The sequence below is a fragment of the Clostridium sp. genome, from assembly GCF_050717635.1.
GTDB lineage: Bacteria > Bacillota > Clostridia > Clostridiales > Clostridiaceae > Clostridium_AD.
Map to the genome: position 1 here is coordinate 230,686 of NZ_JBOITO010000013.1, position 57,671 is coordinate 288,356.

Annotated in this window: 54 protein-coding genes and 1 riboswitch (2 of these 55 only partly in view); of the genes, 35 read left to right on the plus strand and 19 right to left on the minus strand. The window is 31.2% G+C overall.

What is annotated here, in order from left to right; all coding sequences use genetic code 11:
• The 5 genes from gcvH to surE all read left to right on the plus strand — a co-directional run.
• Positions 1–102, plus strand: partial view of a glycine cleavage system protein GcvH gene (gene gcvH, locus ACREWB_RS07035; protein WP_431546753.1) — the end only. It extends 282 nt beyond the left edge of the window; the window shows 102 of its 384 coding nt (coding positions 283–384); the start codon falls outside the window, past its left edge; it ends in the stop codon at positions 100–102.
• Between the two features lies 1 nt (position 103).
• The gene (gene gcvPA, locus ACREWB_RS07040) at positions 104–1,447 is read left to right on the plus strand and encodes an aminomethyl-transferring glycine dehydrogenase subunit GcvPA (RefSeq protein ID WP_431546754.1); all 1,344 of its coding nucleotides are present in this window, start codon (positions 104–106) and stop codon (positions 1,445–1,447) included.
• The gene (gcvPB, locus tag ACREWB_RS07045; RefSeq protein WP_431546755.1) at positions 1,444–2,904 is read left to right on the plus strand and encodes an aminomethyl-transferring glycine dehydrogenase subunit GcvPB; all 1,461 of its coding nucleotides are present in this window, start codon (positions 1,444–1,446) and stop codon (positions 2,902–2,904) included. The genes gcvPA and gcvPB overlap by 4 nt, the downstream gene beginning before the upstream one ends.
• Before the next feature lie 11 nt (positions 2,905–2,915).
• Positions 2,916–4,316, plus strand: coding sequence for a dihydrolipoyl dehydrogenase (lpdA, locus tag ACREWB_RS07050; RefSeq protein WP_431546756.1), 1,401 nt, complete (start codon positions 2,916–2,918; stop codon positions 4,314–4,316).
• A gap of 185 nt (positions 4,317–4,501) precedes the next feature.
• Positions 4,502–5,254, plus strand: a complete 753-nt coding sequence (gene surE, locus ACREWB_RS07055; protein ID WP_431546757.1) for a 5'/3'-nucleotidase SurE — start codon at positions 4,502–4,504, stop codon at positions 5,252–5,254.
• Between the two features lie 422 nt (positions 5,255–5,676).
• Here the strand turns inward: surE and ACREWB_RS07060 are convergent, their stop codons facing one another.
• The gene (locus tag ACREWB_RS07060; protein WP_431546758.1) at positions 5,677–6,570 is read right to left on the minus strand and encodes a transposase; all 894 of its coding nucleotides are present in this window, start codon (positions 6,568–6,570) and stop codon (positions 5,677–5,679) included.
• A gap of 222 nt (positions 6,571–6,792) precedes the next feature.
• On the opposite strand from ACREWB_RS07060, the gene ACREWB_RS07065 reads away from it, so the two are divergent.
• Entirely contained in the window at positions 6,793–7,155 is a 363-nt protein-coding gene (locus ACREWB_RS07065; protein WP_431546759.1) for an ArsR/SmtB family transcription factor, read from the plus strand.
• A gap of 70 nt (positions 7,156–7,225) precedes the next feature.
• Positions 7,226–9,367: a heavy metal translocating P-type ATPase gene (locus tag ACREWB_RS07070; RefSeq protein WP_431546760.1), complete on the plus strand. Its 2,142-nt coding sequence runs from the start codon at positions 7,226–7,228 to the stop codon at positions 9,365–9,367.
• 74 nt (positions 9,368–9,441) lie between these two features.
• Here the strand turns inward: ACREWB_RS07070 and ACREWB_RS07075 are convergent, their stop codons facing one another.
• Positions 9,442–9,876 carry a CBS domain-containing protein gene (locus tag ACREWB_RS07075; RefSeq protein WP_431546761.1) on the minus strand — a complete coding sequence of 145 codons (435 nt, stop codon included), beginning with the start codon at positions 9,874–9,876 and terminating at the stop codon, positions 9,442–9,444.
• 147 nt (positions 9,877–10,023) lie between these two features.
• Here ACREWB_RS07075 and ACREWB_RS07080 point away from each other — a divergent pair, with 147 nt between their 5' ends.
• Positions 10,024–11,937: a BMP family ABC transporter substrate-binding protein gene (locus tag ACREWB_RS07080; RefSeq protein WP_431546762.1), complete on the plus strand. Its 1,914-nt coding sequence runs from the start codon at positions 10,024–10,026 to the stop codon at positions 11,935–11,937.
• Between the two features lie 19 nt (positions 11,938–11,956).
• Complete coding sequence (locus ACREWB_RS07085; RefSeq protein ID WP_431546763.1) at positions 11,957–12,553, plus strand: metallophosphoesterase; 597 nt, start codon at positions 11,957–11,959, stop codon at positions 12,551–12,553.
• A gap of 20 nt (positions 12,554–12,573) precedes the next feature.
• Here ACREWB_RS07085 and ACREWB_RS07090 read toward each other — a convergent pair whose 3' ends face one another.
• The 3 genes from ACREWB_RS07090 to ACREWB_RS07100 all read right to left on the minus strand — a co-directional run bounded on the left by ACREWB_RS07090 (position 12,574) and on the right by ACREWB_RS07100 (position 15,368).
• On the minus strand, positions 12,574–13,467 hold the full coding sequence (locus tag ACREWB_RS07090; protein WP_431546764.1) for a DMT family transporter: 894 nt from the start codon (positions 13,465–13,467) through the stop codon (positions 12,574–12,576).
• A gap of 32 nt (positions 13,468–13,499) precedes the next feature.
• Complete coding sequence (locus ACREWB_RS07095) at positions 13,500–14,564, minus strand: HD-GYP domain-containing protein (protein ID WP_431546765.1); 1,065 nt, start codon at positions 14,562–14,564, stop codon at positions 13,500–13,502.
• A gap of 345 nt (positions 14,565–14,909) precedes the next feature.
• Entirely contained in the window at positions 14,910–15,368 is a 459-nt protein-coding gene (locus tag ACREWB_RS07100) for a phosphatase PAP2 family protein (RefSeq protein ID WP_431546766.1), read from the minus strand.
• A gap of 443 nt (positions 15,369–15,811) precedes the next feature.
• Here ACREWB_RS07100 and ACREWB_RS07105 point away from each other — a divergent pair, with 443 nt between their 5' ends.
• The 11 genes from ACREWB_RS07105 to ACREWB_RS07155 all read left to right on the plus strand — a co-directional run bounded on the left by ACREWB_RS07105 (position 15,812) and on the right by ACREWB_RS07155 (position 26,475).
• Positions 15,812–16,306 (plus strand): DUF2975 domain-containing protein, encoded by a 495-nt coding sequence (locus tag ACREWB_RS07105; protein ID WP_431546767.1) that lies wholly within the window; start codon positions 15,812–15,814, stop codon positions 16,304–16,306.
• A 23-nt stretch (positions 16,307–16,329) separates the two neighbouring features.
• Positions 16,330–16,530, plus strand: coding sequence for a helix-turn-helix domain-containing protein (locus tag ACREWB_RS07110; protein WP_431546768.1), 201 nt, complete (start codon positions 16,330–16,332; stop codon positions 16,528–16,530).
• A gap of 29 nt (positions 16,531–16,559) precedes the next feature.
• On the plus strand, positions 16,560–18,551 hold the full coding sequence (locus ACREWB_RS07115; protein ID WP_431546769.1) for a DUF4153 domain-containing protein: 1,992 nt from the start codon (positions 16,560–16,562) through the stop codon (positions 18,549–18,551).
• Positions 18,548–18,922, plus strand: a complete 375-nt coding sequence (locus tag ACREWB_RS07120; protein WP_431546770.1) for a hypothetical protein — start codon at positions 18,548–18,550, stop codon at positions 18,920–18,922. The genes ACREWB_RS07115 and ACREWB_RS07120 overlap by 4 nt, the downstream gene beginning before the upstream one ends.
• Before the next feature lie 73 nt (positions 18,923–18,995).
• Positions 18,996–20,567, plus strand: coding sequence for a sigma 54-interacting transcriptional regulator (locus ACREWB_RS07125; RefSeq protein ID WP_431546771.1), 1,572 nt, complete (start codon positions 18,996–18,998; stop codon positions 20,565–20,567).
• A 267-nt stretch (positions 20,568–20,834) separates the two neighbouring features.
• A complete protein-coding gene (megL, locus tag ACREWB_RS07130) occupies positions 20,835–22,037 on the plus strand; it encodes a methionine gamma-lyase (protein WP_431546772.1) in 1,203 nt (400 codons plus the stop codon).
• A gap of 61 nt (positions 22,038–22,098) precedes the next feature.
• Positions 22,099–22,211, plus strand: a riboswitch (FMN riboswitch).
• A gap of 247 nt (positions 22,212–22,458) precedes the next feature.
• On the plus strand, positions 22,459–23,556 hold the full coding sequence (gene ribD, locus ACREWB_RS07135) for a bifunctional diaminohydroxyphosphoribosylaminopyrimidine deaminase/5-amino-6-(5-phosphoribosylamino)uracil reductase RibD (RefSeq protein ID WP_431546773.1): 1,098 nt from the start codon (positions 22,459–22,461) through the stop codon (positions 23,554–23,556).
• A 56-nt stretch (positions 23,557–23,612) separates the two neighbouring features.
• Positions 23,613–24,263, plus strand: a complete 651-nt coding sequence (ribE, locus tag ACREWB_RS07140) for a riboflavin synthase (RefSeq protein WP_431546774.1) — start codon at positions 23,613–23,615, stop codon at positions 24,261–24,263.
• 51 nt (positions 24,264–24,314) lie between these two features.
• A complete protein-coding gene (locus ACREWB_RS07145) occupies positions 24,315–25,517 on the plus strand; it encodes a bifunctional 3,4-dihydroxy-2-butanone-4-phosphate synthase/GTP cyclohydrolase II (protein ID WP_431546775.1) in 1,203 nt (400 codons plus the stop codon).
• Between the two features lie 61 nt (positions 25,518–25,578).
• Positions 25,579–26,040, plus strand: coding sequence for a 6,7-dimethyl-8-ribityllumazine synthase (gene ribH, locus ACREWB_RS07150; protein WP_431546776.1), 462 nt, complete (start codon positions 25,579–25,581; stop codon positions 26,038–26,040).
• A gap of 129 nt (positions 26,041–26,169) precedes the next feature.
• Positions 26,170–26,475, plus strand: coding sequence for a hypothetical protein (locus tag ACREWB_RS07155; protein ID WP_431546777.1), 306 nt, complete (start codon positions 26,170–26,172; stop codon positions 26,473–26,475).
• A gap of 60 nt (positions 26,476–26,535) precedes the next feature.
• Here the strand turns inward: ACREWB_RS07155 and ACREWB_RS07160 are convergent, their stop codons facing one another.
• The 3 genes from ACREWB_RS07160 to ACREWB_RS07170 form a co-directional block, all read right to left on the minus strand.
• Positions 26,536–27,612, minus strand: a complete 1,077-nt coding sequence (locus ACREWB_RS07160; protein ID WP_431546778.1) for a GGDEF domain-containing protein — start codon at positions 27,610–27,612, stop codon at positions 26,536–26,538.
• A gap of 129 nt (positions 27,613–27,741) precedes the next feature.
• Complete coding sequence (locus ACREWB_RS07165; RefSeq protein ID WP_431546779.1) at positions 27,742–28,470, minus strand: HAD-IB family hydrolase; 729 nt, start codon at positions 28,468–28,470, stop codon at positions 27,742–27,744.
• A 42-nt stretch (positions 28,471–28,512) separates the two neighbouring features.
• Positions 28,513–29,094, minus strand: coding sequence for a 5-formyltetrahydrofolate cyclo-ligase (locus ACREWB_RS07170; RefSeq protein ID WP_431546780.1), 582 nt, complete (start codon positions 29,092–29,094; stop codon positions 28,513–28,515).
• A gap of 647 nt (positions 29,095–29,741) precedes the next feature.
• Between ACREWB_RS07170 and ACREWB_RS07175 the strand changes: the two genes are divergently transcribed.
• The 5 genes from ACREWB_RS07175 (at position 29,742) to ACREWB_RS07195 (ending at position 34,006) form a co-directional block, all read left to right on the plus strand.
• The gene (locus ACREWB_RS07175) at positions 29,742–31,322 is read left to right on the plus strand and encodes a sodium:neurotransmitter symporter family protein (RefSeq protein WP_431546781.1); all 1,581 of its coding nucleotides are present in this window, start codon (positions 29,742–29,744) and stop codon (positions 31,320–31,322) included.
• Between the two features lie 153 nt (positions 31,323–31,475).
• Positions 31,476–31,889, plus strand: coding sequence for a hypothetical protein (locus ACREWB_RS07180; protein ID WP_431546782.1), 414 nt, complete (start codon positions 31,476–31,478; stop codon positions 31,887–31,889).
• A 219-nt stretch (positions 31,890–32,108) separates the two neighbouring features.
• A complete protein-coding gene (locus ACREWB_RS07185) occupies positions 32,109–33,107 on the plus strand; it encodes an FAD:protein FMN transferase (protein WP_431546783.1) in 999 nt (332 codons plus the stop codon).
• Positions 33,091–33,477 carry a NusG domain II-containing protein gene (locus ACREWB_RS07190; RefSeq protein ID WP_431546784.1) on the plus strand — a complete coding sequence of 129 codons (387 nt, stop codon included), beginning with the start codon at positions 33,091–33,093 and terminating at the stop codon, positions 33,475–33,477. Before ACREWB_RS07185 ends, ACREWB_RS07190 begins: the two co-directional genes overlap by 17 nt.
• Positions 33,478–33,502: 25 nt before the next feature.
• Complete coding sequence (locus ACREWB_RS07195; RefSeq protein WP_431547160.1) at positions 33,503–34,006, plus strand: Gx transporter family protein; 504 nt, start codon at positions 33,503–33,505, stop codon at positions 34,004–34,006.
• A gap of 339 nt (positions 34,007–34,345) precedes the next feature.
• Here ACREWB_RS07195 and ACREWB_RS07200 read toward each other — a convergent pair whose 3' ends face one another.
• Genes ACREWB_RS07200 through rsxC form a run of 6 tightly spaced genes read right to left on the minus strand, consistent with a single transcriptional unit; the run spans position 34,346 to position 39,329 of the window.
• Positions 34,346–35,185, minus strand: a complete 840-nt coding sequence (locus ACREWB_RS07200; RefSeq protein ID WP_431546785.1) for an RnfABCDGE type electron transport complex subunit B — start codon at positions 35,183–35,185, stop codon at positions 34,346–34,348.
• Positions 35,186–35,770, minus strand: a complete 585-nt coding sequence (locus ACREWB_RS07205; protein ID WP_431546786.1) for an electron transport complex protein RnfA — start codon at positions 35,768–35,770, stop codon at positions 35,186–35,188. It lies immediately after the preceding gene.
• A gap of 35 nt (positions 35,771–35,805) precedes the next feature.
• Positions 35,806–36,498, minus strand: a complete 693-nt coding sequence (gene rsxE / locus ACREWB_RS07210) for an electron transport complex subunit RsxE (protein ID WP_431546787.1) — start codon at positions 36,496–36,498, stop codon at positions 35,806–35,808.
• Positions 36,498–37,070, minus strand: a complete 573-nt coding sequence (locus ACREWB_RS07215; protein ID WP_431546788.1) for an RnfABCDGE type electron transport complex subunit G — start codon at positions 37,068–37,070, stop codon at positions 36,498–36,500. The genes rsxE and ACREWB_RS07215 overlap by 1 nt, the downstream gene beginning before the upstream one ends.
• A complete protein-coding gene (locus ACREWB_RS07220; protein WP_431546789.1) occupies positions 37,071–37,991 on the minus strand; it encodes an RnfABCDGE type electron transport complex subunit D in 921 nt (306 codons plus the stop codon). It abuts the gene before it with no gap.
• Positions 37,992–38,006: 15 nt separating this feature from the next.
• Positions 38,007–39,329: an electron transport complex subunit RsxC gene (rsxC, locus tag ACREWB_RS07225; RefSeq protein ID WP_431546790.1), complete on the minus strand. Its 1,323-nt coding sequence runs from the start codon at positions 39,327–39,329 to the stop codon at positions 38,007–38,009.
• A gap of 327 nt (positions 39,330–39,656) precedes the next feature.
• Here rsxC and ACREWB_RS07230 point away from each other — a divergent pair, with 327 nt between their 5' ends.
• From ACREWB_RS07230 to ACREWB_RS07240, 3 genes are all read left to right on the plus strand, one after another.
• Positions 39,657–41,297 carry a YceG family protein gene (locus ACREWB_RS07230; RefSeq protein ID WP_431546791.1) on the plus strand — a complete coding sequence of 547 codons (1,641 nt, stop codon included), beginning with the start codon at positions 39,657–39,659 and terminating at the stop codon, positions 41,295–41,297.
• 85 nt (positions 41,298–41,382) lie between these two features.
• The gene (locus ACREWB_RS07235) at positions 41,383–42,468 is read left to right on the plus strand and encodes a toxic anion resistance protein (RefSeq protein WP_431546792.1); all 1,086 of its coding nucleotides are present in this window, start codon (positions 41,383–41,385) and stop codon (positions 42,466–42,468) included.
• 57 nt (positions 42,469–42,525) lie between these two features.
• Complete coding sequence (locus ACREWB_RS07240; protein WP_431546793.1) at positions 42,526–43,851, plus strand: replication-associated recombination protein A; 1,326 nt, start codon at positions 42,526–42,528, stop codon at positions 43,849–43,851.
• Between the two features lie 82 nt (positions 43,852–43,933).
• Here ACREWB_RS07240 and ACREWB_RS07245 read toward each other — a convergent pair whose 3' ends face one another.
• From ACREWB_RS07245 to ACREWB_RS07255, 3 genes are all read right to left on the minus strand, one after another.
• Positions 43,934–45,706 carry a M3 family oligoendopeptidase gene (locus tag ACREWB_RS07245; RefSeq protein WP_431546794.1) on the minus strand — a complete coding sequence of 591 codons (1,773 nt, stop codon included), beginning with the start codon at positions 45,704–45,706 and terminating at the stop codon, positions 43,934–43,936.
• A 127-nt stretch (positions 45,707–45,833) separates the two neighbouring features.
• Positions 45,834–46,181, minus strand: a complete 348-nt coding sequence (locus ACREWB_RS07250; RefSeq protein ID WP_431546795.1) for a hypothetical protein — start codon at positions 46,179–46,181, stop codon at positions 45,834–45,836.
• Positions 46,182–46,212: 31 nt separating this feature from the next.
• Positions 46,213–46,722, minus strand: coding sequence for a YtxH domain-containing protein (locus ACREWB_RS07255; RefSeq protein WP_431546796.1), 510 nt, complete (start codon positions 46,720–46,722; stop codon positions 46,213–46,215).
• A 221-nt stretch (positions 46,723–46,943) separates the two neighbouring features.
• Between ACREWB_RS07255 and ACREWB_RS07260 the strand changes: the two genes are divergently transcribed.
• The gene (locus ACREWB_RS07260; RefSeq protein WP_431546797.1) at positions 46,944–47,678 is read left to right on the plus strand and encodes a lysophospholipid acyltransferase family protein; all 735 of its coding nucleotides are present in this window, start codon (positions 46,944–46,946) and stop codon (positions 47,676–47,678) included.
• 35 nt (positions 47,679–47,713) lie between these two features.
• Here ACREWB_RS07260 and ACREWB_RS07265 read toward each other — a convergent pair whose 3' ends face one another.
• Complete coding sequence (locus tag ACREWB_RS07265; RefSeq protein WP_431546798.1) at positions 47,714–49,321, minus strand: Na/Pi cotransporter family protein; 1,608 nt, start codon at positions 49,319–49,321, stop codon at positions 47,714–47,716.
• Positions 49,322–49,479: 158 nt separating this feature from the next.
• Positions 49,480–51,609, minus strand: coding sequence for a transporter substrate-binding domain-containing diguanylate cyclase (locus ACREWB_RS07270; RefSeq protein ID WP_431546799.1), 2,130 nt, complete (start codon positions 51,607–51,609; stop codon positions 49,480–49,482).
• Between the two features lie 303 nt (positions 51,610–51,912).
• Between ACREWB_RS07270 and hcp the strand changes: the two genes are divergently transcribed.
• The 6 genes from hcp to ACREWB_RS07300 form a co-directional block, all read left to right on the plus strand.
• Positions 51,913–53,556 carry a hydroxylamine reductase gene (gene hcp / locus ACREWB_RS07275; protein ID WP_431546800.1) on the plus strand — a complete coding sequence of 548 codons (1,644 nt, stop codon included), beginning with the start codon at positions 51,913–51,915 and terminating at the stop codon, positions 53,554–53,556.
• A gap of 76 nt (positions 53,557–53,632) precedes the next feature.
• Complete coding sequence (locus ACREWB_RS07280; RefSeq protein ID WP_431546801.1) at positions 53,633–53,776, plus strand: polynucleotide phosphorylase; 144 nt, start codon at positions 53,633–53,635, stop codon at positions 53,774–53,776.
• 431 nt (positions 53,777–54,207) lie between these two features.
• Positions 54,208–54,699, plus strand: coding sequence for a PTS sugar transporter subunit IIA (locus ACREWB_RS07285; RefSeq protein ID WP_431546802.1), 492 nt, complete (start codon positions 54,208–54,210; stop codon positions 54,697–54,699).
• A gap of 13 nt (positions 54,700–54,712) precedes the next feature.
• The gene (locus ACREWB_RS07290) at positions 54,713–54,970 is read left to right on the plus strand and encodes an HPr family phosphocarrier protein (RefSeq protein WP_431546803.1); all 258 of its coding nucleotides are present in this window, start codon (positions 54,713–54,715) and stop codon (positions 54,968–54,970) included.
• A gap of 52 nt (positions 54,971–55,022) precedes the next feature.
• Positions 55,023–56,732 carry a phosphoenolpyruvate--protein phosphotransferase gene (gene ptsP / locus ACREWB_RS07295; protein ID WP_431546804.1) on the plus strand — a complete coding sequence of 570 codons (1,710 nt, stop codon included), beginning with the start codon at positions 55,023–55,025 and terminating at the stop codon, positions 56,730–56,732.
• Positions 56,733–56,863: 131 nt separating this feature from the next.
• Positions 56,864–57,671: the 5' portion of a Y-family DNA polymerase gene (locus ACREWB_RS07300; RefSeq protein WP_431546805.1), read on the plus strand. It continues 401 nt past the right edge of the window; only the first 808 of its 1,209 coding nucleotides appear in the window; its start codon is at positions 56,864–56,866; its stop codon lies beyond the right edge, outside the window.

A 57,671-nucleotide genomic window follows, 5' to 3' on the forward strand; every position in this document is an offset into this window, starting at 1 on the left:
TATAAAAATTGGATGCTCCATATAGAAATTATAAATAAAGAAGAGTTGGCTGAACTTATGAACGAAGAGCAATATAGTGAATATTGCAGCAAGGAGGAATAAGATGTTTCCTTATATACCTAATACATTAGAAGATGAAAAGGTAATGCTAAAAAGTATCGGCGTGGGGTCTATACAGGATTTGTTTTCTGACATACCTTGCGGTCTCAAATTAAACAGGGATCTAAATATAAATTCATCCATGTCAGAACTAGAAGTACAAAAACACGTAAAATCTATTTGTAGTAAAAATATAAACACAGAGGAGTTAGTTTGCTTTTTAGGAGCTGGAGCTTATGATCATTATATACCTTCCATAATAAAGCATATTGTTTCAAGATCTGAATTTTATACCTCCTATACACCTTATCAACCAGAGATAAGCCAAGGTACCCTTCAGGCTATTTTTGAATATCAAACACTAATGTGTGATTTAACAGGGCTCGATGTTTCCAATGCATCTATGTATGATGGTGCATCAGCTTGTGCAGAAGCGGCTTTTATGGCTTGTGAGAGTACAAAAAGAGAATCTATAATTGTATCTAAAACTGTGCATCCAGAAATAAGAAAAGTTCTTGCTACCTACACAAAATTTAAGGGAATAGAATTAATAGAGGTAGATGCCCGAGATGGAGTTACAGATTTTATTAAATTAAAACAGCTTGTAGATAGTAAAACTGCAGGAGTTATAGTTCAAAACCCTAATTTCTTTGGAATAATTGAAGATATGAGTTCGGTAGAAAAGATTGTTCATGATAATAAAGCACTATTAATAATGAGTGTAGATCCTATATCTCTTGCTATATTAAAAACTCCAGGGGAAATTGGGGCAGACATTGTGGTAGGAGAAGGTCAATCGCTTGGAAATGCAATGAATTTTGGAGGACCCTATTTGGGATTTATGGCAACGACTAAAAAGCTTATGCGTAAAATTCCAGGAAGAATTGTAGGTCAGACCGTTGACGTAGATGGGAAAAGAGCATTTGTGTTAACGATGCAGGCCAGGGAACAGCATATAAGACGGGAGAAAGCATCTTCAAATATATGTTCAAACCAAGGACTAAATGCATTAATTGCTGCAATTTATCTCACAACTATGGGAAAACAGGGATTAAAAGAGGTAGCAAATCAAAGTATGCAAAAATCACATTATGCTTTTAATGAAATTATTAAATTGGATAATTATAAGCCGGTATTTGATAAACCTTTCTTTAAGGAATTTTTGATTAAGGGACCACAAAGTGCTAATGTAATTAACGATAAATTATTAGAAAATAATATACTTGGAGGATATGACATAGAGAAAAATTATCCTGAGCATAAAAATACACTATTAATCTGCGTAACAGAAAAGAGAACAAAACCAGAAATTGATGGACTAATAACTGTAATGGAGGGGATAAAATGAGTGAATATAATAAACTAATATTTGAAATTTCAAAAGAAGGAAGACGGGGATATAAATTACCTGTTTGTGATGTAGAGAGTATGGATATTAGTGATATGATACCTGAAAATCTTTTAAGTAAAAATGAATTATCCCTTCCAGAAGTAAGTGAAGTAGATGTTATAAGGCACTTTACTCTATTGTCTAATAAAAATTATGGAGTAGATACAGGATTTTATCCTTTAGGTTCTTGTACCATGAAGTACAATCCTAAAATAAACGAAGATATGGCGAGTATTCCGGCATTTACTGGAACACATCCTTATCAAAATGAGAAAACCATACAAGGAAACTTACAGTTAATGTATGAACTTGGTGAAAAATTAGCTGAAATAAGCGGCATGGATCAGGTTTCACTTCAACCTGCAGCAGGTGCCCATGGCGAACTTACTGGCCTTATGATTATAAAAGCTTTTCATGAAAATAGGGGAGATTTTAAGCGAAAAAAAATTATAGTTCCAGATTCAGCTCATGGAACTAATCCAGCTAGTGCAAGTGTAGCAGGATTTGATATTGTAGAAATTAAATCTAATGAAAAAGGTAGCGTTGACTTAGATAGCTTAAAATCTGTATTGAATGATGAAATAGCAGGACTAATGCTAACAAATCCAAACACATTAGGGCTCTTTGATGAAAACATTAAAGAAATATCGGATTTAGTACATGAAGCTGGTGGACTTGTGTATTACGATGGTGCAAATCTAAATGCAATTATGGGCATAGCAAGGCCAGGAGATATGGGTTTTGATGTTGTCCACATGAACCTTCATAAAACATTTTCTACTCCACATGGTGGTGGTGGACCAGGAAGTGGACCTGTAGGAGTGAAAAAATTGCTTATACCATATTTACCTGTTCCAATAATAGAAAAAAATAAAGAGCTGTTTACTTTGAGTTATGATAAACCATTATCTATTGGGAAGATAAAGAGCTTTTATGGAAACTTCGGAGTGCTAGTTCGCGCATATACTTATATACTTTCTATGGGTTCAGAGGGATTAAAGAAAGCAAGTGAAATGGCAGTGCTCAATGCAAATTATATGAAAAGCAGATTAAAGGACTATTATTATTTGCCAATTACAAAAGTTTGCAAGCATGAATTTGTTTTAGGTGGGTTAGAGGAGGGGATGAGTGAAGTAACTACATTGGATGTTGCCAAGAGACTTTTAGATTATGGATATCATCCACCTACCATATATTTTCCTACAATTATAGATAATGCAATTATGATAGAACCTACAGAAACTGAAAGCCTTGAGACTATGGATGCTTTTATTGAAGCAATGATAAGCATTTCAAAGGAAGCGAAGGAAAATCCACAGTTACTTAAGGAGGCTCCATATAACACTGTTGTTAGAAGACTTGATGAAGTTCGTGCGGCTAGAAATCCGATTTTAAAATATACTAAAATGAGTTAAGGGGAGCAGTTATGGAGAAGGATATAGTTATTATTGGTGGAGGACCTGGTGGATATGTTGCTGCAATTCGCGCAGCCCAGCTAGGTGCGAAGGTTTGCATAATCGAAAAAGCTGAGATGGGTGGTACATGTTTAAATAGAGGATGCATTCCTACAAAGGCGCTATATAGAAATGCTGAAATTCTAAATACATTAAAGAATATTAGTGAATTTGGAATAGTGGTGGATAGTTACAGTATTAATGTATCGGAAATTCAAAATAGAAAGGAAACCATAGTTAACAAACTAGTTAGCGGGGTAGACCAATTATTAAAAGCTAATAATGTTGAAGTGATTTTAGGAACAGCATATTTTAAAGATAAGAATACAGTTTCTATTGCACTTAAAAGTGGAGAACTAAGAGAAATAACAGCTAAAAGTATAGTTATAGCGACTGGATCTATTCCATCAATACCTAATATACCGGGTATAGATTTGCAGGGCGTATTTACTAGCGAAAATATATTAGAGTTTAAAGAAGTGCCTAGTAAATTGGCCATTATAGGTGGTGGAGTTATAGGTATGGAGTTTGCAGGTATATTTAATGCATTGGGATCAAAGGTAACTGTATTAGAGTTTTTACCAAGTATTCTTGCCCAAGTGGACACTGATTTAACTAAAAGACTTAATGTTTCACTTAAAAGAAAAGGCATAGATATTAACGTAAGTACGAAGGTAACTAGTATTGAAAAATCTAAGGAAGGCTTAATTGTAACTGCTGAAGGAAAAAAAGGCGAAGTTGTGGTTACAGCAGACAATGTATTGGTATCAGTTGGGCGAACACCTATGACTGAAGGCCTTAACATTGAGGATTTGGCGATGAATGTAAATAGAAAAGCTATTATGGTAGATGAGAATTATGAAACTAATATTCCTGGTATTTATGCAATTGGTGATGTGAATGGAATAAGTATGCTCGCTCATGCAGCTACGCATCAAGGCAAAAAAGTAGTGGAGAGAATTATGGGGTACACCTCTGCTCACTCTCGCGAATTAATACCAAGTTGCATTTTTGTATTTCCAGAGATAGCTTGTGTTGGGTTAACAGAAAATGAAGTAAAAGAAAAAGGAATAGAATATAAAACCAGTAAATTTTTGTTTGGTGCCAATGGTAAGGCGTTAGCATTAGGTGAAGGAGAGGGATTGGTAAAGGTTATAGCTTCCTTAGACGATTATATTCTGGGGGTGCATATAATGGGACCTCATGCATCGGATTTAATTCATGAAGGTACTATGGCTATAAATAATAACATGAAAGCACAGGAAATTACTAGTATGATCCATGCTCATCCAACATTATCTGAAGCTTTTGAAGAAGCGGTACTTGGGCTAACGGGTGAATCTATTCATATGGTTCCTAGTAAAAAGAAATAAAAAATACAAGGATAATTCAAGGGGATAATTTTAATTAAACCCTTGAATTTTTTATATTAATAGCCTATTTATTTAAATATTTAAATATTTATTTAAATATTTAAATAAGTGGGGACGGTTAACAATTAATGATATAATAATAGACAGTTATTATCTATTAATGAATGATGCGAGGAGGAATAAAAATGAGATTGTTACTTACCAACGATGATGGAATAAATGCAAAAGGCATCTACGCACTAGCTAAAGAACTTCAAAAAAATCATGAAGTAATTATTGTAGCACCAGATAATGAAAGAAGTGCTTGCGGACATTCTATAACTCTTTCAAGGCCACTTATTGTGAGAGAAGTTTTGCTGGAGGGGTTAAAATTAAAAGCTTTTAGTGTAGATGGGACACCAGCTGATTGTGTTAAAATAGCAATAAATGAACTTATTGATGGCAAAATAGATATGGTAGTATCAGGAATTAATAAAGGGTTAAACTTAGGCACAGACGTCTTATATTCTGGTACAGTTTCTGCAGCTATTGAAGCAGCTATTTACAAAATACCCTCCATGGCTGTCTCTATGGCTGTTAAGGAAAATATTGAAAATTATGAAATGGCAGCAAAATATGCTGGAGAGATATTGTTCAAATCTAACGAGAATAATATTAAGAACGATATAGTATTAAATGTAAATGTTCCATTACTAAAGGAAAATGAAATAAAAGGAATTAAAGTATGTAAGATTGGCAGTAGATTGTATAACAACTGTTATATAAAAACTATGGGAGAAAATAATGAAACTCAGTATCAAATTAAGGGTGAATTAAAAGATGTTCATGATGAATACTCAGATACATTATATTTTAAAGAAGGATATGTTACAGTTACGCCACTTCATTATGATCTAACAAATTTTAAAATAATAAAGGATGTAAGTGAATGGTTTTAATTTAACAAGTGAATCGTGGACTGCTGATAAGTTATCGGCGGTCTTTTTAAAGCAAAGTAAAGCAAAGTATCGGCGGTCTTTTTAAAGCAAAGTAAAGCAAAGTAAAGCAAAGTATCGGCGGTCTTTTTAAAGCAAAGTAAAGCAAAGTATCGGCGGTCTTTTTAAAGCAAAGTAAAGCAAAGTAAAGCAAAGTAAAGCAAAGTAGTTGGGGACGGTTAACAATTAATTAGTTTCTAAAGAAAATGTAAGATTGTTTATAACAACTTGTACATATTTTTTAATGAGGACATTTAATATTCATTAATTTGATGGTTTTATTTTGAAAATTACAAGAATGTTATATCTATGAGTGCTTGTCTACTTTTTTTAAACTCGAATTAGTTATTAATCTTAATTTTAAAATTTATTTAAATAAAATATTATTAGGCATAAAGACTAACAAAATCTAGACAAATATTCTCAAACTTTTCTTCTGATTCGATTAGTTCTATGCCGATACTACATAATTTTGATACTCTAGCTTGTGTGATATTGCCAAGTATACTGCATATATCCCTAGAATTTAAATTGCATAGACTTCTCATTAGAACTACGGTTAATGCTTTTGCTTTTAGAAGCTTTCTACTGTATTTTATATGAGGATAAATTTTTGATATTTTCATTTTTGACGATATGAATTTTATTATATCATCAGACTTAAAGTTTCTTATAAGTATTTTTCTTTCGCTTTTATATTCCGTTTTATCATTAGTGAACTCAATTTCGTTCCTGGTGTCTTCTTCATTGCAGCCTAAAATAAGGTCTGAGTAATTTTTTATTGAATTTTCAAGACTATTTCCAAAACAACCCAATACAAATCCATAATCAACTATGTTAAAATAATCCTTTCTTTTTCCTATATATATGCCTAAACTGGAAAATGCATATTTCTCAGGACAATCTTTGTATTCTCGTATATCAGTAGGATTATTATGTATATATAGTGATAAAGTTTTTAAATATCTTTCATTATTAACTATTAAGCTCTTAAATCTATCTTTAAATAGATGGCCATCTCTTTCATGTTTTTTATTAAAATACATTGCATAAGAAAAATTTATTCCATGCATTACCTTTGATATATCTGCTCCATTAGCATCAATTATTAAATGTGAATGGTTATCCATTAGGCAGTACCCGTAAAGCTTAAAATTATAAAGATTTTTATACTTTTTTATAAGGAATAAATATTTTTCCTTATCCTCAGAATCCTTGAATAAATCTACTTCACTGATACTTTTACACATAATATGATATATAGCTTCTCCACTTTTCAATCTAAATGTTCTTGAGATAAAAACACGCCCTTTCTAATAAATTCTTATATAAATTATTGCCTATCTAATGAAATGATATTCAAATCCTCAAGGTAATAGCTTAAATAGTTGTTAACCGTCCCCAATGTTTTCGACATTGTTGTCATTGACAATTATTAATGTGTGGCATATAATGAACATATGAATAATAGTTCATATGTTCATATGAATGGAGGTAATTAAATGGGAAAAGATATAGAGATTTGTACTTGTTCTACTATACATGAAGACGTGGTGGAAAAAGTGAAAAAACTAATTCCACAAGAAGAAACATTATACGATTTAGCGGAGCTTTTTAAAGTTTTTGGAGATAGTACACGAATTAAAATTATTTGTGTATTATTTGAAAGTGAAATGTGTGTTTGTGATATAGCAGCTCTTCTTAGTATGACTCAATCAGCTATTTCACATCAACTGCGTGTACTTAAGAATGCTAGACTTGTGAAATATAGAAAAGAAGGTAAGGTTGTTTACTACTCCTTGGACGACAAGCATGTTAAACAAATTTTTGATCAAGGACTTATACACATAAAAGAATTTAGATAATATTCTATTATATAAACTAAAACTTAAGTTTATAAACACATAATAATTATAAAAGCGAGGTGAATAAGTAATGATTATAATAAAAAGAGAATTCATTTTGAAGGGTTTAGGTTGTGCAAATTGTGCCAATAAAATTGAAGTTCAATGTAAAAAAATAAATGGAGTATTAGATGCAAATGTTAATTTTATTAATAAAAGTTTAGTGATTCAATTAGAAGATAAAGAAGATATATTAAGTATTATAGATGAAATAAAAGGAATAGTTAAGAGGTTAGAACCCAATGTTGTGGTTATAGAAAACAACTCAAATAAGTCTAAACATGATGAAAATGATCATGCTCATAATAATAGCCATGAAAAAGAAGGGAATAATAAAAGTAAAATCATTCGTTTTTTTATAGGAGTAGTATTCTTTACCATAGCGATTATATTTAAATTGAATTATTTAGTGGAATTTGCTTTATTCTTCGTAAGTTACTTGTTAATTGGTGGACCTGTTCTTTTAGTAGCAGGAAGAAACATACTAAGAGGGCAAGTGTTTGATGAAAATTTCTTAATGGCACTAGCCACAGTAGGTGCATTTTCTATTGGTCAATTTGCAGAAGGTGTTGGGGTTATGCTTTTTTATCAAGTAGGAGAATTTTTCCAAGATGCAGCTGTAAATAAGTCAAGAAAATCTATAACTGCACTTATGGATATAAGACCAGATTATGCAAATAAGAAAATAAATGGTGAAATTCTAAAACTAGATCCAGAAGAATTACAAATTGGAGATATTATAATAGTAAAGCCAGGAGAAAAAGTACCTTTAGATGGAACCGTTATAGAAGGCAAGTCACTATTAGATACTGCGGCCTTAACGGGTGAATCTGTTCCGAGAGGAGTTAAGGCTGGAGACGAAATTTTAGCAGGTTGTATAAATAAAAATGGATTATTAACTATTGAGGTTAGCAAGGAATTTGGACAATCAACTTTGGCAAAAATCCTGGATTTAGTACAAAATGCAAGTAATAAAAAAGCTCCAACTGAAAACTTTATAACTAAATTTGCAAGATATTACACGCCGATTGTAGTTATAAGTGCAACTGCTGTTGCACTAATTCCACCTATTTTAATACCAGAAGCCACATTTTCACAGTGGATATACAGAGCGTTGGTATTTTTAGTAGTATCTTGTCCTTGTGCACTAGTAATATCTATTCCACTTGGATTTTTTGGAGGAATAGGTGGTGCTTCTAAAAGTGGGATTTTAGTTAAAGGTGGAAACTATTTGGAAGCTTTAAATAGTGTTGAAGTGGTAGTTTTTGATAAGACAGGAACACTAACTAAAGGGGTATTCAAGGTTACAGAAATGCATACGGAGAATGAAATAAGCAGTGAAGAGCTACTAGAATATGCTGCTTTTACAGAAAGCTATTCAAATCATCCTATTGCAACATCTATATTAAAAGCATATGGTAAGGATATAAGAAAAGAAGATGTTAGCGATTTTTACGAAATAGCTGGGAAAGGTATTAAAGCTAAAGTGAAAGGTAAATATGTATTAGCAGGTAATTCAAAACTGATGGATAGTGAGAATATTATCTATAGTAAAGCAGTTAGTGAAGGAACTGTAATTTATGTAGCTATAGACAAGAAATATGCTGGTAGTATTATAATTTCTGATGAGATAAAAGAAGATTCTAAAAAAGCTATAAGTAATTTAAAGGCAATGGGAGTTAAAAAAATAGTTATGCTAACTGGTGATAATAAAGATATAGCTAAAAGTATTGGAAGGATTTTAGGGGTAGATGAAGTTTATTCAGAACTCCTTCCACATGAGAAGGTTGAAAGGTTAGAGGCTTTAGATAAACAAAAATCATCAAAAGGAAAGATAGTATTTGTAGGGGATGGCATTAATGACGCACCTGTTCTTGCAAGAGCAGATATAGGAATAGCAATGGGTGGAGTTGGTTCTGATGCTGCAATAGAAGCTGCAGATATAGTAATAATGACTGATGAACCTTCAAAAATAGCAGAAGCCATTAAAATTGCTAAAAAAACTAAAAAAATTGTTATGCAAAATATTGTATTTGCTTTAAGTGTAAAATTAGCGATTTTAATATTAGCGGTTTTAGGAATCTCAACTATGTGGGAAGCTGTTTTTGGTGATGTTGGAGTTGCGCTGATTGCAGTGCTAAATTCTATGAGGGCTATGAAGATTGAAACTTAAAAAAACCACCTATACTAGCTATTACAGCTAGTATAGGTGGTTTCTTATAAATTATTTGTTTTAATAACACTTGATTATATTAAATTCAATTTTTTCAATTTTTGATTAGAGTATAACAGATTATAACAATAAGTTATTATGTCACTTCTTTTAATTATTCCAATAAAAACATCATTATCATCTGTAACAGGAACAAAGTTTTGATTTTTCGCTAGAAATATCAAATCTTCTATGTCTGCATTAATTAATACTGATTTATTACTTCTGTGTCTTTCAATATCTTTGATTAAAATATTACTTGTATTATTAAAACTTAAATTTGGAGTGTTCTTTAGTTTCCATAATAAATCACCTTCAGTTAAAGTACCTACATAATTACCATTTTCATTTATAAGGGGGATAGCCGTATATTTGTGGTATTCCATACGTTCTAATGCTTGCCTCATTGTAGAACTTGGTGTTTCATAAATAATTTCATTTTTAGGCGTAAGAAAAAAAGCTATGTTCATAGTTAACCACCCTTTAGAAATTTATATTTTTTTACAAAATATATAACAATATAAGTATAACATATTTTTTACATTTATTTATTAATATTCTATTAAATCAAAATTTTTATGTTACAATGAATTAATTAATAATCAAGGAGTGAGCGCATGAATAATTTTTCATCAATTGATGAATATAAAAAAGCCAATAAATCAGCTAAATTAAGATATTACACAGATATAGCAAAAGGAAATTCTGGCTATATTTTATCCTTAGATAGTATTTTGAAAAAAGTAGATATAGTAGCAGAAATTCCACTGGGGCTAAAAAGTATTCCATTAAAAAAGATACTTGGAACTTATTTTTATACAAGGAGCAGAGATTTTGCAATGAATTTTCTTCCTCTAGCTAGTGAAGACAGTGAGTTTTCTACGAAATGGCAAGCACTCTATGCTCATCATATTAATGAAGGAATAAGAGATCCTATAAAAATTTATGAGTACATGAATGACTTCTATGTTATGGAGGGAAATAAACGGGTAAGTGTACTAAATTATGTGGATGCTTATTCAATAGAGGGCGAAGTTATAAGGTTAGTTCCTAAAAGAGATGAGAATGATTTAAATAATATAATATACTATGAATTTTTGGAGTTTAATAATAAAACAGGGATAAATGACATTTGGTTTACTAAGGAGGGTAGTTTTATAGAGCTTGGCAAGTATTTAGATGAATATGATCCAAAACTGGAATTGTTTCCTGATAAATACCAGCATTTTTCGAAAAACGTTTATTCACCATTTAGGAATACATTTTATGAATTAGGTGGAGAAAAACTAGGTATTACAACTGGAGATGCGTTATTAGAGTATATAAAAATATATGGTATATCGGATGAATTTAAAGAAACAAAAAGAAAATCGAGAGTCCGTAAGTTTTTAGAAGAACTTAGTTTACTTTCAAAAAATAATGCTGTAGATATTCAAACAGAACCTTTTGATGTGCACAAAAAAAATGTTATTAACACATTTACAAATTTAGTTGCACCACACAAAAAATTAAGAGTGGCTTTTGTTTTTGAAAAAACTATTAAGACCTCAGGTTGGAGCTATGTTCATAATATAGGCAGAGTATACGCAGAGAAGCAATTAGAAGGTCAAGTAGAGACCACTATCATAAATAATTTTGAAACTGATGGTGATGGTTACGAGGTATTGAGGGAGTTATGTGAAGAAGACTATGATATTATATTTACTACATGTCCATCTTATCTTAATACAACTTTAAGAGCTGCTTTAAAGTATGATAATATTAAGTTCTTTAACTGTTCTCCAGTAAAGGCATATAGAAATGTAAGCACATATTTTGGGCGTTCTCATGAACCAAGATTTTTACTTGGGCTTATTGCAGGGGCTATTTCTAAAACAAACATTATAGGATATATAGATATTCATAGTGAAACTGAAATTATAACAGGAATTAATGCTTTTGCACTAGGCGTTAAAACTGTAAATCCTAATGCGAAAGTTATAATTTCATGGCTTAATGAGCCGGGTGATATGGAGCATTCTAAAGAATTAATTCAAGGCCTTAAAAAGAGTGGTGCAGATCTTATAATGCAAAATGATCTAATAGCTTTAGGTAAGGGGTCAAGAGACTTTGGACTATATTCACTAAAATATAATGAACAAGAAGAAAAATGGATACCTGATGTAAACTATGGTTTAGTCACATGGGACTGGGGAGAATTTTACGAGAAAATACTTAGAAATATAGTAAATGGTAGTTTTAAAGGAATATTTAGTACGCAGTCTAAACGGGTAAGCTTTTGGTGGGGTATGGACTCGGGTCTTGTGGATATTATATATTCTAAACATAATGTGCCAATCCAAACTCAGAAACTAGTAGATATTATGAGAGAACTAATTATTGAAAATAAATATCATACCTTCGTAGGTCCGATTTATGACACTGAAGGCGAGCTTAAGATAAATGACGGTGACATAGGAAACTATGAGGATATGCTATATATGGATTGGTTTGTAGATAACGTAATAGGAGAAATTCCTAAAACAGACTAAACATTCAAAAGATGAGAAGGTGATTAACGTTAAGGTTTTATTAGTTTCAGATGTTGAAGATATTTATATTTGGGATCATTTTGATCACGAAAGATTTAAAGATATTGAACTTGTAATATCTTGTGGAGATTTAAAAGCTGATTATTTAGAATATATAGCCAACATGATTAAGGCGCCGGTATTTTATGTTAATGGTAATCATGATACTAAGTATTTAGAAAAACCTCCAGGGGGATGTATTCCCATTGATGATAAAATTATAATTTACAAAAAAATTAGAATACTAGGACTTGGTGGATCTATTGACTATAATAAGGGCGTTTTTCAATATTCTCAAAAGGAAATGCATAGAAGAGTTTTTAAATTAAAATTTTCTCTATGGAAGAATAAAGGATTTGATATATTAGTAACCCATTCACCAGCCAAAGGCATAGGGGATGGTAAAGATAAATGTCATCAGGGATTTGAGGTATTTGTAGAGCTTTTAAACAAATATTCACCAAAATATTTCTTTTATGGTCACCAACATTTAGAATATAGTAACGGAGCAAGAAAAATGATTTATAACACCACCACTACCATAAATGCATTTAGATATCATATTATTGAAATATAAAAGCAGCCCATGGGCTGCTTTTATATTGATATTTTCTTGTGTTTAAGGAAACTCAACTTAGTTTCTGTTGTTATGATGGCTATAAATATAGTTAAACATCCTAAAATCATTTTTGATGTAAATATTTCATTAAGCATTATTACAGATAAAATAGAACCAAAAACAGATTCTAAACATAGAATGATTGCAGCATGAGTAGATGTTGTATATTTTTGTGCTACATTTTGTATAATAAATGCAAGCATTGTACTAAAAATTGCCAAATAGCCAATTGCAAAAACTGTATCTGAATTTAATGCTTGTGGTATTGGCTCAAATATCGAAGCAGCTATAATTGAAAACACTGCGGCGGCACCTAACTGTATTATTACAAGTGATATAGCATCGACTTTTTCAATGAAAAAACCAACTGAAACTATGTGAGCTGCGAAAAATACTGCGCATAGTAAGGTTAAACTGTCGCCAAGGCTAATATTTATACCTCCATCTAAGGTTAACATCCCTATTCCAATAAAACATAGAAATGCAGCTACTAATGAATATGAGTCTGGTCTCTTTTTGCTAATTACCCAATAAAGAAAGGGGACAATAACTACATTAGTTCCAGTTAAAAATGCATTCTTACCAGCGGTTGTATATTTCATACCCACAGTTTGGGCGGCAAAGCCTAAAAATAGTAGAAGGCCAACCAAAGTTCCAATCTTTAACTCATTTAGAGTAATGTGTTTAATTTTCTTTCTAAAAACTAATAGCATAATTATCACAGAAATACCAAATCGCATTGCCGTAATATAAAAAGGTGTAATACTGTCTAAAGCACCTTTTACAGCTATAAACCCTCCGCCCCACATAAGTGCAACTAGGAGTAAAGACAAATCAGCCAGAACACTCTTTTTTTTGTCATTATTTTTCACGGTTAGCACTCCTTTAAAATGTTAGTCCATTATTAGGGTATAAGTTCTATTATAAACAAATCTTTTTCTACGCTTAAATCTACAAAGTTTGAATCAATAGTTATGAGGGGTCTTGAAATATTATTTGGATCTAATTTTATTATTTTACCAATAGAATCATTATTAAGTTTTACCATTTCACCGGTGTAATAATTTAACATCTGTGTTATAAAGGTAGTGAGGTAATTATAATCAAATAAGCCCATACAATCATGTTTCATAAATTCTAACACCACAAGTGGGTTTTGTTTTTTTCTATACACTTTGTTAGAGGTCATGGCATCAAACATGTCAGTAATTCCTATTATTTTCGCGAAATCACTAATTTTATCTTCTTTTAAACCAAACGGATAACCTGAACCATCTAAACGTTCATGGTGCATAAGTATACCAAGTCCTACAGACTCATCTAAATAAGGAATGTTTTTTACAAGATCATAAGAGTAAATTGAATGTTTTTTGATTTCTTTAAACTCTGTTTGTGTAAGGCTAGAAGGTTTATTTAATATATTTTGATTAACTTTTGTTTTACCTATATCATGGAGAAAAGCTGAATATGTTAAAAGTATTAGATCCTTTTTAGCAAAATTAAGCCACTTACCTAACATAGAACTTAAAAGTGCAACGTTTACGCAGTGGTGTACAAGATATTCATCCATATTTCCGGAATTTGTTATAGTCTTTAATATAGCACCATAATCATTAAGATTGTCTAAGATTTCTTTTGACATAAATCTTATTTCAGTTAAGTCTAGTTGGGTGCTTGTTTCTATACTATTTAAAAAATTATTAATGTTACTGGAAAAACGATTTAGCACAATTTCGGTTTGAATTAAATTTTGTTCTCTTGAAATTTGTGAGTCAGGTATATTCATTTCACCGTTATCATAAACGTTTATAGTGTTTAATGGATAGAATTCTAGAATTTTTTTAATCATAGAATTATTCAATGAAACTTCCTTTGTAACTAAGGTTAAACCATTTAATATTAAATCTTCTGATAAAATCATGTTTGGTTTCAATTCGTAAATGTTTATATTATTAACTTTTGTTTTCATAGAGGTATCCCCTTTCGAAAATAATTCGTAGTTTTTTAAATTAGTGACATGGTATGTAAATCTAAAAGTTTAGTAATTTTATTTTACCATAAAAACTATTATTATCCTATCAATAAATAGATAATAAGTTATCATATTTTCAAAATGTAGTGGTTTTCTTATCTAATTTACATTTGTTATTAACATATTTATAATTAATTCAGAGCAAAACACTAAGAATTGATTTATATAGGACTTCTTATAAGAAGTGAGATAAAAAAATGGAAATATACGATTAAATGAATTTGAAATATAATACCCTAATTATTCATCATTGAATAATTAGGGTATTATTGATTAGTGAAACTAATTAGATTTTGATTTATTTTTAAAAATATTTAGCTTAATAGTAAAATACTTGTCTAAAAATTTATTTACACCTTTGTTCATACAAAACTTATAAATAATAATAGTAATAGAAGACCATACTACGGCTAGAAACCATCCACCCAAAATATCTGTTGTATAGTGAACGCCAAGGTAAACTCTACTAATGCCTACAAGAATTAAATATGTAACTATAAAACCACTAATTAAATAGGAAGCTTTTTTATTTTTCATTCGTTTAAGTATAAAGTAGATAAATACTATAGCTATAGCGGTAGAAATTGAAGAATGACCGCTAGGGAAACCATAGCCATGAGACTCAACTAATTTTAGTCCCACGGGTCTAGATCTTTTTACTACATTCTTTAGTAATAAGTTGGTGGCACCAGTAAAGCCAATATTGAATACACAACAAATAGCTTCCAATTTGTTATTCAATAGGTATAATATACTAAAAACCAATAGGCTTATTAAAATCTGAAAGCCAGGGTCTGAAGATTTTGAAATAGCAATAAAAAATTTATCCCATCCGACATTTATGGAACTCGTTAAATAATAGTGCATTTTAATTTAACCATCCTCTCTAAATTACATTGAATAATAGCCTGTGCACTAAATAATATTTCAATAAACAACATACTAAATTCAAATTAAGTCACAGGATACAATTAATATTATATCAAAAGCAACATTTAATAGATACATATATATTTACTCGGAACAAAAATTTGATATATAGCATGGGATTTACAATGAATTTTATGGTTGAAATAGATTTATCAATATATATTTATTGAAAAACAATAAATATATATTGATAAATGGTTTATACTGTAGTATTATTGGAATTGTAGGAAATAGTACTGAGGGAGGAACATGAAATGAAATATTATGGCAAAATGTCTTTAGCATCACTATTAAAAATATCTTTAGATATTATGATTATTACGGGTATAGTTATCTGTTTTCTAATGTCAAAACAAACATTAATGGAAAAAGGCGTAGATATGACAGAGGGTAGATTTATTATTACAAATATTTTATTTATCCTAGGGTCAACCTCTATTATACTAATTTTGTTTAATCTTAGAAAAATAGTTAATTCACTAATAAAGGTGACACCTTTTATTAAAGATAATGTACTTTGTTTGAAAAACATATCATTATTGTGTTTTATAATCGCAATATGTTATACTTTGAATTTTTTTATTAATGGTCAATATAAAAACTTTAATATTGCCTATATAGACTCCAGCGGAATACATACTGATATTGAATTTTTAATATTTTTTTTTGTTGGATGTTTTATTTTAATTTTATCTCAGGTTTTCAAACAGGCGGTAGAAGTAAAAGAAGAAAATGAATTTACAATATAATGGGAAACAACATGGAGGTTAATATGGCAATTGTCGTAAATTTAGATGTTATGATGGCGAAAAGAAAGATATCCCTGTCGGAACTAGCAATCAGAGTAGGAATAACAAATGCAAATTTATCTATATTAAAGACTTGCAAAGCAAAGGCTATTAGGTTTAGTACATTAGAAGCCATTTGTAGAGAACTGAATTGCCAACCAGGAGATATTCTTGAATACAGATAAGAAAATTCAAATTAAAGGAGGGGCTTTAAGTGGGGAAGAGTTATGTTCAAGCTATTATTATAAAAGACAATAGGATTCTTATGGCATTTTGTCATAAAGAAAATGTAGATCCAATTAATTTATTTATTAGAGGAGTGGTAAATGAAGAGGAGAATTCTAATAATGCAATAATTCGTGTGGTTGCAGAGCAAATAAAGACGTCTTTTAAAGTTATTTTTAAACTTGATAAAGAGCTGATTTCAGATACAGAAACTTATTTAATTAATATAGAAAGTGGTAATGATATTTTTGATTTTTCACCAAAAGAAATTAAAAAATCAGTAGGGGATTTATATATAGAGAGTCTTCAATGGATATCACTATCTGAAACAGAACAATTTCATATAACTAATATAAATTATTTAAGGCGGTTATTAGTAGAATGTGTAGAGCGAGGGTATAGTGACAGTTGGTTAAAAGCAGTTGAAAATTTAGTGCTTTCACATCCGAATAAGTATTATAATATACAACTATTAAAGAAAAGACGTATAAGAGAAGTAAAAAACATAGATTCTCAAATTAGTATGAAGGAAAAAATATATACTATAGGAATTGCACTTATTTTAGGAATAATTTATGATATATTTTTCACTGGTAAAGTGGCTGGTGTTTCTATTCCTGTTTTTTATATTATGTTCATGGGGTTTTTCTTGTGGAGTGTTCGGGAAAAAGTTAGGTTCAAAAAAAGTGTAGGATTTATTACCATTATCCCAGCATTTTTAATAGCGGTAAATTACTGCATTCATTCTAATAGTATTCTAAACTTTTTTAATGGAATTATGTTGCTTTTACTCACTATAGTAAGCACAGTGTTAATTAGATATGAGGATATAAAGTGGAATAATTTAAATTTTATAAAAAAAGTATTAAACAGAGTTAGTAAATCTATTTTTGAGAATGCCTACAAGCCATTCATGTTCATTAAGGGGAATATAGCGGTAAGAAATAAAAAAGAAATAAGTTCTACAAACAAAAACATCTTAAGAGGAATACTTATTTCTATACCATTATTAATTATTATTTTAGCCTTATTAACATCCTCAGATATGGTATTCAAGAGCTATATAACTAATTTTTCAAGTATATTTGAAAATATAAGTATAGGAGAAAGTATAAGCCGTTCGTTAGTTATTATCATAGTTTTTACTATAATTTTTTCATATATATGGAGTTTCAAATATAGCTGTGATGAGTATGAAAATAAAAAGATGGGTATGAAGTGGGAACCAGTTACTTTATTAACAATTATTTTTATAATTAATGTAGTATATCTTTTATTTTCAATAGTACAGTTTTCCTACCTTTATGGAGGTGGAAATAACTTTATTTCAAACGACTTCACATACTCTGAATATGCAAGAAAAGGGTTTTTCGAGCTTGTGGCTGTAACAATAATTAATTTTACAATACTTATTAGTAGTATTAAATTTATAAAAAATGATAATAAGACAATAAATAAGATATGCAATATATTTTTAACCATCCTTGTAGCATTTACGTTAAACATGCTATTTTCAGCTCATTATAAGATGTCACTATATGAGAAAACCTATGGATTTACTTATTTAAGAATTTTCGTTCATATATTTATGCTTATGCTATTTATGTTATTTATAGTGGCTCTAGTTGGTATTTGGAATAGAAAAATGCCACTTAATAAAGTTTTAATAGTAATTATTTTAAGTATGTTTATATTATTAAACTATATTAATGTAGATAAAATAATTGCTGAAAAGAATATAGATATATATTATAAAACCCAAAAGATTGATGTTCAATATTTAAGAAATTTATCTTATGATGCTATTCCAGAGATATTAAAGTTAAAAGATGATTCAAACGCTTCGATTGCTGGAGAAATTAATAATTATTTAAATGATTTGAAGAAAGAGTTATCAGAAGATTATTCTTGGTATGAATTTAACTATTCTAGATACAGGGCTAGAAAAATTATAGATTCAATAGGAGGTAATGTGAAATGAAAAGAATAACAAAATTAACTCTAGTGGTATGCATAATTACGGGGATTTGCTTATCTGCTTGCGGTGTAAAGGACGTAAAGAGTAATTTAATTATAACAAATGAAAGTCCTGAAATTATTAGCAATATAGCAATCCAGAGGGATGACCAAACTGATGTAATGGGTGGTAAATTGGAACCTAAAGAAAAATGTTCTTTTGAGATGGGTATAAAAGAAAATTGTATTTACAAAGTGGAATTTGAAGATAAGAGCAAACAAATTATTCATAGCAACGAATTCATATCAAATTTTAGTAGCAATAAAGGTGAAATAGTAAAAATAAATATATTGAAAGATAATAATGGAAAGTGGTCTTTGGTTTTAGCAGACTAAAAGTTGAGAGCATACATGTATCTTTACGTGTATGCTATAATTTTATGTGAATAGTAAGTTAGGAGGAGACAACATGGAGAAAAATATTAGATTCGAAATAATAACGGAAGATAGATTGGGTATAACTGTATTAATACTAGAGAAAATCTATCAGGCGAAAATAAACCTCCTTTCGGTAGAAGTGTTTCCTAAAAAAGTTTACGTTAAGATGCAAAATATGGATGATATCAACAAGGAAACCTTGAAAAGCCAGCTTTGTGCAATAGAAGATGTTGTTGAGGTTAATGAAATTAACTTACTTAATTATGAAGAAAATGAAAGAAAGCTTTTAGCTATTTTAGACTCAGTGGATGAAGGAATAATGGTTATAAATAAGAAATTTGGAATAGATATCTTCAATAGCTATTGCGAAAAAGTATTTCATTGTAAGAAGGAAGAGGTTATAGCTACAGATATTAGACAATTAATAGGTGGGGATGCCCCAGCTGTAAAACTTATAAATAGCGGAGTAAAGTATGATAACGCAGAAGTTAATATAAAAACAGAAAGAGGAGAGGTACATTACCTAACATCTGGTAGACCAATTATAGATGATAACAATATTACCATAGGGGCAGTTGCATCTATTAAGGATATGCATAAGGCTATAGAACTTGCAAATGTTGTTGCTGGAACTCCTGAAGGTGCATTTAAGGAAGTGGTAGGAAATAGCAGTAAAATTGAAAGTGTAAAAAAAATAGTCCAAACTGTAGCTAAGAGTGACTCAACTATACTTTTTAGAGGTGAAAGTGGTACAGGCAAAGAGTTATTTGCAAAGGCAATTCAGAGCTTAAGTAAAAGGAAAAGTAGACCATTTGTAACTATAAATTGTGCTGCTCTACCAGATAACTTAATAGAGAGTGAGCTTTTTGGTTATGAAAAGGGAAGTTTTACAGGGGCAATGAATAGCGGAAAAGATGGGATTTTTAAAGAAGCCGACGGTGGAACCTTATTCTTAGATGAAATAGCAGAACTGTCTATGGTGTTACAAGCGAAGCTTTTAAGAGTTCTTCAAGAAGGGGTAATTAGAAAGATTGGTAGTACGAAAGAAGAAAACGTAGATGTAAGAATAATTGCGGCTACTAATAGAAATTTAGAAGAGATGATTCATGAGGGAAAATTTAGAGAGGATTTATATTATAGATTAAATGTTATTCCAATAATTATCCCTCCACTTCGAGATAGACTAGAGGACATTTCATCCTTAGTAAATTTATTCATACTTAAATTTAATAAAAGACTAAATAAGGAAATAAAGGGCGCAGAACTTTCTTTTATTAATAAATTGCTTAAGTATAATTGGCCAGGAAATATAAGAGAACTACAAAATGTTATAGAGAGGGCTATGAATTTATGTGATGGACAATTCATATCTGCTCGGGATTTTATTACTGATATTGGAATAGTGAGTAACGACGAAAATAAGATTGATCTAAATGATGTTAAATGTTTAAAGCTTAAAGAAGTTGTTGAAATTTGTGAAAAGCAGGCTATAGTAACTGCCCTTTTAAAAAATCAAAGTTTGAGAAAAACAGCAAAGGACTTAGGGGTTTCGCACACTACTATTATAAATAAAATTAAAAAATATAAAGTGCAAGTAAGATAATTATAAAAAAAGTGTAAAAAATAGTTGCCATATGGAAAGAAATATTTACAAAATCATGCCCGAAGTGGTTATAAAAAGTTCCAGTGGTTTAAGTAAACTTAAATCTAGTATTTTTTAAGATGGTTTAATATTAAAAAATATGCATAAAACTGGAGTTAAACACCTTAAATGATTTTTAATATAAGTTTAAAAAAAATTAACGAAAAGTGGCAAGATAATTGCTTATATATTTATTATGAAGAAATAATAAATCTAGGGGGAGTTATAATGAATAGAGAACACTTACGTAATAGTGGATTTGCAACTAAAGCAATACATGGTGGAAATAAAAAGGATCAATATGGTTCGTTAGCTACACCAATACATCAAACAGCTACTTTTGTTTTTGATACGGCTGAGCAAGGTGGAAAGAGATTTGCAGGAGAAGAAGAGGGTTATATTTACACGAGACTCGGGAATCCTACTAATACCGTTTTAGAAGAAAAATTAGCAATGCTTGAAGGTGGAGAAGCATGTATGTCTATGGCATCAGGCATAGGAGCCATATCTTCAACTATGTGGACTGCTTTAAAGGCAGGAGACCACGTAATCTCAGCACAAACTATATATGGTTGTACTCATGCGTTTTTAGCTCACGGTATCTCTAGATTTGGTGTTGAAGTTACTTTTGTTGATGCTTCTAACCTAGAAAATGTTAGAAATGCTATGAAAGAAAATACAAAAATTATTTTTTTAGAAACACCTGCGAATCCAACACTCCTTATAACAGATATTGAGGAAATATCAAAGATTGCCCACGCACAAGAAAATTGTATAGTGATAGTGGACAACACATTTAGTACCCCATACATACAAAGACCATTAGAGCTAGGTGCAGATGTTGTAGTACATTCAGGAACTAAATTCTTAAATGGACATGGGGACGTAATTGCTGGATTTACTGTTGGATCTAAAGAATTTATTGATAAGGTTAGATTATTTGGTGTTAAGGATATGACAGGAGCTAATTTAAGTCCTTTTGATGCATTCCTTATTATAAGAGGAATGAAAACACTAGAAATAAGAGTAGAAAGACACTGCAAAAATGCAATGGCTGTGGCAGAATTTTTAGAAACTCATCCGGCAGTAGAAAAAGTTTATTACCCAGGACTTAAAAGTTTTGCGCAGTATGAATTAGGAAAAAAACAAATGAGTCTTCCAGGAGCTGTTATTGCTTTTGAAATAAAGGGTGGAGTTGAGGAAGGTAAAAAGGTTTTAAATGCCACTGAGCTTTGCAGTATAGCTGTTAGTTTAGGAGATGCCGAAACATTAATTCAACATCCTGCTTCAATGACTCATTCACCATATTCTAAGGAAGAAAGATTAGAAGCTGGTATAACGGATGGTTTAATAAGAGTGGCAGTGGGTCTTGAAAATGTTGAAGATATTATTTCTGATTTAGATCAAGCGCTTAATTTAATCATTAAATAAATATGGATTTTATACTTGACACAAAAATAACAAAGTGGTATTCTTAAATTGAAAAATTTAATAAATCCTTCAGGGTAGGTTTAATTCCTAACCGGCGGTATAGCCCGCGAACCGAAAGGTAGATCTGGTTTAATTCCAGAGCCGACAGTAAAGTCTGGATGAGAGAAGGAGAAAAGTGATGATAGATATAGAAGTATTTTATTTAGTAATTATGTATATAGTTATGAGAATGCTTGTGTATTTAAATAGTCAATATATTTAGTAAGCATCACCGTAGGTGATTATTTAGCTAGATATGTAATTAGCTTATTAAGCCCTGAAAACATTGTTTTCAGGGCTTTTATCAATTTTTATGATTTTATTTTATAAAATTATACATACTAACAAATGAAATATTAATTATAGTATTAGGGGTGATAATTTGGACAATTACTATATGAAAAGGGCACTTGAATTATCTGAAAAAGCTGTGGGATTTGTAAATCCTAATCCTTTGGTTGGTGCTATTATCGTAAAAGATAATAGAATAATTGGAGAAGGCTATCATGAATATTATGGTGGGGCACATGCAGAAGTGAATGCTTTTAAAAATGCCGCCTACGATGTAGAAGGTGCAACAATGTATGTAACATTGGAACCTTGCTCTCACTATGGGAAAACGCCACCTTGCGCAGATGCTATAGTGCGAAATAAAATAGCCAAGGTTGTAGTTGGTATGGTAGACCCTAACCCAAAGGTTTCAGGGCGTGGAATAGAAATTCTTAGAAGTAATGGGATAGATGTAATTGTAGGCATAATGGACAAGGAAATAAGACAAACAAATGAAATATTTATAAAATACATAACCCATAAGAAACCTTTTTGCATAATGAAAACTGCTATGACGCTTGACGGTAAAATATCAACATCTATTGGTGATTCAAAGTGGATAAGTAATGAAAAATCCAGAGCATATGTGCATGAATTAAGGCAAAAGGTAACTGGAATCATGGTGGGAATCGGAACTGTGATTTCCGATGACCCTGAACTTACTACAAGAAGACAAGATAAAATAAGTAAAAACCCTATAAGAATAGTTATAGATAGCAAAGCAAGAATACCCTTAGAATCAAAAATATTAAAGTGTGATGATAAAACAAGAACTATTATTGCAACAACGCAGTTTGCACGGGATAATAAAATTGAAGCTATTAAACAAAAGGGCGCTGAAGTTATTGTCACAAAAGGTAAAAATGGCTGGGTGAACTTAAATGAACTTATGATAGTACTTGGTGATATGGGAATAGACAGTATTCTTTTAGAGGGAGGTAGCACTTTAAATTATTCTGCGCTACAAGCAGGTATAGTGGATAAGGTTATTACGTTTATTTCTCCTAAAATATTTGGTGGATCTGTTGGTAAAACTCCAGTAGGAGGAAAGGGAATAAAAAACGTGAGTGATTCTATTATTCTTCGGGATGCGCAGGTAACTAGATTTGACGAAGACATTATGATAGAGGCTTATGTTACTAACGTTTAGAGCTAAAAAAGTATTATATTATTAAGATACATACTAGATAGGAAGGTTGTGAATAGGTGTTTACAGGCTTAATCGAGGAAATTGGAGAGATTAAATTCATACAAAAGGGTGCAAAGTCAGCTAGAATTACAATAAAAGCAGAAATCATTCTTAAAGATACAAAAGTAGGGGATAGCATCTGCACAAACGGCGTATGTCTTACGGTAACAGAATTCAATAAAAATAGCTTTATTGTAGATGTGATGGCAGAGACAATAAGAAATAGTAATCTAGGTAAATTAAAACCAGGTTCCAGGGTGAATCTAGAAAGAGCTCTAAGGCTTTCAGATAGACTAGGTGGTCATATGGTAAGTGGACATATTGATGGAATAGGAACCGTTATGGACACTCATAAAGAAGAAAATGCCACATGGGTGTCCATAGGAACTTCAGTAGATATATTAAAATATATTGTGCATAAAGGCTCAATAACAATTGACGGCATTAGTTTAACGGTAGCATACGTGGATGATGAAAAGTTTAAAGTATCCATTATACCTCATACAAAGGACGAAACAACCTTAGTAATAAAAAGCATAGGTGATGAAGTTAATTTGGAAAGTGATATGATGGCAAAGTATGTTGAGAAATTGTTAAAGCGCGGTAAAGCAACAAATGATAAGAAACCTATTAGTGTGGATTTTCTGCGAGATAATGGATTTGCATAAATTTTCGTTACAGCATGGAGATTTAACTATAAAAAATTAAGGGGTGTAAATATGTTTAAATTTAATACTATTGAGGAAGCACTAGAAGATGTTAAAAATGGAAAAATGATTGTGGTGGTAGATGACGAGGATAGAGAAAATGAAGGTGATATAATTATAGCGGCAGAAAAAGCTACTGCAGAGAATATAAATTTTATGGCAAAGCATGCCCGTGGACTTATATGTATGCCTATAGTTAAAGAAAGATTAGAAAAGCTAAATATAAAGCAAATGGTTACAAATAATACAGACGTACATGGAACAGCCTTTACTGTTTCTATTGATGCCATAACGACTACTACAGGAATATCTGCCGCAGAAAGAGCAACTACTATATTAAAGGTGATAGATAAAGAGGCATCTGCAAAAGATTTTAATAGACCTGGACACGTATTTCCTCTAGCAGCAAGAGATGGTGGGGTATTAAAAAGAGCAGGCCATACAGAAGCAGCAGTGGATGTAGCAAGGCTTGCTGGCTTATATCCTGCAGGTGTTATTTGTGAAATCATGAATGAAGATGGATCAATGGCTAGGGTTCCTGAGCTTATGGATTATGTTAAAGTACATAATTTAAAGATAATTACTATAGTTGATTTAATTGCTTATAGAAGACAAACTGAATGTCTTGTAGAAATGGTTACAGAAGCTAAAATGCCAACTAAATATGGTGAATTTAAAATTTATGGATTTGTAAATAAAATAAATGGAGAACATCATGTAGCATTAGTAAAAGGAGAAATAAACAGCAATGAACCTGTACTTGTAAGGGTTCACTCTGAGTGTCTTACTGGAGATGCGTTAGGTTCTAGTAGATGTGATTGTGGAGAACAATATGATGCAGCGATGAAAGCAATAGCTAAGGAGGGAAGCGGAATTCTGGTTTACATGAGACAGGAAGGACGCGGAATAGGATTAATTAATAAGCTAAAAGCTTATAATCTTCAAGATAGTGGAATGGATACAGCGCAGGCAAATATAGCTTTAGGTTTTCCAGTAGATATGCGAGATTATGGTATAGGGGCTCAAATATTGGAACTTCTAGGTGCTAAAAAGATAAGAATGATGACTAATAATCCCAAAAAAATAACAGGCGTTTCTGGCTATGGAATTGAAATAGTTGAAAGAGTAGCTATAGAGATGAATCATAATGAGAGAAATAAGTTTTATTTAGAAACTAAAAAGAACAAAATGGGACATTTACTTCACTTAAAGTAAGGTAAGTATTATTTTTTCAAGGGAGTATATAAAAAATAATAAATAAATAGGAGGAAATGAAATGAGAATATATGAGGGTAAATTAATATCAGAAGGTTTAAAATTTGGAATTATAGTAGCTAGGTTTAATGAGTTTATAGGTGGTAAATTATTATCAGGAGCATTAGATGGATTAAAACGTCACGGAGTGGAGGAAGAAGACATTGAAATTGCGTGGGTACCTGGTGCCTTTGAGATGCCGCTAATTGCAAAAAAAATGGCTAAGTCTGGTAAATATGATGGTGTAATATGTTTAGGCGCAGTTATAAGAGGTGCTACACCTCATTTTGAGTATGTATCTGGTGAAGTTACTAAAGGAATTGCATCTGTATCACTAGAAACAGAAGTTCCAGTTATTTTTGGAGTACTTACTACTGAGAGTATTGAACAAGCGATTGAAAGAGCAGGAACTAAGTCTGGTAATAAAGGCTATGATGCTGCAGTAACTGCAATAGAAATGGCGAACCTTTTAAAAGAAATATAGGTCGAGAAAGTATGGGAGTTTTCCTATGGCCTTGCATAAGAACTCAAAACTGGTGCTATATGCTTTCAACTTCATGTATATTTATGATATAATACATATGCATGAAGACAGTGTGAGGGGGTATTTAAAATGGGACTAGGAGACAGTGTGTTTACTATTATATTTATTATGATGGGTGCTGCAGCTATTGTTACTGGCTTGAATTTTGAAAAGAAACATGGAGCTAAGTTTAAGGGTGTCAATAAAGAGGAATATATAAAACTAAATAAGATTGTTTTAATTTTAATGGGAGGGATAATGTTATTTGGAACTTTCCTGGGTCAAGGAATACCAGCATTTAAGGATATTATAACAAATTTAACTATGGCTAGCTTGTTAATTATGTGGGTTAGTTATTCTATAATATCTAAAAAAAGATTTTCTAACAAAAAATAAATCAGAATAGAAGTTTAAATACTTCTATTCTGATTCTTTTTAATTTAAAGAAGAAAAAATTTAGGGCTGACATACCTTATTTCTTCCAGTACGTTTAGCAGAATATAATGCGTTATCCGCTTCGTTAATAAGATTATCTAAATCAGCCACATTATCTGGGTAAGTAGCAGCACCTATAGAAATAGTAATATTAATTTTAACTTCATCTGATAAAATAAACTTATAGGTTTCTACAGCTACTCTTAAGCGCTCTGCAACTTCTACGGCCTGGTGGCTTGGACAATCAGGTAGTATAACAGAAAATTCTTCTCCACCAATTCTAGATACAGTATCAAAACTTCTACTAGAGATAGATAACAGGGTTCCTAGTTGTTGTAATACAGCATCTCCAGATAAATGACCATAAGTGTCATTTACTTTTTTGAAAAAGTCTATATCAATTATTAAAATAGACAAACGTTCATTTTTATCTATAACATTTAAAAAGGATTGATTAAGTGTGTTATCGAATTGCCTAACATTATTTAAACCAGTAAGGAAATCAACAGTTGATTCTTGTTTAAGTCTATTAAGTAATTCAATTGAAGTATGCATGTAATTAGAAATATAATAGGCTGAAATTCCAATAGAAAGAGAAGCTAGCCAAAAGCGTAAAAGGGTATTAATAAGTGTAGTTGAATCTTTAATAAGTAATAAAAGGGTGACACTTATAATTATGGAGCTTATAAAGTTCATATAGATAAATTTTTTGAATTTATTTAGATTTACTTTTGATACTATAGCACATATAGCAGCAACAAGGAACATGCTAATAGCAGCTATTATAGAAGAAGTTCTAACACCAAAGTAAACTATTCTAAATATTGCAATTGTGATTCCAGCAATTATTGAAGCAAAGGCACCACCATAAACAGCGGCTAAAACTATGGCTATATGACGAAAATCAAGAATGACTCCAGTGGTAATATCGATTGTAAATAACATTAAGATAATACCTAGTATACCTTGTGTAAGTCCAAAGAAAAACTTATCCTTATAAGATACCGATATGTTAAGAAAATTTCTTTTGAATACTTGGCTACTTATAAAAATAAAGGAAATTAGTATTGTACCATTAACAAATAAATCACTAAGCATTATTTTGCTCCTTTTAAAATAAGATATTTCATACGATTCTCAATAAAAAACTACTATATAAGACTATTATATAGTAGTTTTTTATCAAATTAAAGAGTTTTATAAATAACTAACAAGAAAAAGCAGAAATTATATTTCAATGTGTTCCGGACGTAGCTTATAAACTACATCTTTTCTCTCTACAATGATATTAATTTTTTCTTTTAACTGCGAATCCTGTAAAATTTTTATTAGTAGTTCTTTGGTAGGATTTATAGCTGTAGGATTTTTAACTAGTTTTAACATAGTAAAATCTCCAGAAGTATCTCCATAAGCATAGCTTTGATCCAAATCAATATTATATTCAGAGGCGAAATTTTCTATGGCAGTCTGTTTGCTAATACTATCCCACATGGGAATGATGTCACCGGTGTAAATATCATTTTCACTCAATACATATTTTGTTCCTATATAATCATCAAAACCGTATTTTAGAGACACATCGCGTACAAGTTCGATAGGGCTACCGGATATTGTTATAGCTATGTGACCTTGATCCTTATGCCATTTGATTTTATCACGGGTGTAGGTGTAAACTCTATCTCCTTTTTGTGTTATAATTTGCTTTGAAATAAATTCAATTTGGGATCTATGAAGTCCAATTATGGCTTCAGTATAAATATCGGCCATTTTAAGCAGATAATTGTCGTAATTACCTATTCGCTTATCCCACTTTACATAGTAGGGTTTTACTTCTTTGTACCATCTATCATTTTCTATAATTTCACTTTTGATTAATTTTTTAAATAACTCTGTTATTAAGCCTTCCCTATAAAGAGTACCATCAATATCAAAGAAAGCAGCTATTCTTTTTTTCAAATGGGTCCACCTCCAAGATTAGAATAATATTTTCGTAATGAATTATTTAGGGAATATTACTCTTTTTTCAGTGATTATGAAATCCATGGGAACATCGTATTTATCAGTGGGAACACTATCAATAATTTGATAGTCATATGCTATACCTATTGTAGTAGTAGTTTTTGCTTTTTTAGATAAAAATCTATCGTAATATCCTGCACCAAAGCCTATTCTATTGCAGTGTATATCAAATATTACTCCAGGAACTATTATTAAATCTATATCTCGCATGTTAGTTTCCTTTAGTATATTATGTTTTGGTTCCATAACACCAAAAGTAGATTTAGTAAGATCATTTGTAAGATTATTAATCTCAAAAGGTATTATTTTTCGCTGGTTTTGCAGGCAATAGGGCGCAATTACTGTTTTACCATTATCCAAACACCATTTGGCAAGAGGATGAGTATCCACTTCATTATTGAAACTTATGTACAACATGATATTTTTGTAATTTACAAATTGCGGTAGTTCCATAATTGTTGATATAATTTTATTGCTAAAAGAATTCACATTTTGGGTTTTCATGTTTCTTCTTTGGTAGAGCATATTCTTTCTTAAGGTATCCTTAAGATTATCTTTCATAAGTAGCCCCCTAGCGATTAACAAAAATTATTTGTATAAATAAAATTTAGATTATTATAACATATGTTTTTCATATATGCAATTTGTAGAATTATATATAATTTTGTATTATTTGAATTATATAAAATATTATATATGCTATTTTAATAATACTTATATATTTAAAAGCATTATGTTGAAAAAACCTTAATATTCATAAAGCGTTGTAAAATATTATATGAAAAATAATAAATAAATGACACTATATATTTTAAAGTCACTTGAGTAAGTAAAATTAATGGAATAGACAACACATAATAAAATAATTATTATCATACATATGAAAGTAATATGATTATAAATTTAATGCTATGTTAAAATTATGACAGCAAAAATGTTATATTATTCATATTCATAATCTAATTTACAAAATCATATCGACTAATTATTAAAGAAAATGTCCGTAAGAAGAACGTAAGTAGCGAAATATACACGTTGTAGATGCATTATTTCTCGAAAAATATTTATTTACAAAAGAATATAGAAAACACATAAAATAAAATTAATTGAATAATAAATAACAATGCTTGCAATTTTCTGATAAACTTGATATTATATTAATAATTTATATATTTATTTTAAAAAATAAAGAATTAGGGGGTCAAATAATGGCTGAAAAACGAGAAAACTGGGGTTCGAAAATTGGACTTATTTTAGCAATGGCGGGAAATTCAATTGGTCTTGGAAACTTTTGGAGATTTCCATATCAAGCTGCAAAAAATGGCGGCGGAGCATTCATGATTCCTTATGTACTAGCCCTTCTTTTAATCGGAGTTCCACTAATGCTAGTAGAATGGATGATGGGAAGACTCGGTGGAAGATATGGACATGGTACTGTAGGATTTATGATTTATATTCAATCAAGGGACAAGATTAAACCTAAAAAAGCAATCATACTAGGTTCTATATGTGGAATGTTAGTTATTGGAGTCACATTACTCGTAAATTCATATTATAATCACATAATAGGGTGGACCCTGGGCTATGCTGTTCTATCTGCCACTGGTGGATACTCAGATATGGCTGTAAGCACAGGAGAGTTTTTTGTGAACTATATACAAAATCCTGTTTATGTATTTACTTTCTGGATCATTAGTTTATCCTGTTTAGCACTAGCAGTTACAAGAGGAATTCAAAAGGGCATAGAATCTTGGGCAAAATTAATGATGCCTGCTCTTTATATATTTGGATTTGTGTTAATTTATAAAGCGTTGACTATAGGATCACCAGTTAATCCAGATTGGTCAGCTATTAAGGGACTTAATTATCTTTGGACTCCAAGATGGGCAGATTTAAGCTTTAAAGGAGCACTTGCTGCAGCAGGTCAAATTTTCTTTACTTTGTCACTTGGTATGGGGATTATTCAAAACTATGCTTCTTATTTAAAAAAAGATGATGATATTGTAACATCAGCTATGACAACAGTTTCCTTAAATGAATTTGCAGAAGTAATTCTTGGAGGAAGTATTGCAATACCAATTACTTATGCATTCATGGGTGTAGACGGTCTAAGTCAATCAATAGGTCTATCATTTATAGCACTACCAAATATATTTAGAACTATGGATGGTGGTCGACTTCTTGGAACACTTTGGTTTATGTTATTATTCTTTGCAGGGTTTACATCAGCTATTGCAATGTATAATTACTTAGTTACAATACTCGAGGAAGGCATGGGTATGGCAAAGAAGAAGGCATCTTTAATAGTTTTCTTTGGATATATATTAGTTGGTCTACCTGTTGCACTCGAGCCAATACTTACGAAAACAGCTGAACTTGCTTATTTTACGGAACTTGATAATTGGGTTGGTACTTATTTATTAGTTGTTATGGGTCTAATTGAAATAATTGTAGCTGGTTGGCTTATGAAAGATAATCCACTAGATGAGATTAACCATGGCTCATACTGGCAGGCACCAAAATGGATATATACTGTTATGATTAAATTTGTAACGCCTGCGGTAATAATAGTTATTTTAATTGGATCAACTTGGACCTATATTCAAGAAGGATATTTTAAATTTATACCAACTTTTGTAGCAAAAACACCAGAGCTAATTCCATGGGTTAACGGTGCAAGAGTAGTTTTAATGTTAGTATTTATCCTAGGATTTGTTGGAACTTATAAGAGTTTAAAAGCCGTTTATGGAGAAGAGATTACACAGAATAAGGTTCTTATAAGAAAGTAATAATTGTTACTTAATCTAGAGAAAGACAAGGAGGAGAAATATGAGTGGTCAAGCGTTGGCTTTTATAATTATAATGTGGGGTGCAATAATAGTTGCAGCATCTCTAGGACTTAGAACTGTATTAAAGAATAAATAAAGAAAGAGTGAATATCTATGAATAAAAATGAATCAGAAACACTAAAAAATATTAGCTTATATTTTACTTTATTATGTGCTCTGTTTTTAATGTTATCATCACAGTTTACTGGATTTATTATGCCGCTTCTGTTTGTTCTTCCAATATTTATGGCACTTATGGGGATGAAAAAGGGGAGAAAAAGTGGGTATTTAATAGGAATGGCAATAATACCTATAGCCTTTGCTATTTCAGTGCTATGGATAAGATATTCTATAGGTTTTCTTTCTGATAGAACAAATAAAATTGCTGAAATGGTTGGACAATATAATATATCAATGGCCGCAGCTGGAGCATTTAGCATGATTTTTTTTCTTTTAAGTATTTTAATGTTAAGTCTATCTGTGATATTGTTTGTGAAGTTACGTAGACATAAAGAACTTTTCACATAATTTAATAATGATTAAAAGTGCTGAGACTTTGTTTTAGCACTTTTTTTATGTGACTTAGGTATGTTATAATATTAAATGGATTTTAGAAAATTTTTAAACCAAGTACGTTATAGAAAGAATTTTTTTTAGAATGTATATATGATATAATGTACTTAAAAATGTTATAGGGTGGTGAAGATAATAAAAAATTGGCGTAAAAAAGGTTGTTTTGTCTTAATATTGTCAATTTCAATATTTTTAGTAGCCTGCAAAAATAATACTAAACCTGTTGAAAAAAAGATATACATGATGGGCACAATTATTGATTTAAAAGTATATGGTAAAAATGCAGAAGAGGCAACAGAAAAGGCCATTAAAAGGGTAGAAGAAATAGAAAATAAAATGTCTGTTAATATTGAAACTTCCGAAATCTCAAAATTAAATACCAAAGCAGGGGTTTCAGGTGAGAAACTAAGCGCAGATACATATTCCGTAATAGAAAAAGCGGTTCAATATAGTAAATTAACAGAAGGTGCCTTTGATCCAACTATAGAACCAATTGTAAAACTATGGGGGATTGGTACAGATGCGGAAAGAGTTCCATCAGTGGATGAAATTACTGAGAAATTGAAGCTAGTTGACTATAAGGATATTATTTTAGATGGAGGGAATTCCACTGCCCAGTTAAAACGAACTAACCAAGCTATAGATTTAGGTGCTATAGCAAAGGGTTATACAGCTGATGAGATAAAAGGTATTTTGCTTGAGAATAAAATTAGCAGTGCTATTATAAATTTAGGTGGTAATATTTATGCCATGGGAAATAAAGAAGATGGAGCTAAGTGGAATATAGGCATACAAAATCCATTAGATGAACGAGGCAAATACTTAGGTACTGTTACTGTTTCGGATAAGTCTGTGGTTACATCAGGCAATTACGAAAGATTTTTTATGGTGGGTACCAAAAGGTATCATCATATATTTGATCCTAAAAATGGATATCCATCAGAAAATGGTATTATAAGTACAACTATAATATCAGATAAATCAATAGATGGAGATGTGCTATCTACGAGTACTTATATTATGGGAATTAATAAAGCGCAAAAATTAGTGGAGTCTATAGAAGGCGTAGAAGCTATTTTTATAACAGACGATAAAAAAATATATGTTACAAGCGGTATTAAAGATAGTTTTAAACTAACAGGCAAGGGGTTTACATATGAAGAAGGGCGATAAGATAGTTGTAATAGTACTCTTAATTACTGTGATAATTACTTTTGGGGCTACTTTAATATACAAAAATGTAATTAAAGGATCAGAAAAAATTGCGGTTATTAAGAGTGATGGTAAGATAGTTAGAACTATTGATTTGAATAAAGTAGTAGAAGAAGAAGAAATTACTATAAAAACAGAAAATGGCCATTACAATATTATATTGGTTAAACATGGCAGTATTCGTGTAAAAGAATCGGATTGTTTACATAAAGAGTGTGTTAAAATAGGAACCATTTCAGAGCCAGGAAAACTTATTATATGCTTACCTAATAAACTTACGATTAGTATCAATGGAGAAGATATTACTGGCATTGATGGTGCCACTTATTAAAATGAAAAAAGATGCAGGTGGAAATATGAATAAGACTAAAAAAATGGTTTTACTTAGTATATTAGTGGCAATGGCCCTGGTTATTTATTTAATTGAGGCCCAGATTCCAGTGCTATTTCCGGGAATAAAATTAGGGCTTGCTAATTCTATATCCTTAGTAGCGTTACTTATACTAGGATGGAAAGAAGCACTTTTAATAATGGTTTTAAGAACCATATTAGGTTCTATTTTTGGAGGAAGTATGTCAGCATTTATGTTCAGCATTGCAGGTGGACTTCTAAGTAATATGGTAATGATATTACTTTATAAGTATTTTAAAAATTACTTAAGTATACCTATAATAAGCGTATGTGGAGCAGTGTTTCATAATGTAGGCCAGCTACTGGTAGCTGCCTTCATACTTAATGATTTAAGGATATATGTATATTTACCAGTGCTTCTAGTTGCGGCTATTGTTACTGGGTATTTTATAGGAATACTAGCTAGTATATTAAAAACTAGATTAGAAAAAATAGCGATATTAAAATAGGATAGCGAATTTACCGACGTGTCTTGCAAAAGAACTCGAAACGTTAAATTCCATCAAGAAATTCTAATCTTTTGCGAATAGAAAATCCTCTATCACTCACATTCGCCTTCCTGGCTCAGGTTCGCTAGCCTTCCGTCCTGGAAGGCTTACGAGGATTTTATATTCGCAAAAGAAGAATTTCTAAATGGAATTTCAATGTTTTTTCGTTTCTTATTGCAAGGCACTGCGGGAAAATTTCCTATCCTATTATTATTTGGAGATGAGAAAGAAAAGAAAAAATAGAGAAAATTAAAAGAAGATACTAAGATTATTAATCTTAGTATCTTCTTTTAATTTTCTCTATTTACTTGTTGCAGTTTCGCTCATGTTTACACGATCTTTTAGAGGTTTTGAGATTGCTTTTGTAGGACACTTAGAAGCACATAGTCCGCACATTGTACATTTCTCAAAATCTATTACAGCTAAATTGTTAATCATTGTAATTGCTCCCTCAGGACAAACTCTTGCACACATTCCGCAAGCAATACATCCAACTGAGCAATTATCTTTAACAGATTTACCTTTTGATTTAGAGTTACATTCTATAAGAACTTCTTGTGACGCTGGAACCATCTCTATTAGATTCTTAGGACAGATCTTAACACAGGCTCCACAAGCTACACAGTTATCCTTATAAACAACAGCCACACCATCAATGATGTGGAGGGCATTGAAATCACAAGCTCTTACACAGCTTGCAAGGCCTAGACAACCATCACTACAAGCTTTAGAACCACCACCAGGAGCAATAACTGCTTGGCGACAATCCATAATTCCATCATATATATATTTTTCTTTTGCAACAGTGCAAGTTCCTTTACATTTAACAAAGGCAACTTGTGGATTCTCTGTTTCAACAGATACACCCATTATTTCTCCTATTGCTTCCGCAACAGTACTTCCACCTACTGAACATAAATTAAGGGTTGCATCGCCCTCAACTACAGCTGCAGCATAAGCATCACAACCGGGATATCCGCATGCACCGCAATTTGCGCTAGGCAGTGCTGCTCTAACTAGTGGTATTTTTGGATCAACGGGTACATGGAACTTTTTATTAGCATAACCAAGTACCACTCCAAATATAAGTCCCATACCACCAATAGTGAGTACTGGGTAAATTAAACTACTTAAATCCATTTAAATACCCCCCAATTTCAGACCACTAAAGCCTAAGAATGCTATAGCCATAAGTCCAGCTGTTATTAGTGAAATAGGCAGACCCTTGAAAGCTAGCGGCATATTATCGTTCTCTTCCATTCTTTCTCTTAAGCCTGATAGAAGAACAATAGCAAGCATAAATCCAAAAGAAGCTCCAAGTGCATTAACCATAGATTCTATTAGGTTATAACCCTCACCTATGTTTATAACTGCCATACCAAGAACAGCACAGTTAGTTGTTATTAAGGGAAGAAATATTCCAAGCGCTTTGTAAAGGCTTGGTTGTGTTTTTTTGATAACCATCTCAACAAATTGCACGAGAGCTGCAATAACTAGAACGAAGGCTAGAGTTGATAAATAAGTTATGTTGAAAAAAGTTAAAATTCTGTAAACTATGAAAGTCATAAATGACGCTAAAATCATAACAAAGATAACTGCTAGTCCCATACCTTTTGCAGTTTCAGTTTTTTTAGAAACTCCTAGAAAAGAACATATTCCAAGGAATTTAGCTAAAACAAAGTTATTTACTAAAAATGCACTTATAAAAATCGAAAAAAGTCTCATTTTAATCCACCTTTCTTAATATTACTAAAGTCATATTATTTTTTACAACCATGAGAACAAGATCCGCAACCGCCACATTCACCAGTTTCTTCATTGAATTCATGAAAATGTGCAATTTTATTATTAACTTTATTTGTTTCATTAATTGCCTTTTGATTTAATAGTGCCATTAATATACCAACGGTAATAAAAGCACCAGGTGCTAATACCATAATTATAGCAGGTTCAAAGGAGTTTCCAAATACTTTAAATCCAAGTAGTGAACCAGCACCTAGTAATTCTCTTATAGCACCTAGAATAGCTAAGGCTATTGTAAAACCAAGGCCCATTCCTATAGCATCATAAATCGAAGGGAATGCTTTGTTTTTTGATGCATAGGATTCTGCTCTTCCAAGTATTACACAGTTAACAACTATTAGTGGAATAAATATTCCTAGTGATTTGTATAAAGCTGGAACATAACCTTGTAATAAAAATTGTATTAATGTAACAAAAGTAGCTATTACTGTGATATAAGCTGGTATACGAATTTTATCTGGGATTACTTTTCTTAATAGTGAAATAATTAAGTTAGAACCAATTAAAACAACTGTAGATGCTAGTCCCATACCTAGACCATTTTTCACACTACTAGTTACAGCTAAAGTTGGACACATGGCTAAAACTTGTACAAATATTGGATTTTCTGTTATTATACCATTTCTTATTCTTTCAGAAAATGTGCTCATTATTTCGTATCTCCTTTCAATGAAGAGTTATAAAAATTAATAGCATTGTTAACACCAAGTGTTACGGCTTTTGAGGTAATAGTAGCGCCTGTAATAGCTTGTATTTGATTTTCCTTTGAAGGAGATATTTTTATAACTTCTAAGTTCTCTTCTGTAGGTTTTTCCATAAATTGATCGGAAAATTCAGGTTCTGGAGCATTAGCACCAAGACCGGGAGTTTCAGTGTGAGCCAGAATTTTAATGCCAGTAACTTTTCCGTCATTTGATAGTCCAACCATGATTTCTATTGGTCCACCGTAGCCTTTGGCTACAACTTTAATAGCATATCCAGCTATGTCAGTACCCTTAAGGCCTGTATTAACTTCAGAAATTTCTTCATTATCTTTAGTATCTACATCTGATGTCTCAAACTTATCAGCGGCAGGTAATATTTCTTTCATAGCAGTTTGTTTATCGGAAAGAACCTTATCAGCTATAGGGCCTTTTGTTATTTCATAGGCACCACCTAGTAAAAATCCTGCAATTCCTGTAATTAAAAGTAAAATTAAACCTAATTTAATATTTTCTTTCAATTATTTCACCTCCCCAAAAATACGTAGAGCAGTAAACTTATCAATAAATGGAACAAATAAGCTCATTATGAGTATTGCGTAAGATACGCCTTCAGCATAACCACCATATATACGGATTATTGTAGTTAACACACCACATCCAATACCAAATATAAGTTGTCCACTTTTTGCCATTGGTGAAGTTGTATAATCAGTTGCCATATAGAAAGCACCGAGAATAAGTCCACCAGAAAGGATTTCATATAATGCACTTCCAGTCATTAAACCGTCTCTACCAAATATGAAAGTTAAAATGAATACTGAACCAATATATGCTACTGGTATATGCCAACTTATTATTTTTTTGTATAGTAAATATGCTGCACCAATTAGAAGTGCAAGTACAGATGTTTCACCAATACAGCCAGCTTGATTACCAATGAAATTGCTCATTAAGCTGGGCAATTCGCCAGCACCACTTTTAAGTATTCCAAGCGCTGTAGCAGATGAAACGCCATCAACAGTAAAATTAGTCATATGTACTGGCCAAGAGGTAAGTAAAAATGCTCTTGCAGCCAAAGCTGGATTCATTATATTTTGGCCTATTCCACCGAAAAATTGTTTTACAACAATTATTGCAAAAAATCCTCCCACAGCTGGAAGCCAAAGTGGAACTGCAGCTGGCAAGTTAAAAGCAAGTAATAAGCCAGTTACGACAGCACTGAGATCTCCAATTGTAAGTTTTCTGTGAGTAAGTTTTTGCCATAGAGCTTCTCCAGCAACACATGATATTACAGAAATCAATGTAACTAAAAATGCTTGTATTCCAAAGAAATATATTCCGGCAAGGGTAGCAGGTATTAATGCTATTATTACGTCTCCCATTATGCCCTGCACAGAGTCATTTGATTTAATGTGTGGGGATGAAGATACTGTATACATATAAGTCACCTCTATCTATTTTTTTCTTCTATTAATATTTATTGTTCTCTTACCTTCACGGCAAGTTTGAGTTAAATGACGTTTTGCTGGGCATGCAAAAGAGCAACAAGCACACTCAATACAATCCATACCATGTAGTTTTTCAAAATTTTCGTAATCTCCTCTTAAAACTAAAGAGCTAAGTTTTGTAGGATTTAAAAACATAGGACAAACACTCATGCATTTTCCACATCTTATGCAACTAGATTCTTCTTCTAGTTTAGCTTGATTTTTAGTTAAACAAAGTATACCAGAAGTTCCCTTAATTACTGGAATATCTAAAGAACTTAGTGCCATTCCCATCATAGGTCCACCGGAAATTACCTTAACAGGATCCTCTTTGAATCCACCGGCAGCATCGATAATTTCACTTATAGAAGTTCCGAATTTTACTCTTAAATTCAGTGGCTCTTTAATTGCTTCGCCAGTTACTGTTAAAACTCGCTCTGTAAGGGGTTTGCCGTTTACTACAGCATTATATATCTCATATACAGTATCAACATTTTGTACTATGCATGAAACATCTGCAGGAAGCTTACCAGAAGGCAACTCTCTACCAGTAATGGCATAAATCAATTGTTTTTCTGCACCTTGAGGGTACTTTGTAACCATTGTAGTAACTTGTACATTCTTCATGTTTGCTGTGGCTTTTTCCATAGCGGCAATTGCTTCTGGTTTATTATTTTCTATCGCAATATATCCCTTTACACCAGGGAACATTTGAAGAATAATTTTTAAGCCCTCTGCGATTTCATTGGTTTTTTCTAGTAGCATTCTGTAATCACAGGTTAAATAAGGTTCGCACTCAGCAGCATTTATTATAATACTGTCGATTACTTTATCCGCTGGAGGAGTAAGCTTAATATGAGTTGGAAAACCTGCTCCACCCATACCAACGATACCAGCATCTTTAATGATAGCTACTAGTTCATTTTTAGATAGCTTTTCATAATCGGGGTGGGGAACGCTCGTAAGTACTTCTTCATAAATGTTATCGTTTTCCACAATAACACACATTACCATGGTTCCATTAGTATGTAGTCTCGGCGCAACGTCTTTAACAGTTCCAGATACACTTGAATATATTGGTGCGGATACAAAGGCTTTAGATTCACCTATCTTTTGTCCGAGTAGTACTCTGTCACCTTTTTTTACTAGAGGGTCGCAAGGTGCTCCTATATGTTGTACCATAGGAAATACTAAGTTGCCCTTTGGAAGCAAATCTTGAATTGCTTTGTGCATACTTAAGTCTTTTCTATCATTAGGGTGAATACCTTTTTTGAAAGTCAAAAGTCCCATAATAAACCTCCTTGTACTTGAATTAATAATTATAGAACAAAATTATACCTATTATTACAATATATTATAAAGTTTTATTAAATTAAATATAAAGTGAACTATGATATATATATTACACCATTTGGGCGTATAAAAGTATGCTTTTTATGAAAAAAGTAGCTGGGAAATAATGTTGTACTATTCTAACAATTCAATAATTTTATTAAAAAATGGGTATTTATCACTATATTATAATGAAAAATGTGTGAATAATATGGTATACTTATATTTGATGTAAAAACTATATTTACAATAAAAACTATTTAAGAAGGTAAGGTGGATATGGAAGTGCAGGGTTTGAATAATTTGGAGATTCACAGTGTTAATTTAAGTATTAATGAAGATATTATAACAAGTTTAAAAACACAGGTTTATAAAAGAAATAAGTTTCAGTACAATTCTAATGTTGTGTTTATTCCATGTTACTTTTACAGGTTTATAGGTATAAAAAGCAATAAGGATGATTACTATCAAACCCTTTATAAATTAGATAGTGAACTAAAGAAAATAGGAGCATGTTATAAAAGATTCCATGAAGGTTTGGATAAAAACATTAGCATAAGTTTGCAGGATAAGTTAAATGATATTTGGACTAAAACAGCACATTTGGAAATTATAGATATGGCATTAATTGTAAATTCAATAAGCGATAATGGACTTTTCCCCAATTTATCAAACAAAGTTTTACTTAAGCAAATTAAAAATAATCTAAAGGGTCTTACTGAGTATTATATTAAAAGTAATGACGGAGTAAAGAGTAGTGATATTAAAATTATTATAAATTATATAATTCATTGGATTAATATTTATTCAGCAGAATTGTTTGAAAAATTCGATTACAGAAGTAATAATCCCAAAATAGTATTTTATGGAAATATTTCAAAAACTGAAGTGTTTTATTTGATACTATTATCAACTTTGGGGTGTGATGTTTTATACTTTAACCCTAATAATTCTGGAGCCTTCCATGAAATAGATAAGTATAATGCTTTTTCTAAGGAAATTGTCTATGACAGCACAGGAGAGATAAAACCTTTTCCTACTAAAATAGAAGATAGAATTAAGACTACGGCTTTTAGTGCTAAGGAAGAACTTAATAGAACGCTCTTTACAGATGAATCTGGTTTTTATAGGCCTTGGCAGTTTGCTGACTATAACCTGCAGTGTGTAACGCTTCATACTACCTACGAAGAAATATATATATGGATGAAGGAAAATGGATCTATAAGAGAAGGTTTTAAAGTTAAAGGTTCAACAATAGTTATACCCAATATGTTTTCTAAAATTTGCGGTACCCACGAGAATATTGATTTATATTTTAAGGAAATTAGTGAGGTTACAACTCAAAAATTCACTAAATTTTATAAAAGACTACCTATAATGGATGCAGTGCATTTGGAATATGGAAAATTCAATCAGATATACCCTAATAATATTTTCTCGCAATTTGATACTTCTGAAATGATTAATTCACCTTGGTGGAAGTATAAGGATTTAAGGTCTGGACTTCAAAAAAATATTGCCCAGAAAATAAAAGAATTATGCTTAAGTCCTGTAATAATAAATGTTGAACAGGAAGATTCAAGAGATTTACAAGTGGATATTTTCTCAGTGCTTATAAATCTAGATATAGAAATACTTGAACTTTTACAAGCGTATGATTACCCTGAAGAGGTTCCTAAAATAATAGTTTATAACAATGAAGAAAACGGCAACTTATCTTTTGAAGATTGTATAATGCTTACATTTATGAATGCTATGGCAATAGATATAATTATCTATAATCCATCCGGATATAACGATATAGAAAATTTTATTTATCCTGAGTGTTATGATATTCATAGACTAGAAGATGTTACTTTTAAACTACAGTTCAGGGAACATGTGAAGAAGAAAAAAGGTTTTTTTGAAGGCTTATTCAGTAATTGATTTTTGAAAGTTAATATTGATTTTTGTGCTATAGTATAAAAATCTGAAAAATAAATTATGAAAACAGATAAAAGGAGCGATAAATATGGAAAAAGATAATGGAATACTAGTAATTGAAGATGAGAATGTTGAACAAAAGGCTAAAAGCATAAGTAATCAGCTTAAAGTATCACCACAAGTGAGACAAATTGCATCTAATATAAATATAAAGGATGCAAACGCAGTATTAGAATTTGGAAATGAGCCGGCCCAGCAAATATCTAAATTTGCAGATCAAATATTAAATTCTATTAAATCTAGCAGTGTAGAAAATTCAGGTGTTATGATAAAAGAACTTACTAGCATAATGAAAAAATTTGACAAGCAAGATTTTGAAGAGGCCAAAACTGGATTCTTTGCAAAGCTTTTTAGTAAACCAAGTCAGGCTATAGAAAAAATGTTGGGCAAGTATAAGACCATTGGAGGAGAGATAGATAAAATTTATACTCAACTTAGTAGTTATAAAGCAGAGATAAACAATTCTAATTTGTCACTTGAAAACTTGTACAATCAAAATTTTGAGTATTATGGAGAACTTGAGAAATATATTGCTGCAGGAAATATGGTGGTTGAAAAAAATGAAACTGAAGATCTTCCTAAACTTCAGGCTCTAGCAAATAATGGAGAACAAATAAATGTAATAAATTATGAAAATGCTAAAGCTACTATTGAAATGCTTAAACAAAGAATTTATGATTTGGAAATGGCAAAGATGGTATCATTACAAACTGCTCCTCAAATTAAAATGATTCAAAGAGGAAATTACAAGTTAATATCTAAAGTTCATTCTGCTTTTATAATAACAATACCTGTATTTAAAAATGGAATAATTCAAGCAATTGCTTTAAAGAAGCAGAAATTAGTATCTGATTCACTAGCTGAACTTGATAGAACAACTAATGAACTACTTATGAAAAATGCTGAAAATATAAGAAGTCAAAGTGTTGATATAGCTAAACTCGCTGGAGGAACAAGTGTGAAAATCGAAACACTAGAAAAAACGTGGAATACTATTATGCAAGGCATAGAGGAAACAAAGTCTATTGAAGATGAAAACAAGAGATTAAGAGAAGCTGGAATAATAAAATTGCATGAGATGACAGATAAACTAAAGCAGAAATCACTAGGTTAATAGACCATGAATTATAATGGAATAAGGAAAACAAAATGAAAGACATAAGGTGATTAAATGGATTTATTTGAATTACAGCAAGAAAAAAATTTGCGCATGGATGCACCCTTGGCTGAGAGGTTAAAGCCTGAAAGATTAGAAGACTATGTAGGGCAAGAGCATATTCTAGGTAAGGGAAAGCTTTTATGGCGAGCTATTATTGCAGATAAGATAACCTCATTATTACTTTATGGTCCACCAGGTACAGGTAAAACTAGCTTGGCTAAAGTTATTGCAAAATCAACAAAATCAGATTTTGTTAGACTAAATGCAGTTACAGATGGGCTTAAAGAATTACGCCAAGTAGTAGCGGAGGCTAAAAATAATTTAGGAATGTACAATATTAAAACTATATTATTTATAGACGAAATTCATAGATTTAATAAAGCTCAACAGGATGCACTTCTACCCTTTGTAGAGAAGGGAACAATAGTTTTAATTGGGGCAACTACAGAAAATCCATATTTTGAGGTTAATAATGCATTAATATCTAGGTCTATGCTTTTTAAATTGGAGCCTTTAAGGGAAGAACATATCAAAAAGATTATTTTAAGAGCATTAGAAGATAAAGATGTAGGATTTGGAAACACTAATATCTATATGGAGGGGGAAGCTATAAGCTACCTTGCAAATATGGCAAATGGTGATGCAAGACGTGCGCTTAATGCCTTGGAATTATCTGTACTTACTACGGATAGAGACGTAGATGGTAAGATAAACATAACAATGGATGTTGTTCGGGAGTGTCTTCAACAAAAGCATATAAAATATGATAAAAATAGAGATGAACATTATGATGTAATTTCAGGGTTTATAAAAAGTATGAGAGGCTCTGACCCTGATGCTTCGATTCATTACCTTGCTAGAATGATATATGCTGGTGAGGATCCAAAATTTATTGCTAGGAGAATTGTAATATCTGCATCAGAGGATGTTGGTAATGCAGATCCTATGGCTATCGTTATAGCAAATAATGCAGCGGAGGCGGTTAGGTTTGTAGGTATGCCAGAAGCTAGAATTATTTTAGCACAGGCAGTAATTTATATAGCCTGCGCCCCTAAAAGTAATGCATCTTATATGGCTATTAACAAGGCACTTAAAGATATAGAACAAAAAAATATAGGAAGTGTACCTGCACATTTAAGGGATAGTAGTTATAGTGGAGCAAAAAAATTAGGACATGGAATAGGGTATTTATACCCTCATGATTATGAGGGCAATTATGTAAAACAGCAGTATTTGCCAAGCGAACTTATGGGCAGTGAATATTATAAGTCATGTGACAATGGATATGAAAAGAAAATTAAAGAGAGACTTAAGATACTGAGACAGAAATCAAAATAAAAAAAGCAGGTAATATAAACATATGTTTATATTACCTGCTTTTTTTATAGAACTAGTTAACACTAGTTCTAACTAGTTAACACTAGTTAGACATATTCACAAATTTTTCTATATCTTCACAAATAAGATTTAGTGAACTTCTCCAAAAATCTATAGAGTGAATATCTACATTCATCATTTTTGCCACTTGTACTAAATTATTTTTTCCAGTAGCAGAAAGTAGGGTATTATAATCATTTACAAATGATTCTCCTCTTTTTAAATATTCAGCATAAAGTCCTTTAGAAAATAGTAGACCAAAGGCATAAGGAAAGTTGTAAAAATTACTGGAAGCATCATAGTAATGAGGTTTACACATCCACATGTATGGATGTAAAAAATTATGATCTAGACCTTCTCCATAAGCTTTTTTTTGTGAATCTAACATGATTTCTTTTAATTCCTGTACTGGCACAGAACTATCTTCTCTTCGTTTAAACAGTTCAGTTTCAAATAAATAACGGCTTAAAATATCTACAATGACTTGCGCACTTCCAGATATATCACTTTCAAGAATTGCAAAGGCTTCTTTCTCAGAAGCGTTTTTTAAAGCTGCATTACTAATTATTGTTTCACAAAAAATTGAAGCAGTTTCTGCAATAGGCATAGGGTAATCACTATTAAGTGCAGATTCCTCTGCTAAACATAGACCGTGATAGCCATGACCTAGCTCGTGTGCAAGTGTTGAAACATCGTTAAAACTCCCTGTGAAGTTAGATAGTATTCTGCTTTCTTTAATGCTATGTAAATTAGAACAGAAAGCACCGCCTAATTTACCAACTCTTGGCTCAGCATCAATCCAGTTATTAGAAAAAGCATAATCAGCGAAATTTGCAAGATTGCCACTAAAGGTAGCAAAATTTTTAACTATGAATTTTCTTGCATCTTCATAAGAAAAGTTCATATTGGCGTCACCAATGGGTGCAAATAAATCGTAAAACGGAAGACCAGAAGGATGTCCTAATAGTTCTGCTTTCTTCTTAAAATATTTATGGAAAGAAGGAAGGCTTTCCATCATGGCACTTAACATAGCATCTAGAGTCTCTTTATCCATTCTTGAATTTAAAAGAGTGCTATGCAGTGGAGATTCATATCCCTTAAGAGTGCTAAGTGTAATAACTTCTCCTTTGATACCGTTTAATGATGCAGCCGAGGATTCAGCAATTGAATCATAAGCTTTAAGTTCAGCTTCATAAGCATTTTTTCTGACTTTACTATCTTTATCATAGGCCATATTTCTAACCATAGATAGAGGGAGCATCTTATCCTCGCCATTTATAACAATAGACACTAGCAGTGTTGATGTTAGTGTGTTTTGAAGTTTAGACCAGGCATTTGATCCACTATTTTTCATTTTAGCTATGAGTTCTTCTTCAGAATCGCTAAGCAAATATTTAGCATTTAGAGCTAAATCCAATAGATAATAACTATGCGCTTTCATAAGCTCTGATTCTTCAATTAGAGCTTCTAAATCTGAAATTGAATTTAGCCATTTTGAAAAAACAGTATAGGGTTTAGCTAGCTCTGAAAGTTTAGTGGATAGTTTTTCAGAAATCTTATTGGAAGTTTCATCTTTCGTATTGACGCTTAAAGATAACTCTGCATAATTATATAATTTGTTTGTAAGGTCATTAAATTCATTCTCAAACTTAATATAATTTTCAATTTTTGTTTGTGGGTCCTTAGAATCACCACAATTTTTTATAGTCCACTTTTTTATGTGTTCTATAGAATTTTCAAAAGAAATCATGTCCTCTTTAAATTCATTACTATCAAAGGATGTATAGAGCTCATTTAAACTCCATTTCATATCCATACCAACACCTCCATTTACAAAATATTATATATTGTATATATTATACCACGTTTTAGATATCATATTAATAAATAATAGTATTATTGTATGTTTAAATTAAGGGTAAAAAAAGCAGGAGAACAATCCCCTACTTTTTATTTGAAAATATTTTTTTTATAATATTTAAGATATCTACTATGTATACTAAATATCTTTCTAGTGATTCTGTGGCGCCAACGGCAGTGGCAGTTGTTTGAACTACTACGTCAGTAACATCTTTTATATTGTCAGTTACCTCATATAAATTTTTAAATGTTTTTGGCAAAACATCTAATGCCTCATCAATATTTTCTTTATTTTTTTTAATAATTGAATTTACAGTTGTTATAGTTTTAATAAGCTTTAATAATCCCACTATCAGTACAATTAAAAGTATTATACCTAGGAAAATTAATAAACCTATTCCTAATACTTTAAAATCTATATACATTCCCATTTATACCACCACTATTCTTTCATAAATTTGATTATTTCTTTGCTTTCTTTTCAGTAAGGTCTGCTTGTACTACAATGTCAATTGCATCTTCAGAGTCTGTTGCATTTACAACATCATTTGTTTCGTTAGCTACTTTTGATCCTCTTTTTTCATTTAAGTATTCAGAAATTTTTACTTTAGCATCTGTTACATTTTCTTTAGCACCAGAAACTTTGTTGTCTATAGTTTCCTTAAGTTGTGCGCTTTTTTCTTTAATTTTGCTTTTTGCGTCAATTACATTATCTTTAGTATCAGAAACTTTATTGTCTATAGATTCTTTAAGTTCTATAGATTTTTCTTTAACATTATTTGTAATATCTTTCGATGTATTTACAATAGCTTTTCTATTTTCTTTACCAGATTTAGGTGAAAAAAGTAATCCTCCAAGTAGTCCACTAAGACTTCCAGCAGCAGTACCAACAAGTACCTTTTTTGCTGTTTTAATTTTTAATATTCTTTGTTTTTCTTTTTTGCGTTTTTTAAAATAATCTGTAAGTATCATAATTTTTTCCTCCTTAAAAGATAAAAACTTTTATTATCTATCAATATCTTTGTAATAGATAACGTAATTATACACAATATATGAGTAATTGTCAATGTTTGGTTTATTATGGAAGTTCTATTGAGGTACAAAATGCTATAAAAATATATCAATTTTTTATAATGTTTGTTAAAATTATAATGCAAGTTTAATTATAAGTTAAATTATATGGGGGAAAATTCATGACAAAATTATTATGGTATTTATATTTTTCAATTTATTTAGGTATATCATCTCTGAGATTAATTAAAATCAAGTACATGGGGAGAAAATCACCTAAAGAGTCTAAAATATATGCCTATAAAAGAGCACAAAACATTGCTAAATATGTTTTGAAGGTGACTAAGACTAGGATGGAAGTTAGCGGTATAGAAAATATACCGGTGGAGAATTGTGTTTTTGTAGCAAATCATCAAGCAATTTTTGATGGATTCGCATTGGTGGCATATATAGATAAACCTTTTGGATTTATTGCTAAAAAGGAAATACGAAAAATACCATTAGTTGGTTGCTGGTTAAAATCAATAGGATCTATTTATATAGATAGGAAGAACCCTAGACAATCAATTAAAACTATTGAGGAAGCAGTAGAAAAGATAAATAGTGGATATTCTATTATGATTTTTCCGGAAGGCACAAGAAGCCTCAAATCTAAAATGAACCCTTTTAAAAAAGGGAGTATGAGACTAGCAACAAAATCTAAGGTTGCGATTGTTCCTATAACCATAGATGGTACTTATAATGTATTAGAAGTAGGGAGAAAGGTAACCGGGAACAAAGTGAAAATGGTTATACATAAACCTATTTACGTAAGTACACTATGCAAAGAAGAGCAGCAAGATTTAGCGCAATATGTACAAGACATAATAGAAGAGGAATTAAATAATATATGTAAATTAAAAAACATTAGAGCTTAGGGTCGCACTATGCTCTAATGTTTTTTAATTAAAAATTATTTTGTGTGAACAACCATTTGTGCAATATTATTTGAATGGTCCCCGACTCTTTCAAGATTGCTTAATAGTTCTAGATATACGGAACCACCGGTTGGTGAACATTGAAATTTATTTAATCGAGCTATATGATCATTTTTAAGTTGTTTTTCCATGATATCTATCTTATCCTCTACTTCCATAGCTTTGTGTGCTGCTTCTAAGTCTGAATTCTCTAAAGCTGCTATTGCATTATCTACACAATATTTTACGGTATCGAACATATATGTAACATCAGATATTGCTTTTTCTGAAAATATAAGGTTTTTATCCATCCTGAGTTTAGCAAGCTCACCTAAGTTTTCAGCATGATCTCCAATTCTTTCTATATCATTTACTACATGATATAGGGATGTAATAATCTCCGATTGACGTTCTGACAGAGGAGTGTTTGAAAGTGCAACCATATAACCAGTTATTTCTCTTTCAAGATAATTTATTGTAGCCTCATATTCAATAACTGTATTCATTAAACCTTCATTAGAAGTTAAGAAAGCCTCCATGGCATTAGAAAGATTCTCAGAGGCAAGTCTTCCCATCCGACTAACTTCTTTAATAACTTGGCCAACTGCGATAGAAGGAGTTTCAAGCAGCCTAATATCTAGGTATTCAAGGATTAGAGCAGATGATTTTTCGTCTTCACCAGGTACCAATTTATTAACAATCTTAACTAAAATACCTATAAACCAAACTTGAATAAATACATTTGCAAAATTAAACATTGTATGAGCATTTGCAATTTGTCTTTGCGTATTCCCGCCAAATTGTGGAACGATTTTTAAAGTTAAAGGGAAGGCAAGCATAAATATTATAGTGCCTGTTACGTTAAAAATTACATGTATTAGGGCGGCCCTCTTAGCATTTTTAGTAGTACCAATACTTGCAAGAAGTGCTGTAATACAAGTTCCTATATTATCACCATAAAGTATAGGAAGAGCAACTGCGAGTGAAATACCATTATTTGCGGCAAGTGCCATCAAAATACCAATAGTAGCACTACTACTTTGAACTACAGCTGTCATGGCAAGACCGACGAAAACGCCCATTACTGGATGGGTGCCTAAAGATGAAATAAGGTTTTTAAAGCCTTCTAATTCTCTTATAGGTCTCATGGAGTTTTCCATCATTGACATACCAACAAATAGTATACCAAATCCTAAAACAATTTCGCCAATGTCTTTAGTTTTCTTCTTCTTGCTAAATATAACTAAGGCAGCACCTATTGCAAGAATAAAGGGTGCTACATCTGAAAGTTTAAAGGCTATAAGTTGAGCAGTCATTGTAGTGCCAATATTTGCCCCCATAATAACCCCAGCGGCTTGAAATAAATTCATAAGCCCTGCATTTACGAAACCTACAGTCATTACTGTAGTTGCGCTACTACTTTGAATAATTGCAGTTACCCCTGCACCAACAAGCACTGCGAAAAACTTATTGCTAGTTAAGATTTCTAGCAATCTTTTTAGTTTCTCACCTGCAGCCTTTTGAAGACCATCCCCCATTAGCTTCATTCCATAGACAAACAGTCCTAAACCACCTAAAAGTCCGAATATCATTTTATAATCCATTTTAACTCTCCTTTTAAAAAGAAATATATCTATGATATTCTATCATAGCAATGTTAAGTTATTGTTAAGTTTATTAAAAAATTTGTTGATTATTTAGTTTTTTTAAACATTAGCTTAATAAACAGTACTGTTGTTCTTTCATACTATGCACTCCATTTCTAAGTTTTAGACGTTTTTTTATCATGGTACATTCTATCATCCGCAGCCTTAAACATCTCATCAAATGTTTCATTTGCGGAGTAACGAGTGGCGTATCCAAATGCGGTGGTCACATTTATAATTTCATTTTCTGAAATTATAATAGGGTTCTTTGTTAAAGCTATTTTTATGGCTTTCATGATTTCTGTTGCAATTACTTCATTTGTATTTTCTAAAATAACAAGAAATTCATCACCACCCATTCGAATCAATAATGAGTCAGTAGGGCAGTTTTCTTTAAGTAAGTCTGCAAAATGTTTTAACAATAAGTCTCCTATTAAGTGGCCGTATTTATCGTTTGTAATTTTTAAATTATTGATGTCTCCAATTATAAAACTTTGAGGATAAACTAGAAAATCCAATGTATCCATTATTTTAGAACTGAAATAATTTCTATTATAGAGATTAGTAAGTGCATCAGTATTGAGTAATTCTTCCTTTTGTCGTAGTAATTCAGAAGAGAATTTTTCTTTTATTAAAGCCTTAATTAGTCTAACTACATATATGATTACAAATATCAATATAGTGCCGAGTCCTATTATCGTGAATATTAACTTTTGTAAATAGTTTTTATTTGCTACATGAGGGACTTCGTCATATCCTTTTCTTCTTAAATTATTTATATCCAACATGGGTATAACCTTATCAATGATACTGGAAAGTTCTGGTTTTTCTTTTGATATTCCATAGTACAAATAAGAATCAGTACTTGTGGCCCCTTTTTCTACTAAATCGAATAATTGTAGCTCTTCTGTGTAATATCTAACCACTGTGGGGTTTTCAATTAAATAATCAGCTTTACCTTTATGTACCATTAACATAGATTCTTGAATTGAGGAGGTCTCTATAATATTTACAGAGGTTAAGTTTTTTATAAGATGTTCATAATGCCAAAATCCTTTAATTACGGCAACTCTTTTTCCCTCTAAACCAAAAATATCTAGAACGTCTTTACTATCTTTTCTCCCCACAATAATATCTCGTTCAGTACTATAGGGTTGTGGGTATAATAGATATTTTAAACGATCCTCAGTTTTAGCAATATTTACAATATCTACTTGACCATTTTTTAACTTCGTATTTAACTCATCAAACTCACCATACTTATTAATAAATACTATACCAGTTTTTAGAGAGATTTCATTTATTATCTGTCCACTTATCCCTTTATATTCTCCAGCATGAAAATAGTCGAAGGGCAAGTAATCTTTAGTAATACCTACCACTGCTTGGCCATCATTTTCAAGCCAACTGATTTCAGCGGGGGTGAGATTCATTATTTTTAAATTATATTCTACTTCAGCTTCACTAATGATTTTAGAAAGAACATTTCCTTCTAAATGTTTAATTTCACTTTCGAGTATATTAAATAACATTTCATTGCTTTTTTTAGTAGAAAAAGTTAAGTCAGAGGTGATATTATTTAATTTGAATGCATAATTTAATTCTGGAAATCGGTATATATAATCAAAAACGACAGGTCCACCAGAGGTTATTAAAGCGTCAATTTCATTTTTGTTTATTGCTGCGATACATTCTTCTTGAGAAGCATAGAATTTTGATTTATATTTTATATTTTTATAAATTGTTGGTAGTATATCAATAACAATATCATCTTTTATAAATCCCACTGTTTTTTTATCAATATCGCCTATAGTATGAATGGAACCTCCCTTCTTTGAGATAAGTGCGTAAGGGATCTTATAAATAGGTTGAGTAAAAAGCATTGTTTTTTTTCTTTCAGGTGTTTCATTTGCTCCAAAAAGAATATCTATATTACCAGTGTGAAGAGAAGAATATACTTCTCCCCAACTTTTTGAGGTTTTAAGCTGAATAGTTATTCCCAAATCTTTTTCTATAAGATCAATGAGCGGAATTAAATATCCTCTTTCTTGGTCTTTATATATGAAGTATTCCATACCAAGTCCTGGATTAATTCCTAAAGTGAAAATTTTGTCCTTATTTTTGTGTAACCATTGTTCTTCTTCCACAGTCAATTTTAGTGAAGTATCTATGGATCCATAGGCAAAAGTGCTTCCTAAAATTAGTAGTAGATAAGTGAAAATAATAATTTTAATTGTGTTTTTCACCATAGCACATCCTATTCGTAACTGAGGCCTATTGTAGGCAAAGTTACACATATTTAATTTTTATAGTAATATATAATATATTTTAATACAGATTTGAAATATTTACAATGATTAGGTATAAAAGTAAGTGTATATTTTGTAATATATATATAATAAAAATTGTGCAAATATTATTTAGGTAACATTTGTTACCGACTTTTAACATGTACAAAAGTATACTAGAGATAGTTCAACAATAAATGTTGACTTACTTAGGTTTATATTGATCCATTTAATTAATAAAAACAATTAGGAGGAATTACAATGGGAATGTTTTGTTATCAATGTCAAGAAGCTTCAAAGGGCACAGGTTGTACAGTAAGAGGAGTTTGTGGTAAAACAGATGATGTAGCTAATATGCAGGATTTATTAATTTATGTTCTAAAAGGCATATCAATTTATAGTACAAAAGCAAGGGAACTTGGGATAGAAAATGAAGAAGTAAATAAATTTGTTGTAAATGGTTTATTTATGACGATAACAAATGCAAATTTTGATAAAGCTAGATTTGTAGATACAATAACAAAGGGATTAGAATTACGTGAAGTAATTAAAGCTCAGCTAGTAAAAGCAGGTGGCGTTATAGATGAAAATTTACCAGAATGTGCATCATGGACAGGTACTTCAGAAGAATTTGAAAGTAAATCCATAAATGTGGGAGTTCTTAAAACAGAAAATGAAGATGTAAGATCATTAAGAGAACTAGTAATTTACGGTATTAAAGGAATGGCAGCTTATGTTGAACATGCATATGTATTAGAGTATGAAAACAAGGACCTGTATGCATTTATGCAAAAGGGCCTAGAACAAACCACTAATGACAAGCTAACTGTGGATGAATTAGTTGCACTAGTACTTGAGTGCGGTAAATATGGAGTAGATGCTATGGCACTATTAGATGAAGCTAACACTACTACTTATGGTAATCCAGAGATTACAAAGGTTAATATTGGAGTTCGAAACAACCCAGGTATATTAATTAGTGGACATGATTTAAAGGATATGGAAGAGCTATTAAAGCAGACAGAAGGCACTGGAGTAGATGTATATACTCACAGCGAAATGTTACCTGCAAACTATTATCCAGCTTTTAAGAAATATGATCACCTTGTAGGTAATTATGGAAATGCATGGTGGAAGCAAAATTCAGAGTTTGAAAGCTTTAATGGGCCTATACTAATGACAACAAATTGTATCACTCCTCCGAAGGCTTCTTATAAAGAGAGAGTTTATACTACAGGAGCATCTGGATTTTACGGTCTTAAACACATAGCAGATAGAAAAGATGGAATGACAAAAGATTTTTCAGAAATAATTGAGCATGCTAAAAAATGTAGTGCACCAATTGAAATTGAAAGAGGAGAAATAGTTGGAGGCTTTGCTCATAACCAAGTAATAGCACTTGCTGACAAAGTTGTAGAGGCTGTAAAAACAGGAGCAATCAAAAGATTCTTTGTAATGGCTGGGTGTGATGGAAGAATGAAAGGCCGTGAATACTATACGCAGTTTGCAAAGGAATTACCAAATGATACAGTTATTTTAACAGCAGGTTGTGCAAAATATAGATACAATAAATTAGAACTTGGAGATATCGGTGGAATTCCTAGAGTTCTAGATGCAGGACAATGTAATGATTCATATTCATTAGTAGTTATTGCAATGAAACTTCAAGAAGTGTTCGGTCTTTCTGACATTAATGAATTACCAATAACATATAATATCGCATGGTATGAGCAAAAAGCTGTAATAGTACTATTAGCGTTATTACACCTCGGTGTTAAGGATATTCACTTAGGACCAACATTACCAGCATTTTTATCCCCAAATGTGGTTAACGTATTAGTTAAAAACTTTGGAATAGCTGGGATTGGAACTGTAGAAGAAGATATAAAAATGTTTATGGATTAAAAATTTCAAATAATCACCCTAGTTAATTTTACATAGAAATAATATTTGTGGGTAAAATAATTATGAGGTGAGATTGATGGATAAGGAACATTCAAAAGGATCTAATGATATAACTTACGCAAATTTATCAGAAGGAGAAACAAAGAAATTAAAAGAATTAGAGCAAACTTTTAATAATCAATTTAAGTGTGACTATTATCTTATGGTGATGAAAAAGTGATTAAATAAAACCCTGATAAATATCAGGGTTTTATTTATATTATAGAAATTTATAACAAAGTAAGTATTAATATCTAAATTATTAAAGAATTATTTTGAAAAACTCTTGAATAATTTACAAATGTATCTTAAACTGTAAGAGCGATAATGTTAATATAGGTATTAATTATAAAGTATAAAAAACCTGGTGAACTTATAACTAAATTTAAAAAACAAAGTTAATAATGTTAGGTGTGTTACTGACTAGCTCAGGCATGAACCATATAAAGTGATGTTAAAGCACCTTATTAGTTCGTGTTTTTTGTTTTAAGGATCTTTTTAAAAGAAGTTTTTAACTTTGACACTCTAGTGGATTATGCTACAACATGCCACTTGCCAGGTGGTTTCCCAATTTTATTGGGGTGGCACCAGAAATAGAGGAGGATGATGAATGTGTTTGGTTTATTTAGTAAAAATAAGCAAGATAAGGGTATAAGCTTAAAATCTCCAGTTGTGGGGAGATGTTTTGATATATCGGAAATACCAGATGAAGTATTCTCTACAAAAATGTTAGGTAATGGAATAGGATTTGAATCTACAGATGGAATATTATATTCACCAGCTGATGGTGAAATTGTTCAAGTATTCCCTACAAAACATGCTGTGATTTTAAGGACCAAAGACGGAATAGAAATGCTACTTCACATTGGTGTTGATACAGTCGAGATGAAAGGTGAGGGCTTTGAAACATTTGTTAAAAAGGCACAAAAAGTAAAGGCTGGAGATAAATTAGTATCTTTTGACAATGACTTAATTAAAGCTAAAGCTAAATCTAACTTAAGTGCATTAATTCTTACAGATAGCGATAGTATGGAGTCTGTAGAATTTAATTTAGGGGATGTAGATAAAGCTAATGATGTAGTAATAATAAAACTAAAGAAATAGGAGTGATTATATTATGATACAAAAAAAAGCAATAGTTAAAAGTGAAACCGGAATACACGCTAGACCAGCATTATTGGTAGTTAAAGAGGCTTCTAAGTTTAAATCAGAAGTTCTTATAGTAAAAGATGGAAATGAATACAATTCAAAAAGTATAGTTTCTATAATGTCTATGGGGGCTGTTAAAGACGATGAAATAACAATAAAGGCTACTGGTGCTGATGAAGAAGCTGCAGCAGTTGCTATGGTAAAACTTATTGAACAAGGGCTTTAAAAGAAGTTAATAATTATTTTCTTAAAAAGAAGGGTTACTAGGAGGTTTCAGTATGTTAAAAGCAATAGGTGCGTCTTTTGGAATTGCTATAGGTACAGCTTTAGTTATTAAAGAAGAATCCGTAGAAATAAAAAGTTGTAAGGTTGACGATATAGAGTTTGAGCTAAGTAGATTTAATAATGCTCTGCAAGAAGCAATAACTCAGCTAGAAAAAATAACCGAAGATATAAAAGAAAACCTAGGAAGCGAGAAAGCAGAGATATTTGAAGCACATTTAATGATGCTTTCTGATCCAGAATTCATAGGTGCTATTCAAAATAAAATTACTGAAGAAAAATTTAATGCTGAATATTCGCTACAAACAGTAAGGGATGAAACTGCAGCTATATTTGAAGCCATGGAAAATAAATATATGACTGAGAGGGCAGCGGATATAAAAGATGTAAGTAAAAGAGTATTAAATATATTACTAGGAATAAAAGTAGCTTCAATTGCTGAAATACAGGAAGAGTGTATAATAATTGCCAAGGATCTTACACCATCAGATACAGCACAGATTAATAAATCTAAAGTTTTGGGTTTTATAACTGAAATAGGAGGAAAAACTTCTCACACTGCTATTATTGCTCGTTCTTTAGAATTACCTGCAGTTGTAGGAGCAGGTAGTGGTTTGCAGAAAATCAAAGATGGGGATTTAATTATTTTAGATGGAGAACAGGGGATAGTTATTGTAAATCCAGATGAGAAAGCTTTAAATGAGTACAAAGCTAAAAGAGAAGAATTTATTGAATTAAAAAGTCAATTACTTAAATATGTTTCAATGGAATCTACTACTTTAGATGGTAAAACAGTAGAGCTTGCAGCAAATATAGGATCTGTGGAAGACGTAGAAAATGTTTTGAAAAATGGTGCAGAAGCTATAGGATTATTCAGAACAGAGTTTTTATATATGTCTAAAGATGCACTTCCGACTGAAGAAGAACAATTTGATACATATAAGTCAGTACTTGAAAAAATGGGTGAAAAACCAGTTATTATAAGAACCTTAGATATTGGTGGAGATAAGAAGTTGAACTATCTACCATTGGATGAAGAAATGAATCCTTTCCTAGGTTACAGGGCTATAAGAATATGCCTGGATAGAACCGACATATTTATAACACAATTAAGAGCCTTATTAAGGGCTTCTAAATTTGGAACACTTAAAATTATGTTTCCTATGATATCAAGTCTACAAGAACTTAAAATGGCTAAAAAGATATTACAGGATTGTAAAGATGAGCTTAAAGCAGAGAACGTAGCATTCGATGATAACGTCCAAGTGGGCATTATGATAGAAATACCTTCAGCGGCAGTAATGTCAGATGTGTTAGCTAAAGAAGTGGATTTCTTTAGTATAGGTACAAATGATTTAATTCAGTATACATTAGCTGTGGATAGAATGAATGAAAAAATAGCATATTTATATGATTTCTATCATCCAGGAGTTTTAAGACTTATTAAAACTGTAATAGATAATGGACATAAGGCAGGGATAATGGTAGGTATGTGTGGAGAAATGGCAGGAATTACAGAACTCATTCCAGTACTACTTGGGTTTGGTTTAGATGAATTCAGTATGAGCGCTTCTTCAATACTAAGAGCACGTAGAACTGTTACAGAGGCGAATTATGAAGAGTGCATAAAACTATCAAAGCCAGTATTATCTTTTGGAGATTCAGACAAAATAAAAGAATTTTTAAAGGTTGATATTAAAGCATAAGATAATATTAACTAAATATTATAATAAAAAGTAACCTATTCTTAAATTGTGGATAGGTTGCTTTTTTGTGCTAAAATTATATATAATATATTAGTAATATAAAATTTGATTTAGATAAAGGATGAGATGATATGGTAGAAATAAAGGAGAAACTTATATTTCATATAGATGTTAATTCTGCATTCCTGTCTTGGAGCGCTGTAGATAAACTTTTGAAGGGCCAGGTCATCGATCTAAGAGATATAGCATCTGTAATAGGAGGAGACGAAGAGTCAAGGCGTGGGGTAGTTTTAGCGAAATCTATGACAGCGAAAAAAGCTGGAATAGTAACAGGAGAAAGCTTATTTACTGCAAGGAAAAAATGCGCCAACCTTGTAGTGGTAGCGCCTGACTTTAATTTGTATGAAAGTTGTAGTAGAGCTATGCAAGAAATTTTTACAGATTATACACCATATGTGGAGAAATTTTCTATAGATGAGTGTTTTTTAGATATGACAAGCTATAATACATCAAAAGAAGCTGCGCAGTGGATAGCTGAGGATATTAAAAATAGGATAAGTACAGAACTAGGATTTACGGTGAATATTGGGATTTCAGATGTTAAGCTTTTAGCTAAGATGGCTTCAGATTTTGAAAAGCCCGATAAAATACATACACTTTTTAAAAATGAAATCCAAAAAAAATTATGGCAATTGAATGTTTCAGAGCTTTTCATGGTTGGCAAGAAAACTGTTCCTAGGCTTAATAATTTGAATATATTTACTATAGGTGATTTAGCAAGGTACGATGTGGAAATATTAAAATATCACTTTAAAAGTAGCGGACGTGTCATGTGGCAATACGCCAATGGTATAGATAGCTCAGAAGTGAAATGGAACAAATATGAGCTGAAGGGAATAAGCAATTCCACTACATTAAGTGAGGATATTGAAAGCAAAA

Coding starts and splice junctions, on each gene's coding strand:
- ACREWB_RS07105 (WP_431546767.1), top strand. CDS start 15,812: ATGAAATATTATGGCAAAATGTCTTTAGCATCACTATTAAAAATATCT.
- ACREWB_RS07250 (WP_431546795.1), bottom strand. CDS start 46,181: ATGGGAATGTATATAGATTTTAAAGTATTAGGAATAGGTTTATTAATT.
- ACREWB_RS07255 (WP_431546796.1), bottom strand. CDS start 46,722: ATGATACTTACAGATTATTTTAAAAAACGCAAAAAAGAAAAACAAAGA.
- ACREWB_RS07195 (WP_431547160.1), top strand. CDS start 33,503: ATGAATAAGACTAAAAAAATGGTTTTACTTAGTATATTAGTGGCAATG.
- gcvPB (WP_431546755.1), top strand. CDS start 1,444: ATGAGTGAATATAATAAACTAATATTTGAAATTTCAAAAGAAGGAAGA.
- ACREWB_RS07245 (WP_431546794.1), bottom strand. CDS start 45,706: ATGGATATGAAATGGAGTTTAAATGAGCTCTATACATCCTTTGATAGT.
- lpdA (WP_431546756.1), top strand. CDS start 2,916: ATGGAGAAGGATATAGTTATTATTGGTGGAGGACCTGGTGGATATGTT.
- ACREWB_RS07240 (WP_431546793.1), top strand. CDS start 42,526: ATGGATTTATTTGAATTACAGCAAGAAAAAAATTTGCGCATGGATGCA.
- ACREWB_RS07200 (WP_431546785.1), bottom strand. CDS start 35,185: ATGGATTTAAGTAGTTTAATTTACCCAGTACTCACTATTGGTGGTATG.
- gcvPA (WP_431546754.1), top strand. CDS start 104: ATGTTTCCTTATATACCTAATACATTAGAAGATGAAAAGGTAATGCTA.
- ACREWB_RS07095 (WP_431546765.1), bottom strand. CDS start 14,564: ATGAAAACAAAAGTTAATAATATAAACATTTACGAATTGAAACCAAAC.
- ACREWB_RS07190 (WP_431546784.1), top strand. CDS start 33,091: ATGAAGAAGGGCGATAAGATAGTTGTAATAGTACTCTTAATTACTGTG.
- ACREWB_RS07075 (WP_431546761.1), bottom strand. CDS start 9,876: ATGAACATAGCTTTTTTTCTTACGCCTAAAAATGAAATTATTTATGAA.
- megL (WP_431546772.1), top strand. CDS start 20,835: ATGAATAGAGAACACTTACGTAATAGTGGATTTGCAACTAAAGCAATA.
- ACREWB_RS07065 (WP_431546759.1), top strand. CDS start 6,793: ATGGGAAAAGATATAGAGATTTGTACTTGTTCTACTATACATGAAGAC.
- rsxE (WP_431546787.1), bottom strand. CDS start 36,498: ATGAGCACATTTTCTGAAAGAATAAGAAATGGTATAATAACAGAAAAT.
- ACREWB_RS07175 (WP_431546781.1), top strand. CDS start 29,742: ATGGCTGAAAAACGAGAAAACTGGGGTTCGAAAATTGGACTTATTTTA.
- ACREWB_RS07180 (WP_431546782.1), top strand. CDS start 31,476: ATGAATAAAAATGAATCAGAAACACTAAAAAATATTAGCTTATATTTT.
- ACREWB_RS07265 (WP_431546798.1), bottom strand. CDS start 49,321: ATGGATTATAAAATGATATTCGGACTTTTAGGTGGTTTAGGACTGTTT.
- ACREWB_RS07110 (WP_431546768.1), top strand. CDS start 16,330: ATGGCAATTGTCGTAAATTTAGATGTTATGATGGCGAAAAGAAAGATA.
- ACREWB_RS07290 (WP_431546803.1), top strand. CDS start 54,713: ATGATACAAAAAAAAGCAATAGTTAAAAGTGAAACCGGAATACACGCT.
- ACREWB_RS07080 (WP_431546762.1), top strand. CDS start 10,024: ATGAATAATTTTTCATCAATTGATGAATATAAAAAAGCCAATAAATCA.
- ACREWB_RS07160 (WP_431546778.1), bottom strand. CDS start 27,612: ATGCTTAGTGATTTATTTGTTAATGGTACAATACTAATTTCCTTTATT.
- ACREWB_RS07235 (WP_431546792.1), top strand. CDS start 41,383: ATGGAAAAAGATAATGGAATACTAGTAATTGAAGATGAGAATGTTGAA.
- ACREWB_RS07070 (WP_431546760.1), top strand. CDS start 7,226: ATGATTATAATAAAAAGAGAATTCATTTTGAAGGGTTTAGGTTGTGCA.
- ribH (WP_431546776.1), top strand. CDS start 25,579: ATGAGAATATATGAGGGTAAATTAATATCAGAAGGTTTAAAATTTGGA.
- ACREWB_RS07145 (WP_431546775.1), top strand. CDS start 24,315: ATGTTTAAATTTAATACTATTGAGGAAGCACTAGAAGATGTTAAAAAT.
- surE (WP_431546757.1), top strand. CDS start 4,502: ATGAGATTGTTACTTACCAACGATGATGGAATAAATGCAAAAGGCATC.
- rsxC (WP_431546790.1), bottom strand. CDS start 39,329: ATGGGACTTTTGACTTTCAAAAAAGGTATTCACCCTAATGATAGAAAA.
- ACREWB_RS07155 (WP_431546777.1), top strand. CDS start 26,170: ATGGGACTAGGAGACAGTGTGTTTACTATTATATTTATTATGATGGGT.
- ACREWB_RS07205 (WP_431546786.1), bottom strand. CDS start 35,770: ATGAGACTTTTTTCGATTTTTATAAGTGCATTTTTAGTAAATAACTTT.
- ACREWB_RS07260 (WP_431546797.1), top strand. CDS start 46,944: ATGACAAAATTATTATGGTATTTATATTTTTCAATTTATTTAGGTATA.
- ACREWB_RS07220 (WP_431546789.1), bottom strand. CDS start 37,991: ATGTATACAGTATCTTCATCCCCACACATTAAATCAAATGACTCTGTG.
- ACREWB_RS07125 (WP_431546771.1), top strand. CDS start 18,996: ATGGAGAAAAATATTAGATTCGAAATAATAACGGAAGATAGATTGGGT.
- ACREWB_RS07120 (WP_431546770.1), top strand. CDS start 18,548: ATGAAAAGAATAACAAAATTAACTCTAGTGGTATGCATAATTACGGGG.
- ptsP (WP_431546804.1), top strand. CDS start 55,023: ATGTTAAAAGCAATAGGTGCGTCTTTTGGAATTGCTATAGGTACAGCT.
- ACREWB_RS07170 (WP_431546780.1), bottom strand. CDS start 29,094: ATGAAAGATAATCTTAAGGATACCTTAAGAAAGAATATGCTCTACCAA.
- hcp (WP_431546800.1), top strand. CDS start 51,913: ATGGGAATGTTTTGTTATCAATGTCAAGAAGCTTCAAAGGGCACAGGT.
- ACREWB_RS07280 (WP_431546801.1), top strand. CDS start 53,633: ATGGATAAGGAACATTCAAAAGGATCTAATGATATAACTTACGCAAAT.